The 57,671-nt window shown below is 45.7% G+C and carries 54 protein-coding genes (2 of these 54 running past the window's edge); 34 read left to right on the top strand and 20 right to left on the bottom strand.

The features are described from left to right. From ABQ275_RS10195 to ABQ275_RS10170, 6 genes are all read left to right on the top strand, one after another. Window positions 1–1,452, top strand: the 3' end of a protein-coding gene (locus tag ABQ275_RS10195; RefSeq protein WP_349318191.1) for a TonB-dependent receptor. 1,791 nt of this gene lie to the left of the window's left edge; only the last 1,452 of its 3,243 coding nucleotides appear in the window; the start codon falls outside the window, past its left edge; its stop codon occupies window positions 1,450–1,452. A gap of 8 nt (window positions 1,453–1,460) precedes the next feature. Continuing rightward, window positions 1,461–2,912, top strand: coding sequence for a RagB/SusD family nutrient uptake outer membrane protein (locus ABQ275_RS10190; protein ID WP_349318190.1), 1,452 nt, complete (start codon window positions 1,461–1,463; stop codon window positions 2,910–2,912). 292 nt (window positions 2,913–3,204) lie between these two features. Next, window positions 3,205–5,688, top strand: coding sequence for a PIG-L family deacetylase (locus ABQ275_RS10185; protein WP_349318189.1), 2,484 nt, complete (start codon window positions 3,205–3,207; stop codon window positions 5,686–5,688). 12 nt (window positions 5,689–5,700) lie between these two features. Further along, complete coding sequence (locus ABQ275_RS10180; protein ID WP_349318188.1) at window positions 5,701–5,871, top strand: hypothetical protein; 171 nt, start codon at window positions 5,701–5,703, stop codon at window positions 5,869–5,871. 121 nt (window positions 5,872–5,992) lie between these two features. Continuing rightward, complete coding sequence (locus ABQ275_RS10175) at window positions 5,993–6,124, top strand: hypothetical protein (protein ID WP_349318187.1); 132 nt, start codon at window positions 5,993–5,995, stop codon at window positions 6,122–6,124. Further along, a complete protein-coding gene (locus ABQ275_RS10170) occupies window positions 6,121–7,830 on the top strand; it encodes a sodium:solute symporter (protein WP_349318186.1) in 1,710 nt (569 codons plus the stop codon). Before ABQ275_RS10175 ends, ABQ275_RS10170 begins: the two co-directional genes overlap by 4 nt. Here the strand turns inward: ABQ275_RS10170 and ABQ275_RS10165 are convergent. From ABQ275_RS10165 to ABQ275_RS10130, 8 genes are all read right to left on the bottom strand, one after another. Next, window positions 7,808–8,071, bottom strand: coding sequence for a hypothetical protein (locus tag ABQ275_RS10165; protein ID WP_349318185.1), 264 nt, complete (start codon window positions 8,069–8,071; stop codon window positions 7,808–7,810). The two genes, ABQ275_RS10170 and ABQ275_RS10165, sit on opposite strands and share 23 nt — an antisense overlap. A gap of 57 nt (window positions 8,072–8,128) precedes the next feature. Continuing rightward, window positions 8,129–10,255 carry a hypothetical protein gene (locus tag ABQ275_RS10160; protein ID WP_349318184.1) on the bottom strand — a complete coding sequence of 709 codons (2,127 nt, stop codon included), beginning with the start codon at window positions 10,253–10,255 and terminating at the stop codon, window positions 8,129–8,131. Between the two features lie 106 nt (window positions 10,256–10,361). Beyond that, window positions 10,362–10,649: a DUF1360 domain-containing protein gene (locus tag ABQ275_RS10155; protein ID WP_349318183.1), complete on the bottom strand. Its 288-nt coding sequence runs from the start codon at window positions 10,647–10,649 to the stop codon at window positions 10,362–10,364. Window positions 10,650–10,844: 195 nt separating this feature from the next. After that, on the bottom strand, window positions 10,845–11,693 hold the full coding sequence (locus ABQ275_RS10150) for a DUF2911 domain-containing protein (protein ID WP_349318182.1): 849 nt from the start codon (window positions 11,691–11,693) through the stop codon (window positions 10,845–10,847). 53 nt (window positions 11,694–11,746) lie between these two features. Next, window positions 11,747–12,406 (bottom strand): response regulator transcription factor, encoded by a 660-nt coding sequence (locus tag ABQ275_RS10145; protein ID WP_349318181.1) that lies wholly within the window; start codon window positions 12,404–12,406, stop codon window positions 11,747–11,749. 120 nt (window positions 12,407–12,526) lie between these two features. Continuing rightward, the gene (locus ABQ275_RS10140) at window positions 12,527–13,336 is read right to left on the bottom strand and encodes a histidine kinase (protein ID WP_349318180.1); all 810 of its coding nucleotides are present in this window, start codon (window positions 13,334–13,336) and stop codon (window positions 12,527–12,529) included. Further along, window positions 13,323–13,931: a hypothetical protein gene (locus ABQ275_RS10135; RefSeq protein ID WP_349318179.1), complete on the bottom strand. Its 609-nt coding sequence runs from the start codon at window positions 13,929–13,931 to the stop codon at window positions 13,323–13,325. The genes ABQ275_RS10140 and ABQ275_RS10135 overlap by 14 nt, the downstream gene beginning before the upstream one ends. A gap of 84 nt (window positions 13,932–14,015) precedes the next feature. Further along, window positions 14,016–14,447, bottom strand: a complete 432-nt coding sequence (locus ABQ275_RS10130; protein ID WP_349318178.1) for a hypothetical protein — start codon at window positions 14,445–14,447, stop codon at window positions 14,016–14,018. A 426-nt stretch (window positions 14,448–14,873) separates the two neighbouring features. Between ABQ275_RS10130 and ABQ275_RS10125 the strand changes: the two genes are divergently transcribed. Beyond that, complete coding sequence (locus ABQ275_RS10125) at window positions 14,874–15,797, top strand: hypothetical protein (RefSeq protein WP_349318177.1); 924 nt, start codon at window positions 14,874–14,876, stop codon at window positions 15,795–15,797. 139 nt (window positions 15,798–15,936) lie between these two features. On the opposite strand, the gene xerD is transcribed toward ABQ275_RS10125, so the two are convergent. Further along, on the bottom strand, window positions 15,937–16,794 hold the full coding sequence (gene xerD, locus ABQ275_RS10120) for a site-specific tyrosine recombinase XerD (protein ID WP_349318176.1): 858 nt from the start codon (window positions 16,792–16,794) through the stop codon (window positions 15,937–15,939). Window positions 16,795–16,888: 94 nt separating this feature from the next. Between xerD and ABQ275_RS10115 the strand changes: the two genes are divergently transcribed. Beyond that, window positions 16,889–20,344 carry a pyruvate carboxylase gene (locus ABQ275_RS10115; protein ID WP_349318175.1) on the top strand — a complete coding sequence of 1,152 codons (3,456 nt, stop codon included), beginning with the start codon at window positions 16,889–16,891 and terminating at the stop codon, window positions 20,342–20,344. Window positions 20,345–20,648: 304 nt separating this feature from the next. Here ABQ275_RS10115 and ABQ275_RS10110 read toward each other — a convergent pair whose 3' ends face one another. Further along, on the bottom strand, window positions 20,649–21,065 hold the full coding sequence (locus ABQ275_RS10110) for a nucleoside-diphosphate kinase (protein WP_349318174.1): 417 nt from the start codon (window positions 21,063–21,065) through the stop codon (window positions 20,649–20,651). A gap of 165 nt (window positions 21,066–21,230) precedes the next feature. Here ABQ275_RS10110 and ABQ275_RS10105 point away from each other — a divergent pair, with 165 nt between their 5' ends. Together ABQ275_RS10105 and ABQ275_RS10100 are read left to right on the top strand one after the other, a co-directional pair. Then, on the top strand, window positions 21,231–22,235 hold the full coding sequence (locus tag ABQ275_RS10105) for a DHH family phosphoesterase (protein ID WP_349318173.1): 1,005 nt from the start codon (window positions 21,231–21,233) through the stop codon (window positions 22,233–22,235). Between the two features lie 30 nt (window positions 22,236–22,265). Next, window positions 22,266–23,135: an FKBP-type peptidyl-prolyl cis-trans isomerase gene (locus ABQ275_RS10100; protein WP_349318172.1), complete on the top strand. Its 870-nt coding sequence runs from the start codon at window positions 22,266–22,268 to the stop codon at window positions 23,133–23,135. A 270-nt stretch (window positions 23,136–23,405) separates the two neighbouring features. On the opposite strand, the gene ABQ275_RS10095 is transcribed toward ABQ275_RS10100, so the two are convergent. Together ABQ275_RS10095 and folP are read right to left on the bottom strand one after the other, a co-directional pair. Further along, window positions 23,406–24,215, bottom strand: a complete 810-nt coding sequence (locus tag ABQ275_RS10095) for a diadenylate cyclase (protein ID WP_349318171.1) — start codon at window positions 24,213–24,215, stop codon at window positions 23,406–23,408. A gap of 17 nt (window positions 24,216–24,232) precedes the next feature. After that, entirely contained in the window at window positions 24,233–25,096 is an 864-nt protein-coding gene (gene folP / locus ABQ275_RS10090; protein WP_349318170.1) for a dihydropteroate synthase, read from the bottom strand. 68 nt (window positions 25,097–25,164) lie between these two features. Between folP and ABQ275_RS10085 the strand changes: the two genes are divergently transcribed. The 7 genes from ABQ275_RS10085 (at window position 25,165) to ABQ275_RS10055 (ending at window position 30,193) form a co-directional block, all read left to right on the top strand. Further along, window positions 25,165–25,701 carry a DUF1599 domain-containing protein gene (locus tag ABQ275_RS10085; RefSeq protein WP_349318169.1) on the top strand — a complete coding sequence of 179 codons (537 nt, stop codon included), beginning with the start codon at window positions 25,165–25,167 and terminating at the stop codon, window positions 25,699–25,701. A gap of 49 nt (window positions 25,702–25,750) precedes the next feature. Further along, window positions 25,751–26,833, top strand: a complete 1,083-nt coding sequence (locus ABQ275_RS10080) for a BT_3928 family protein (RefSeq protein WP_349318168.1) — start codon at window positions 25,751–25,753, stop codon at window positions 26,831–26,833. Between the two features lie 6 nt (window positions 26,834–26,839). After that, complete coding sequence (locus tag ABQ275_RS10075; RefSeq protein ID WP_349318167.1) at window positions 26,840–27,901, top strand: ABC transporter permease; 1,062 nt, start codon at window positions 26,840–26,842, stop codon at window positions 27,899–27,901. A gap of 199 nt (window positions 27,902–28,100) precedes the next feature. Further along, window positions 28,101–28,616: an RNA polymerase sigma factor gene (locus tag ABQ275_RS10070; protein WP_349318166.1), complete on the top strand. Its 516-nt coding sequence runs from the start codon at window positions 28,101–28,103 to the stop codon at window positions 28,614–28,616. Then, entirely contained in the window at window positions 28,606–29,100 is a 495-nt protein-coding gene (locus ABQ275_RS10065) for a hypothetical protein (protein WP_349318165.1), read from the top strand. The genes ABQ275_RS10070 and ABQ275_RS10065 overlap by 11 nt, the downstream gene beginning before the upstream one ends. A 37-nt stretch (window positions 29,101–29,137) precedes the next feature. Then, complete coding sequence (locus ABQ275_RS10060) at window positions 29,138–29,659, top strand: DUF4252 domain-containing protein (protein ID WP_349318164.1); 522 nt, start codon at window positions 29,138–29,140, stop codon at window positions 29,657–29,659. Between the two features lie 21 nt (window positions 29,660–29,680). Beyond that, window positions 29,681–30,193, top strand: a complete 513-nt coding sequence (locus ABQ275_RS10055; RefSeq protein WP_349318163.1) for a DUF4252 domain-containing protein — start codon at window positions 29,681–29,683, stop codon at window positions 30,191–30,193. 4 nt (window positions 30,194–30,197) lie between these two features. Here the strand turns inward: ABQ275_RS10055 and ABQ275_RS10050 are convergent, their stop codons facing one another. Together ABQ275_RS10050 and recF are read right to left on the bottom strand one after the other, a co-directional pair. Next, window positions 30,198–30,485, bottom strand: coding sequence for a DUF721 domain-containing protein (locus ABQ275_RS10050; protein ID WP_349318162.1), 288 nt, complete (start codon window positions 30,483–30,485; stop codon window positions 30,198–30,200). A 138-nt stretch (window positions 30,486–30,623) separates the two neighbouring features. Continuing rightward, window positions 30,624–31,703 carry a DNA replication/repair protein RecF gene (gene recF, locus ABQ275_RS10045; RefSeq protein ID WP_349318161.1) on the bottom strand — a complete coding sequence of 360 codons (1,080 nt, stop codon included), beginning with the start codon at window positions 31,701–31,703 and terminating at the stop codon, window positions 30,624–30,626. Window positions 31,704–31,930: 227 nt separating this feature from the next. Between recF and pdhA the strand changes: the two genes are divergently transcribed. The 7 genes from pdhA (at window position 31,931) to ABQ275_RS10010 (ending at window position 37,204) form a co-directional block, all read left to right on the top strand. After that, window positions 31,931–32,923, top strand: a complete 993-nt coding sequence (gene pdhA / locus ABQ275_RS10040; RefSeq protein WP_349318160.1) for a pyruvate dehydrogenase (acetyl-transferring) E1 component subunit alpha — start codon at window positions 31,931–31,933, stop codon at window positions 32,921–32,923. Between the two features lie 137 nt (window positions 32,924–33,060). Continuing rightward, a complete protein-coding gene (locus ABQ275_RS10035) occupies window positions 33,061–33,762 on the top strand; it encodes a tetratricopeptide repeat protein (RefSeq protein WP_349318159.1) in 702 nt (233 codons plus the stop codon). Between the two features lie 139 nt (window positions 33,763–33,901). Next, window positions 33,902–34,402, top strand: coding sequence for a 6,7-dimethyl-8-ribityllumazine synthase (gene ribH, locus ABQ275_RS10030; RefSeq protein WP_349318158.1), 501 nt, complete (start codon window positions 33,902–33,904; stop codon window positions 34,400–34,402). Between the two features lie 26 nt (window positions 34,403–34,428). Then, window positions 34,429–35,148 carry a (Fe-S)-binding protein gene (locus ABQ275_RS10025; protein ID WP_349318157.1) on the top strand — a complete coding sequence of 240 codons (720 nt, stop codon included), beginning with the start codon at window positions 34,429–34,431 and terminating at the stop codon, window positions 35,146–35,148. Between the two features lie 24 nt (window positions 35,149–35,172). Continuing rightward, window positions 35,173–35,586: an EVE domain-containing protein gene (locus ABQ275_RS10020; protein ID WP_349318156.1), complete on the top strand. Its 414-nt coding sequence runs from the start codon at window positions 35,173–35,175 to the stop codon at window positions 35,584–35,586. 4 nt (window positions 35,587–35,590) lie between these two features. Continuing rightward, window positions 35,591–36,514 (top strand): DUF4349 domain-containing protein, encoded by a 924-nt coding sequence (locus tag ABQ275_RS10015; protein WP_349318155.1) that lies wholly within the window; start codon window positions 35,591–35,593, stop codon window positions 36,512–36,514. 12 nt (window positions 36,515–36,526) lie between these two features. After that, window positions 36,527–37,204, top strand: coding sequence for a Sir2 family NAD-dependent protein deacetylase (locus ABQ275_RS10010; RefSeq protein WP_349318154.1), 678 nt, complete (start codon window positions 36,527–36,529; stop codon window positions 37,202–37,204). Between the two features lie 80 nt (window positions 37,205–37,284). On the opposite strand, the gene ABQ275_RS10005 is transcribed toward ABQ275_RS10010, so the two are convergent. Next, window positions 37,285–38,610, bottom strand: a complete 1,326-nt coding sequence (locus ABQ275_RS10005; RefSeq protein ID WP_349318153.1) for a saccharopine dehydrogenase C-terminal domain-containing protein — start codon at window positions 38,608–38,610, stop codon at window positions 37,285–37,287. Between the two features lie 422 nt (window positions 38,611–39,032). On the opposite strand from ABQ275_RS10005, the gene gyrA reads away from it, so the two are divergent. After that, window positions 39,033–41,630 (top strand): DNA gyrase subunit A, encoded by a 2,598-nt coding sequence (gene gyrA / locus ABQ275_RS10000; protein ID WP_349318152.1) that lies wholly within the window; start codon window positions 39,033–39,035, stop codon window positions 41,628–41,630. A gap of 177 nt (window positions 41,631–41,807) precedes the next feature. After that, complete coding sequence (locus ABQ275_RS09995) at window positions 41,808–43,061, top strand: hypothetical protein (RefSeq protein ID WP_349318151.1); 1,254 nt, start codon at window positions 41,808–41,810, stop codon at window positions 43,059–43,061. A gap of 149 nt (window positions 43,062–43,210) precedes the next feature. Here ABQ275_RS09995 and ABQ275_RS09990 read toward each other — a convergent pair whose 3' ends face one another. The 3 genes from ABQ275_RS09990 to ABQ275_RS09980 all read right to left on the bottom strand — a co-directional run bounded on the left by ABQ275_RS09990 (window position 43,211) and on the right by ABQ275_RS09980 (window position 46,583). Beyond that, window positions 43,211–43,411: a hypothetical protein gene (locus tag ABQ275_RS09990; protein ID WP_349318150.1), complete on the bottom strand. Its 201-nt coding sequence runs from the start codon at window positions 43,409–43,411 to the stop codon at window positions 43,211–43,213. Between the two features lie 145 nt (window positions 43,412–43,556). Continuing rightward, window positions 43,557–45,755, bottom strand: a complete 2,199-nt coding sequence (locus ABQ275_RS09985) for an ATP-binding protein (protein WP_349318149.1) — start codon at window positions 45,753–45,755, stop codon at window positions 43,557–43,559. A 132-nt stretch (window positions 45,756–45,887) separates the two neighbouring features. Continuing rightward, window positions 45,888–46,583: a LytTR family DNA-binding domain-containing protein gene (locus tag ABQ275_RS09980; RefSeq protein ID WP_349318148.1), complete on the bottom strand. Its 696-nt coding sequence runs from the start codon at window positions 46,581–46,583 to the stop codon at window positions 45,888–45,890. Window positions 46,584–46,687: 104 nt separating this feature from the next. Between ABQ275_RS09980 and ABQ275_RS09975 the strand changes: the two genes are divergently transcribed. The 5 genes from ABQ275_RS09975 to ABQ275_RS09955 all read left to right on the top strand — a co-directional run bounded on the left by ABQ275_RS09975 (window position 46,688) and on the right by ABQ275_RS09955 (window position 54,423). Further along, window positions 46,688–47,002 carry a DUF6660 family protein gene (locus tag ABQ275_RS09975; RefSeq protein ID WP_349318147.1) on the top strand — a complete coding sequence of 105 codons (315 nt, stop codon included), beginning with the start codon at window positions 46,688–46,690 and terminating at the stop codon, window positions 47,000–47,002. Between the two features lie 58 nt (window positions 47,003–47,060). Next, window positions 47,061–50,231 carry a CusA/CzcA family heavy metal efflux RND transporter gene (locus ABQ275_RS09970; RefSeq protein WP_349318146.1) on the top strand — a complete coding sequence of 1,057 codons (3,171 nt, stop codon included), beginning with the start codon at window positions 47,061–47,063 and terminating at the stop codon, window positions 50,229–50,231. After that, window positions 50,228–51,472, top strand: a complete 1,245-nt coding sequence (locus ABQ275_RS09965) for a TolC family protein (protein WP_349318145.1) — start codon at window positions 50,228–50,230, stop codon at window positions 51,470–51,472. Before ABQ275_RS09970 ends, ABQ275_RS09965 begins: the two co-directional genes overlap by 4 nt. Window positions 51,473–51,484: 12 nt before the next feature. Further along, window positions 51,485–52,663: an efflux RND transporter periplasmic adaptor subunit gene (locus tag ABQ275_RS09960; RefSeq protein ID WP_349318144.1), complete on the top strand. Its 1,179-nt coding sequence runs from the start codon at window positions 51,485–51,487 to the stop codon at window positions 52,661–52,663. 125 nt (window positions 52,664–52,788) lie between these two features. Continuing rightward, window positions 52,789–54,423 carry a hypothetical protein gene (locus tag ABQ275_RS09955; RefSeq protein WP_349318143.1) on the top strand — a complete coding sequence of 545 codons (1,635 nt, stop codon included), beginning with the start codon at window positions 52,789–52,791 and terminating at the stop codon, window positions 54,421–54,423. Here the strand turns inward: ABQ275_RS09955 and nfi are convergent. Next, the gene (gene nfi / locus ABQ275_RS09950; RefSeq protein WP_349318142.1) at window positions 54,420–55,112 is read right to left on the bottom strand and encodes a deoxyribonuclease V; all 693 of its coding nucleotides are present in this window, start codon (window positions 55,110–55,112) and stop codon (window positions 54,420–54,422) included. The genes ABQ275_RS09955 and nfi overlap by 4 nt on opposite strands. 15 nt (window positions 55,113–55,127) lie before the next feature. Further along, entirely contained in the window at window positions 55,128–56,327 is a 1,200-nt protein-coding gene (locus ABQ275_RS09945; RefSeq protein ID WP_349318141.1) for a DUF763 domain-containing protein, read from the bottom strand. A 252-nt stretch (window positions 56,328–56,579) separates the two neighbouring features. On the opposite strand from ABQ275_RS09945, the gene ABQ275_RS09940 reads away from it, so the two are divergent. The 3 genes from ABQ275_RS09940 to ABQ275_RS09930 form a co-directional block, all read left to right on the top strand. Beyond that, on the top strand, window positions 56,580–56,777 hold the full coding sequence (locus ABQ275_RS09940; RefSeq protein ID WP_349318140.1) for a hypothetical protein: 198 nt from the start codon (window positions 56,580–56,582) through the stop codon (window positions 56,775–56,777). A 67-nt stretch (window positions 56,778–56,844) separates the two neighbouring features. Further along, complete coding sequence (locus ABQ275_RS09935; RefSeq protein ID WP_349318139.1) at window positions 56,845–57,102, top strand: hypothetical protein; 258 nt, start codon at window positions 56,845–56,847, stop codon at window positions 57,100–57,102. Window positions 57,103–57,246: 144 nt separating this feature from the next. After that, window positions 57,247–57,671, top strand: the beginning of a protein-coding gene (locus ABQ275_RS09930) for an ABC transporter transmembrane domain-containing protein (protein WP_349318138.1). 1,351 nt of this gene lie beyond the right edge of the window; 425 of the gene's 1,776 nt are visible here — the first part of the coding sequence; its start codon is at window positions 57,247–57,249; the stop codon falls past the right edge of the window.

Below are 57,671 nucleotides of genomic sequence, written 5' to 3'. Positions count from 1 at the left end.
GCCTTCGCAGGTTATGAAGCGCAAAAGACAACAAATACGGGCAATTCCTCTGCAGCTACTAATTTCCTGCCAGGCATGCAGCAGCTCGCAGATGCATCAACCCCCGAATTTGTTTCTTCTGTGAATGCCGTAAATGCTTTAACAGGCGTATTACTAAATACAAGTTACAACTACAAACAAAAATATTATCTCTCCGGCTCTATCCGCCGTGATGCGTCATCACGCTTCGGAAGAGACAAGAGGAGTGCTTTTTTCTGGTCATTGGGCGCTGCATGGAATATTTATAAAGCATCTTTTTTGCAGGACATCCCAGGAATAAACGAATTAAAGATACGTGCTAGCTATGGCAGCAACGGAAACCAGGCTATTGATAATTATGCTTCTTTGTCGTTATACAATCCGGCAAACGATTATGATGGGAAACCGGGGTATGTGCTAAGTCAATACCCCAATTCCTATCTTACATGGGAACAGAATAAACCATTCAATGCAGGACTTGATTTTGCACTGCTTAAAAATCGTATATCCGGTACCGTAGAATACTACAACAGGATCACTTCCCGCCTGTTACTCAATGTACCGGTATCGTCCACAAACGGTATCACCACTGTGTTCCGTAATAACGGAGAAATGCGGAACAGCGGTCTGGAGATTTCACTTTCCTCCCGTAACATCATTGAAAAAGAAGAGAAAGGGTTCTCCTGGAGAACAGATCTTAACTTCTCTACTTTAAATAACAGGATTACGAAGTTGGATAACCCGATCACCAGTACTTATACTTATAAGCGGGAAGTAGGGGTAGATTTTTACCAGTTCTTCCTCGTTGGATATGCCGGCGCAGATCCGCAAACAGGAGAGGCGCTATGGTATAAGGATGCTACAAAAACCACCACCACCAACGTTTATGGCGAAGCACAACGTTTCAATCAGGGTAGTGCGCTACCAAAGTTTTATGGGGGTGTCACCAACTACCTGAGTTACAAAGGATTCGACCTGAGCTTCCAGTTCTTTTATAACTGGGGTAATAAAGTATATGATAACTGGGGCGCTTTCACGGAATCTGACGGCAGCGGCGGATTTGGAGGAACCTCCAAAATGTCGCGCCTGATCTATGAAAACCGCTGGCGTCAACCCGGCGACCATACCAACATTCCGAAAGTAGTGTATGGTGGTACGCAAACAGGATTGAGCAATCAGACATCATCCCGGTTTTTATATGATGGCAGTTTTATACGGCTGAGAGATTTGTTGCTGGCTTATAATCTGCCCAAAGGATACCTGGCAAGGACGGGTATCAACGATGTACGGGTGTATGCAAGAGCCAATAATCTATGGACTTTTGTAAAAGATAAACAGCTGACAATGGACCCGGAAGTACCGGTAACAGGGGATTATGATCAACGTCCACCGGTATTTAAAACGTTGCTGGTAGGTGTGGATATAAATTTTTAATGTAGACAATGTTGAAACGTTATACATATTGCGTATTGGTATTGGTATTGCTAACCGGCATGGTGGCCGGTTGTAATAAGGATTTCCTGGAACTGAAACCGGAACAAGCGACAGAAACGAAGAATGCTATTAAAGATTTACCGGGACTGCGTGCAGCTATCAGCGGCGTGTATTCCCTGATGCAGAATGAAAATTATTATGGCCGCACCGTACCGTTATTACCGGATCTGCGCGCCGATAATGGATTTATCAGTGTAATCAACAATAATCGCTACCGCAACCAGGACCAGTATATTGTTACCGCTAATGACGTGTACACAACGGATACCTGGAACCTGTTATACAGTGTGGTAGCCAACGCCAATATGGTGATTCAGTATGGCCCGCATATCTTCCTGCTGCCCGCAGCAACAGATAGTGTGGAAGCGAAACAGATCGTTGCAGAGGCTTATGCCATCAGGGCGCTGGTGTTTTTTGATCTGTCCAGGTTGTATGCACAGCCTTACAACCGTACTGCGGATGCATCGCACATGGGCATACCACTGGTGACCACAACGAACATCGATTCTGTTCAATCACCATCACGCAGCACCGCTAAACAAACCTATGATCAGATCATCAGTGATCTGAGAACAGCCATCAGCAGGTTTGAAGAAAGTAAAAGCACTGCTTTTTCTTCCGGTCGCATAAATATTTATTCGGCTGCAGCGTTGCTGTCGAGGGTGTTATTATATAAAGAAGACTGGGCAGGCGCCGAAAAGTATGCGGATACCGTGATAAATGAAAATAAATATAAGCTGCTGGAGAGCGAGGCGCTGACAGCTGATTTTAGCAAAACAGGCAACAGCGAAACGATCTTTGAAGTCATCAATACACCGGTAGATAACCGCGGTGCAGATGCACTCAGTTATATGTTCAGCCAGGATGGTTACGGCGATGTACTGGCAACAGATGACCTATTTAATATTTATGCAGCGAAAGATGTGCGGCTGGGCTTTCTGAAGCGTGATAAAAGAGCGGGTAACGGCGGTGAGAATCCGGCGAACATCATTACTAAATATAAAGATGTGACCATGTTCAGTGAAGGTATCAAGGTAATACGACTGGCGGAACTTTACCTGATCCGTGCGGAAGCACGGGCTCACCTGGAAAAAGATCCCCAGGCACAGGCAGATCTGAACCGTATTGTAAGCAGGGCCGATCCTGGTGCAATACCTGTTGTGGCTACCGGTCCTGCGCTGCTGCGTGCCATTGCCATGGAAAGGCGCAAGGAGCTTGCTTTTGAAGGGCACCGGCTTTTTGACCTGGTACGTACCACTGCATCTTTTACGAAGTACCTGGCAAGTAATAAAACAATTGCCGTGGCATTGCCCGGTACAAAGATAATCTTACCCATCCCGCAAAGGGAGCTGGATGCCAATCCAAATATACGCCACCAGCAGAACGAAGGTTACAATTAATCTAAACCTCACCTTTGTTAATAATTGGTTTTTGCAAACTGGTTGGTTTTTGCTTATGTATTATGTGTAGGTCCCGGTGAATCACCGGGACCTTTTTTTACCAAGATTATAAAGATTATGAAGATTTACAGGATTGGTATAGTAGAATGACCTGGATTATCGGAAAAACTATATAGGTACCTTCGCTTAAATCTATCTTATCAATCCTGTAAATCCTCATAATCTTTATAATCTTGGTAAATCTTGGGCAATAAATTACTATTTTGCCTACTTGTAAATTATTCAATAGCACATGTTTTTAAGAATCTATACCGTATTGGCTTTATTTCTACTGGTGGTAGCGGGCTTGCCTGCTATGGCACAGCCTTCACCCGTATGGAATGCAGCCGACATAAAACTACAGCTCAACAAGCTGGACACTTTAGGTAGCGTGCTATACCTGGCCGCTCATCCTGATGACGAAAACACCCGCTTACTGGCTTATCTGGCCAAAGAAAAATTATACAGGACGGGATATTTGTCGCTCACCCGTGGTGATGGCGGACAAAACCTGGTAGGCAATGAGCAATCTGAGTTGCTGGGGCTGGTCCGTACACAGGAGTTGCTGGCTGCACGTCGTATCGATGGGGCGGAACAGTTTTTTACCCGTGCACAGGATTTTGGCTTCTCCAAAAATCCAACAGAAACTTTTACTATCTGGGATAAAGAAAAGATCCTGGGAGATGTAGTATGGATGATCCGCAAATTTCAACCGGATGTTATCATCTGTCGTTTCCCTGCGGATAGCCGTGCAGGTCATGGGCATCATACTGCCTCTGCGATGCTTGCTGCGGAAGCCTATACCGCCGCCGCTGATCCCAAACGTTACCCGGAACAATTGAAATATGTAAAGGCCTGGCAGGCCAAACGCCTGTTATGGAATACCTTTAATTTTGGCAGTACCAACACGATATCAAACGATCAGTTTAAGTTAGATGTAGGCGCCTTCAATTACCTGCTTGGCAGGGGTTATGGAGAGATAGCCGCTGAAAGTCGCTCCCAGCATAAGAGCCAGGGGTTTGGCGTTTCCGCTGGCCGTGGAAGTTCTTATGAATATTTTGCAACCATCAAAGGCGATACCCCCGAAGAAGGATTGCTGGATGGCGTAAATACCGGCTGGTCACGCATTCCCGGTGGTAATGCGGTAGAAACACTGGTAAATAAAGTGATACAGTCCTATAAGATGGAAGACCCCGCCGCTTCCGTACCTACGCTGCTGGAGATCCGTAAAACCATCCAGGCATTGCCGGAAGGTTACTGGCGTAATCTCAAACTCAAAGAAACGGAGCAGCTCATTTATGCCTGCGCAGGCTTGTGGGTAGAAGCTTACAGTGCTTCGCCAACGGTAGTGCCGGGGTATAATATGGAAGCAACCGTGCAGCTGATCAACAGGGGACGGTTAAAAGTAACCCTGCAACAAATCGATCTTCCAGGAAAAAATAATATTGTTCCCTCACAGGAATTATCTTTTAATAAGTTTACCAGCATTTCCAATACACTCCAGGTGCCGGCTAATACACCGGAATCACAGCCCTATTGGTTATCTGAATCACATCCTTTAGGTACTTATATCATCAAAGATCCTTTGCTGGTGGGCAACCCGGAAAATATTCCGGCGTTGCAGGCACAGATCAGGCTGAAGATCGAAGGACAGGATTTTGTATTGAACCGCCCGCTGCAATATAAATACACGGATCCTGTAAAAGGAGAGCTGTATGAACCACTGGCCATTGCACCGCCGGTAACAGGCGACTTAAATAACCAGGTATACATTTTTACTGATAATAAACCACAGGCCATTCCTGTAAAACTCCAGGCCATGGCTGATGGCGTGCATGGCACGGTAAGACTGCAATTGCCCACCGGCTTCCGTGTGGAGGAAACAAGCCTGCCATATCAACTGGCGAAGAAAGGGGATGAGGTAGAACTCCGGTTCAATATCAGTCCGGTGAAAGCGGCCACTGCCAACTACGTAGATACGTTTACGGTAGTAATGAATTGTAACGGCAAAGACTACACGCAAGGAATACAGCAGATCCGCTATGATCATATTCCGGTTATCACCTTGTTTCCACCGGCAGCAGCACGGCTTGTTACGGTAGACCTGAAACACAACGGCAACAAACTGGGATATATTCCGGGTGCCGGTGATATGGTCGCCGCTTCCCTGCGACAGGTAGGTTATGATGTAACTGAGCTGGGAGAGAAGGATATTATGGGCGGACACCTGGAACAGTATGATGCGATCATCACAGGGGTGCGTGCTTACAATATCAATCCCCGCATGAAATACTGGCAGCCTCACCTGATGCAATATGTGAGTAACGGCGGAACACTGCTCATACAATACAATGTCAGCAGCCCATTGGTCACAAGCGACCTGGGGCCGTTCCCGTTCAGTCTTTCCCGTGACAGGGTCACAGATGAAAATGCGGCCGTCACCTTCATTGATCCGAAAGATCCGGTGCTGCATTATCCCAATAATATTACCGCCGGTGATTTTAATGGCTGGGTGCAGGAACGTGGGTTATATTACCCGGTGAACGTCGATAAGTCTTACAATAAACTATTCAGCATGCATGATAAAGGAGAATCCCCACTGGATAACTCTACGATCATTGCAACATATGGCAAAGGCAGATACGTATACACCGGCTTGTCATTTTTCCGGCAGCTGCCTGCAGGGGTGCCTGGCGCGTATCGTTTATTTGTAAACCTGATTTCTGAAAAAAAATAGTGTCTAAGGAAGATGAGTAGTAAACATGTAGAAAACCGTCCCAGGATGCGAATAGCTGCCGTACTGTGCATTGTCCTCGGACTGCTGATCGGATTTGGTATCAAAAGAGTGCATATCGGTTTGCTGATAGGGGTGGGACTGGGCTTTCTTACCGGTAGCCTCTGGGGCAAAAGCAATAATTAAAATTTTGAGATTTTTTATTTACCTATTTAGAAATTTAAACAACATAACGTGATTTAAATCTCTAAATAAGTAAATAAAAAAATCCTCAAATAAATATATAACCTGTAATTCCTGTTCTACCATGACAGATAAAGACCTGCATGACGAGAAACCACCGTTGTTTCCATCGTGGGGCTACTGGTACGTAGTCGTAGTAGCGTGGCTACTGATATTAATCATTGTATTCTACTTATTCACCAAAACGTATTCATGAGTCTATTAGATTGGATCGTGCTCATTTCCACGCTCACGATTATAATATTATATGGTATCTGGAAAAGCCGTGGAAAGCAGAATATGGATAGCTATTTCCTGGGCAACCAGTCTATGCCCTGGTACATCATATTGTTGTCTATCATCGGTACACAGGCCAGCGCCATCACATTTATTTCCGCACCCGGTCAGGCTTATACGGACGGGATGCGTTTTGTGCAGTATTATTTTGGTCTGCCACTGGCTATGGTGGTGCTTTGTATCACCTTCGTTCCGATCTTTCATAAGCTGAAAGTTTTTACGGCTTATGAATTTCTGGAGCAACGCTTTGACCTGAAAACACGCACACTTGCATCCGCATTGTTCCTTATTCAACGCGGACTGTCCACCGGGATCAGTATCTGCGCGCCTTCCATTATCCTGTCTTCCCTGCTTGGCTGGAACCTTTACTGGACCAATATGGTCATGGGTGGATTGCTGATCATCTACACGGTTGCAGGAGGCACCCGTGCGGTAGCCTATACACAAACATTGCAGCTGTTCATCATCTTCGGGGGCATGTTCCTCGCGGGTTGGATGGTGGTGCATTTATTACCGCCTGATATCGGACTGAAAGAAGCCCTGCACGTATCCGGCAAAATGGATAAACTGAATGTGATTGTAACGAAGTTCGACTGGAAGGATAAATATAATATCTGGAGTGGATTGATAGGGGGCTTTTTCCTGGCACTATCTTATTTTGGTACTGATCAGTCGCAGGTGGGGCGCTATCTCACGGCCCGCTCTGTGAGAGAAAGCCGGATGGGTTTATTAATGAACGGACTGGTAAAAGTACCCATGCAATTTGTGATCCTGCTGATTGGTGCGATGGTATTTGTATTTTATCTCTACTTCCGGGCGCCTATCTTCTTTAATGAAGGTCAACTGGCGAAGGTGCATAACACCGAGCAAGGGCCTGCACTTACACAGCTGGAAGGAGAATATAATGCGTTGGGGACTATCAAACAACAACAGGTAAAAACGCTGGCGGCGGCACTGGAATCGGAAGATGCCGCACAGGTGGCGATAGCTAAAGAAGCCCTGCTGCAAACAGACGACAAGGCACTAGCAGTAAGACAGGAAGCCCTGACACTAATCAAAAAAGCAGATCCTACCGCTGATACGAATGATACTAACTATATCTTTTTACATTTTGTTGTAAACAGTCTGCCAAAAGGATTAGTAGGCTTGCTGATCGCCATCATTTTCCTGGCATCGTGGGGCAGTATTGCCGCAGCCCTCAATTCACTGGCATCTACCACGGTGATTGATGTATACAAGCGTTTGTACAATGAAGAAGCTACGCCGGAGCATTATCTCAAAATATCCAGGTTCTCCACACTGATATGGGGGGTGTTCTGTATCGTGGTAGCACAGTTTGCCAGCGGCCTGGGCAGCCTGATAGAAGCCGTGAATATATTGGGGTCCTGGTTTTACGGTGTTACGCTCGGTATTTTTATGGTGGCTTTTTATGTGAAAAAAGTAGGGGGCACTGCCACTTTCTGGGGTGCAATAGCTGCAGAAGCGGTGGTGTTGATCATGTACTGGCTGGAGCAGGTATCTTTCCTGTGGCTCAATGCTATCGGGTGTATCATGGCTGTATTGTTTGCACTATTGATCCAGGCATTCCTGCCACCGAAACGGCCTAGTCCAGTTTCAGCAGGTTAGGCACCTCTTCCAGGAAATGCGCGTCTCTTTTGTCTACCCACAACACAGCGCCTTTTCCTGTAAAGCGGTATTCTTTGCCGGTAATCTGTCCGGTAGTAGAAAGCATACTATTGCCCATGTATTGGAAGGTAAAAACGTCTTCCTCGTTAAATGGCTCCTGTGGCCAGGTTTCAGGTGCAGGGAAAGGCGTAATTGCTTTCTGACGGATCAGGCCAGCCCTTTTATTGCCGCAACAACCCATAAAAAAAGATTTTAAGGCTCCGGATTTACACCCGGAGCCTTGTAATGAATGAATGTTTTATTTTTTATCCAGTACACAGAAACCTTGCAGACCATAACTGTAATGTCCCAGCTGGGAACTGCCTACAATACTTCTGTCATTACCCTGGATCCAGATATTATAACCACAGGAAACAGTGGTAGCTGGCATATGCAGCTTCCAGGTTCCTGACTGACCACTGCTCGGCAATGTGCCGCCAGTATAAGAAAGTGCAGACACACCCGGAACACCGTCGATGTCAAATACAGCACCTGGTATACCCGGTGTTACATAAATGGTCATACCGCCGCAATCGGAATCGGTGATGGAATAAGTACCTTCCATAACATCTCCCGGCAGGAATTTACCACAATTACCGGCGCCGCTGGTAATGGCAATAGCCACTACAGGACCAGCTACATTGGCATTGAAGTCCACCGCATTGCTATAGTAAATAATGCCTGTATTCAGATCCCATACTTCCAGTCTTACACTATGAACGCCGTCAACAGCAGGGGTGTAGGCGCCAAAGTAATTATCTACAATCACCGTATTGGTAGCAGGATTGGCGAGATAGTTAATCCATCCGGCTGCATCTGGTATCAGCGTAATCAGGGGAGAGATGATACCAAAAGTATCCGTGTGCAAGTTAACTTTATCCATTACCGGATGTTCTGATCCGCCCGGAGCTGTGATCAGGATCTTGTATTTGTAACTGTGGGTACTCTGGTTAAAGAACAATCCTCTGAAAGTGGTGTTGCCCGCAAACGGACTGTTATTGGCAACGAATCCCAGCGTATGCAAACCGTAAGCATTTTTATTAATAGGATTAATATCACTTACCGGCATACCGCCCACCAGTTCAATAAATGGTTTGAAGTTTCCAGGGTCTACACCGGAAGGCAGTGGTTTAATTTCTACATTGCATTCTTCCCAGTCGCCCCATGGTGCCACCCAGTTTGGATCTACCGGGGGAACGAGGTTCCAGGAAAGTACTACACGCAGTTTGGCTTTACCGGTAATGCACCAGGCCTTCTGGTATTTGTCGAGCGAGATGTGCAGCGGTGCATTGTACCATAGGCCGCCTTGCGGAATGGGGATGTCATGAACGGTAACGTAAGTGGTACCCATAAACACCCATCCTGCGCCGAAATCCATATAATACGCCAGGTATTCCCTCGAACCTTTTGAACATAAGTTGCCGGAGTAACCCACGTTCTTTTTTACTTCGATGGCTGCATTCAGGGTATCAAAATTCCGGTTCAGACCTACACAGTGTACTTCTTCATAGGTAGTATTAAATTTTTTTAGTTTGATGAAATCCAGGATGGACTTCAGATCGAGGTTGTATTTTTTAAATACTTCGTATTGGTCGGCAGACAGGAGCTCCTGGTTTTTCAGGGTATCATTGGCGAATGAATACCCGATACGGGCATCCTCTACTTCTTTACCATATTGCCGTTTGATGTCAATCAAAGTCGGGTTGTTGCTGATGACCGGTGTATATTCATGGGTGATCAGTGCCTGGTCCAGCAGCTCGTATTGTTTTTCGTTGAGCTTCACATCTATCTGGCCGAATACGCCGGTAAGATAACAGATGAACCCAGTTCTGGATGGTGCCTGCACCCTGGCTTCCAGCACATTGCCCCAGTTGGGCAGCCAGTTGGGTACACCCGCAGGAGGTATCTTATTCCAGGACAGGATGGCCCTGATGAGGGGCAGCACGGGTGTTCTGTCGCAACAGCTTTTCCTTTTGGAAACAAAGGGGATGGCCAGCTCATAACAGAAGTCATCGGTATAACCCAGGTCGTGTGCATCAAAATCGGTGATGCCTTCGTCTTCCCAGGAAGCGCCATTGTCGTAACTGGCGTAGAAACGCACATACTCTTTGCTACCTTTTGTACAGGGGCCGCCACTGTATCCGGAGGCTTGTTTTATTTTTACGATGGCACTCAGCCTTTGTATGTCCGGCTTGTAGCTGACACAGGTGAGTTGTTCAAAAAAAGTGTCGCTGAGGATACTTAGAACGGGTTTAAATTTTTCATTGAAAATACTGTTACTGTCCTGGATGCCAAAGTAGTTGGGGTTTTCCAGTAGTAACAGGTGAAGGTTTTGCCGTAGACCGATGGCCTTGGTGGCGTCGGTTTTTCTTTCATTTGCGCTCATAAAGAATCGATTTTTGGGGTTAATGAAATCTTTTTACGCAGGAAAATCTAAGGACTCTTCCTTCCGGAAGTATACGGAGGAAGGAAGGCTGTTTTTCAATCTCAGACTATTGATTTTTGTGCCCGGATACCAGTTGTTCGATGATAATAGCTGCACCGGATAATGCCAGCCAGTATACAATGCGTACAGGCCAGGTGTCGCCGAGGAGAAGAGCGGAAGGTATGGCTGTCCAGATACTCAGACAGTAGAAACAATCCATCATCTTACCGACCTGACTGTTGCCCATCATTTTGCGTAGTTTGAAAATCATGTCAAACGGTCCATCTTCCGCTTGCACCAGGTGCGTGATCCGCCAGGTAGCCAATATACAAACGAAGAATAAAAGCCAGTCCATTTGGGGTGTATTGGTTTGCTGGATTTCGATTTATTGATTCAGGGGTCGCCGGGGGTTGCAGCTTATAGTTATGTCATTCTCTTTTTCAGAAAACAAAGGTACATTAATTTAATATACGCAACCGTTATCTGTTTGTTAGCAACAAAAAAGCAGGCGTAAGCATATTGCTCACGCCTGCCAATGGTAACTTTTTTATTATTTTATTGTTGCGAGCAGCTTGTTGTTCAGCTCTACGTAATCATCATTCTTTGCTGCCTTAGCCAGCTCAATAGACTTCAAAGCCGCTTCCTTGGCGCCTTTCGTGTCTTTTGCTTTAGCATGGATCCGGGCTTTCTGGTACCATACCCAAAATGCATCCGGGGTTTGATCTGCTGCCAGGTCAATCCATTCTACCGCTTTTTTAATATCGCGGTTGTTTTCATAATAGTATACAGCCGCCTGGAAATAAGGCTTCTTGTCAGACTGCATGGCTTCGTCGATCTGCGACATGATCTTGCTGTCAATGTCAGCAGTGATCACCACCGGAACTTTGGTCTTGTCCCAGTTGATAGAGAGGACCATGGAGGAAGACAATACCTTTTCAAATTCAATGCTGAAGCTTTCCTGGGAGACAGGCACGGTTACCGGCGTAACTTTTACGCGGGCCACATCATTCTCTGGTTTGTAGGCAGCGGGGCTGGTTACATCAAGGCTGCTGGTGAGGATCACGGTCCATTGTTTGGCACCGGGGATGGTGAGCAAACCGTATTTACCGGCTTTCACATCAACGCCACCGAATTTTACATCCTCACCGAAAGTAAGGGTAGTAGCGGAGTTGGCGCCGGTTCTCCAAACTTTATTGTAAGGTACCAGGTCGCCCATTACCACCCTGCCTTTTTTAACCGGGCGGGAGTAGTTCAGTTCTACACTGGATAAAGCAAAATCCTGTTTTACAGATTGTGAAGGACTGGGAGCTGGCATTTTAATTCCCTGTGCTAAAGTTGTGCCGGCGTACATCAGCAGCATTGCGCCTGCTGTTGCCGCAAAGGTTCGTAAAGTTCTCATATTAAGTGATTTTAATTGGTGGCAAAATCAAATCCGGATGTGCAATCCGGTGGTTATTCAATCAGCCCGTTTCTAAATGCATACAGTACAAGGCCTACGCTGTTTTTTACGCTGAGTTTTTCCAGCAGTTTTTGCCGGATACCCTCCACGGTACGGGGGCTCAGGAAGATCTGTTCTGAAATTTCCTGGGTGGTGTATTCACCGCAGATGAGTTTTAATACTTCTTCTTCGCGCTCGTTTAGGTGGATTTCGTTTTTGAGTGTAGGTTTAAATTGTTGTTTGTTTTTATGCAACACCTTTTTCAGGAGTGCCAGGTTTACATTTTCATTAAAGTAAAAACCCTTATCATGGGTAGTACAGATGGCTTCATAAATTTCTTCGGGTTCGGCATTTTTTAACAGATAGGCATTTGCACCGTTTTCCATGAGATGTATAATAAAGTTATCATCTTCATACATGGTCAGGATGATAATTTTCACATCCGGGTATTTCTCTCTTACCTTAATAGTGGCTTCAATGCCATCCATGTTGGGCATTTTAAGATCCATGAGAATAACGTCCGGCTGTTGTTGTTGCTCCATGATCTGTAATAGATGCACCCCATCATCTGCTTCAAAAATGAAGCTGATATTTTCGTACGGAATCAATGTGTTGATCACTCCACTGCGGAAAATTTTATGATCATCCGCAATTGCCACTTTAATGTGCGCCATAGGTGGACGGTTTATAGAGAAATTCTATTATTTTATTGTTAATAAATTACTGCAAGTCATGCTGTTACAAGTGGGTACATCACAACCGGATGGCAATTTAGTAATAAAACAACATAAGTATCAACTATTATGTGTTGGCGACTGGTAATTTTCTACACTGATAGTAGCGGTGGTACCTTGTGGTGTTCTTGCAGTGAAGTTAATATTTCCACCGATAATATTCAGGCGGCTGCCAATATTTTTAAGGCCAAGGCTCCCGGTCTTTTTCCTGGATGCTTCCAGGGAGGGGAGTAGCTGGCCGTTGCCATCATCTTCTACGGTAATGGTCAGCAGGGAAGGACTGGTCTGGTAAGTGATAGTTACTTCCTGTGCTTCGGCATGTTTCAGGATGTTATTGAGCAGTTCCTGTACCACGCGGTATACGTTGAGTGCTTTTTCCCTGTCAACCGTTTGCCCGTTAGTGGTTTTATGGAAAGACACTTTCACCTGTTTGTTTTTATTCATCAGGTTGCAGAAAGAGTCCAGCGCATGTGCCAGGCCCAGGTTGTCCAGTGCCTGCGGGTGCAGACTTTGGGAGATAAACCGTAATTGCTGGATAATAGTGTCGGTGAAATCTTTGGTTTCTTTGAGCCTTTCGGTTTCACCGTTACCGGTTTTGAGAAGGGGCTGCAGGCCACCCAGGTTGAGTTTCAGTACAGAAAGCTGTGCACCTACTTCATCGTGCAGGTCTTCCGCTATTCTTTTTCTTTCCTGTTCCTGACCTTGTAAAACTGCGATGAGGCGTTCACGTTGGAGCTGTAAGTCTTTATCTCTGATAGCAAGTTTATATTGGATAACCTGCTTTTGTTGCAGCATTACCAGTAATATCACAATGACCCCCAGGATTAACATTACTGTAGTACCAATTACAATAATATCAATTATCTGCATACCCGAATCTTTTAATTTTTGAAAGACCAATATACAGCAGAATCATTGATATTATCCCAACTATATAATTAATTGATATTAAGGTTAGTGTCATTTCCAGGTTCCCTATTCCGCTGCCTTGGATAAGATTGTAACTCAGAGAGAATAGAAAGGTACTGCAAAAATACAGAAAGAGGCCTGCATTATACCAGAAAACCGGTAAGCTGTTGATGTAGATAGCACGTTCAATCAGGGCTTTGTCTGCCAGCAACTGAAGGAAAAATATTGCGCCATAGGCAAGGATGATAATAGATTTTATACCGGCGGAAATAGAGTTGTAAGACCGGATACCTTCAATTTTGAAGAAATCAAGTGCAAATACGATTAAAATGATGGCGGGCATTATTTTAATCACTGTTTTAATCTTCGGGTTGTTAATACATAGATAATAGAATACGGATAGGATTACAAATTGTACGAAATGCATCACACTGAAAAACCACATATTATTTCTGAAAATTTCAGCCAGAATAGCTGATCCTGCTGCAAATATCACACTGCTCAATATGTAGTAGAAGACCCATTTCGTAGGGGTGTCGAATTGCTGGTACTTCATTATGAAGGGGATCAAAATCAATGTTTCGACCCCCAGCATAATATAAAATATGGTAATAAATATTGTGTGACTCACTTGGAAGCTTTATGGTTTATTAGGTTTGGGAGGAGGAGGAGGAGGATTTCCACCGCAATAATCAGGACATGGTAAACCCTGGTCCAGAATGAGTGCGGATGACATGCTTTTTGCTACTGACCCTGTGGCGGCATCACCGGAGGGAGGTAGAATATCGTTACCATTTGCATCTACGGCAACCAGGATCATTTTCTTTTCTTTTATACCATCACCATCGGTATCAATCTTTACACCGTAATAGATACGCAATGCTGTACAATCAGGATGATTCAGCAGTTCCACCACTTTATCCTTACCAAAGCACATGGCTTTAATATGTCCGTTAAGAGATTTTTGGTTAGCATGCTCGTCATCGTGATTTTTTGTGAGTACATCCATTTCTTCACGGGAAATGAACCCGCCCGCATCCGAAGGGATCGGCCTTTTTGTAAATTCGCTCATAGTGGGTAGTTTTAGTTTGGAGGTAAAATTATTATAAAATTTCACCTTTCCAATAGGGTCATATATACTGCCAGTCCGTGTAAATCATCCCAAAAAACAGCTGTAACATGCAGTAGTATTGCGTTTTATGCCAAATAACCCCCGTCTGATCCAGGCATATTTACGTAGCGGCCACCCAAAATTGCGTAGAAATACGCATTCCATTTTTTCAGTTGTATAACGCTTGACTCCTTACTTTTTCTGACTAATCTTTGTGTCATCAATCGGTAGGTACTTAACTGTACTCATCGCATCAATCGGAATTTTCAATTTGGCCTTTCTACCTTGTTTGTTTATTGTAAGTAGTATGCAGAGGGTCTGGCTGTTACCTTAAACAGCTCATTAGGTTAAGCTCGTTAACCCCCTTTTTTTTAAAAAAATAAAATTATGAGTTACCTGTTAATTGGAAACATCTCTGCACTTATTTGTGATGATTGTATAGAGCCCTTAGCTAATACACGCATCCGTGTCTATTTACCAGATACCCGGTATCCGGCAGATAGACAGGCAGTGGCAACTGGCATGTTCAATGATCTCCGGCCCTTGTCTGCCAAAGAAGTGCTGATGAAAGCGGACCGCCTGCTGGCGGAAGCAACCCTCGACAGCCACGGGAATTTTACCCTTGCCTGGGAAGAGGTACATCTCTTTACGGAACCACTGGACCTGGATCTTTGCCTGGACAGAATGCCCGGTGATAATGCCAGCCACCAGCCACGCAACTATCACCTGAGTAAAGTAGTGCCCCACTGGAAACGTAACAACAAAGGCTATGTGGGTGCCTACGCCTATGTTATTCCATCTGCTTCCTGGAATACCATCTGCGGCAACGCCGGTGCCTGGGTCATTACCGGTATGGTGAAGCACCAATATGCTTCTTCCGGGCAGCCTCGCCTGAAAGTTGAAGCCTATAATGCTTTATCCGGACAAATGATCGGACACGCATTTACCAATGAATCCGGCAGATACACTATGCACTTTTCCCGGAAGAACCTGTACAACGGTGGGTTGCAACTTCTAAAAACCAGCCGCCGCAATATGGGCCCGGACATATATTTTAAGATCTACCACAATGATCAGCTGATATGGGAAGAAGATGAACAGGATGCAACAGCCAGGGAGCGACGCGATATTGCCCCATGCAGTTGCCTGGATATCGATTACAAACCTTCCGTGGTAAAAAAAGCCTCCGGCCAGTTGAATGAGTGGCTGAATGAAATGATATCCTTCAGAGGTAACCGCAGGAAAAAACAGGATCATTTACGGATGATCAACCCCGCAAAGCTGATGATAAAAGAATTCCCCTGCGTTTGAACGCCCCGTATACACTTGTTGTAAAAGAGCATTGGATGTTTGTGACCCAACGAAGTTAGTTGATTGTAAAGCCTTCCCCTACGTTTGAGCACCCCGCTTTCGAGTAGTAACAGCTGCCTTCCCCGGCAGCTGTTCTTTTTTAAAACCTCGGGTGGAAGCGCATCAACGTATCCCGGAGGTATTCCCGGTCAAGATGTGTATAGATTTCTGTGGTAGTAATACTTTCATGTCCCAGCATCTCCTGCACGGCCCGGAGATCGGCGCCGCCTTCTATCAGGTGGGTGGCAAATGAATGCCGGAAGGTGTGGGGTGATACATTTTTAACGATACCCGCTTTCTTTGCCAGCTCCTTGATCACCAGGAAAATCATCACCCTGCTTAGTACACTGCCCCGGCGGTTGAGGAATAAAGTATCTTCTTCTCCATGTTTAACGGGCATGTGTATACGAACATTGCGCCGGTAAATATCTATTTGTCGCATGGCATCTTTGCCTATTGGTACCAGCCGCTCTTTATCTCCCTTACCGATCACCTGGATAAAACCAACATCCATGTGCAGCTGCGTGATCTGCAGGTTAATCACTTCACTCACCCGGAGTCCGCAACTGTACATCGTTTCCAGGATCGCTTTGTTGCGGTGGCCTTCAGCAGTGTCCAGCGAAATCTGCGCAATCATCTTTTCAATTTCTTCAAATGTCAGCACATCCGGTAGCTTCCGCTGGATCTTGGGAGCTTCGAGCAACTGGGTTGGATCTTCTTTTGCCATATCTTCCAACAAGAGAAATTTATAAAATGCCTTGATCCCCGAAATAGTTCTCGCTTGTGAGGTAGCAGTCATACCAAGTTTCGCAATCCATTGCACACACGCCTTCAATTCTGCCAGCGTTACATCCTGTGGTCGCAAATTGCCTTTACCATGGCCGGTTAGATACTGTTCCAGTTTTTCTACATCACGCAAATATGCTTCAATGGAATGATCCGACATTGATCGCTCCAACTTCAAATATCCTTTAAATAGTTTCCGGAATGATGCCCACATAATAGTAGCAAGTTAAAAGTTTTACCCTATTTTTAGTGCAAGAACCTCTATCATGTCAGATCAATCGATTAAAAAGATAACGAAGCTATTAGTTGCCAACCGTGGTGAAATAGCGGTGCGTGTATTAAGAGCAGCCGCTGAATTACGGATCCGGACCATCGCCGTATTTACATACGAAGACCGCTATTCGCTGCACCGGTATAAAGCAGATGAAGCCTATCAGATTGGGAAAGATGACGATCCGCTGAAGCCTTATCTCGATATAGAAGGGCTCATCAACCTGGCGAAATCACAGGAAGTAGACGCCATCCATCCGGGGTACGGATTTCTGAGCGAGAATGTGCAGTTTGCACGCCGCTGCCGGGAAGAAGGAATTATTTTCGTAGGCCCGTCACCCGAAATTATGGCACAACTGGGTGATAAAGTGGCGGCCAAAGTCATTGCCCGCGAAGCAGAAGTACCACTGATTGAAGACAGCCGCGTACCGCTCACAGATGTGGCTACCGTTATCAGTGAAGCAAATCGTATAGGTTTTCCCGTTATGCTCAAAGCTGCTTCCGGCGGTGGTGGCAGAGGGATGCGCATGGTAAGTAAGGAAGCCGACCTGGCAAGATCTTTCCTCGAAGCCCGCAGCGAGGCCTCCAAAGCTTTCGGAGATGATACCATCTTCATAGAAAAATTTATAGAAGAACCCAAACATATAGAAGTACAGATCATGGGAGATCACCATGGTAATATTGTACACCTCTATGAACGCGATTGCTCCGTACAGCGCCGCTTTCAGAAAGTGGTGGAAATAGCGCCATCCCCCAATCTGCCGCAACATACCCGCGAGAAGCTGTATGAGTACGCATTACGACTGGCCCGCAAAGTTGGCTTCAACAACGTGGGCACTGTAGAATTCCTGGTGGACAAAACACATCGTATCTATTTTATAGAAGTGAATCCGCGGATCCAGGTAGAGCATACGGTAACAGAGGAAGTGACAGGAATTGATATTGTACGCTCACAAATCCTCATCGCACAGGGACATCACCTGTCTGATCCCGAAATATTTTTAAAAGATCAGGATGATGTACGCCTGAATGGCTTTGCTATTCAGTGTCGTATTACTACTGAAGATCCTGAAAATAATTTCACCCCTGACTATGGTACCGTGATTGCCTATCGCAATGCCGGTGGCTTCGGTATCCGGCTGGATGAAGGCAGTACTTACTCCGGTGTGAAGATCTCACCCTTCTTCGATTCCATGCTGGTAAAGGTTACCGCATGGGGCCGCACGCTGTCAGGCGCTTCCGGGCGTATGCACCGGACCTTGCGGGAGTTCCGTATCCGTGGTGTGAAAACAAATATCCGCTTCCTCGAAAATGTTATCACCAACGATACTTTCCGTAAAGGCAATTGTACCGTAGCATTTATAGACCAGCATCCGGAGCTGTTTAAACTATCCCAGATCCGCGACCGTGGCACCAAAACGCTGCTATACCTGGCGGATGTAACGGTAAACGGTCATCCCGATGTGAAGGAAAAAGATCCTGGTCACCGTTTCAGAATACCCATGATCCCGGCATTCGATTCCCTGCAACCTTATCCAAAAGGTACCAAAGACCTGTTGGAAGAAATGGGGCGGGATAAGTTTGCACAATGGCTGCGGCAGGAAAAACCGGTGTACTTTACCGATACCACTTTCCGGGATGCACACCAAAGCCTGCTGGCTACCCGCGTACGTACCAAAGACCTGTTGTCGGTAGCCGAAGGGTATGCCCGCAATAATCCGCAGGTATTTTCTATGGAAGTATGGGGTGGCGCTACCTTTGATGTGGCCATGCGCTTTTTGCATGAATGCCCCTGGAAGCGCCTGCAACAGTTGCGCAAGGCGATGCCCAATGTGTTGCTGCAGATGCTTTTCCGCGGTTCTAACGGCGTCGGCTACTCGGCATATCCCGAAAACCTGATCGCAGAGTTCATCGAAAAATCCTGGGAGAACGGGATCGATGTGTTCCGCATTTTTGACTCGCTCAACTGGGTGGATGCTATGGAACCCAGCATCCGTTTTGTACGGGAACGTACCAACGCTTTGGCACAGGCAGCCATCAGCTACACCGGTGATGTGTTGCAGCCAACCGGCAAAAAATATACACTTCAATATTATGTAGACCTGGCTAAACGCCTGGAAGATGCCGGCGCACATATGCTGGCCGTAAAAGATATGGCCGGCTTGCTGAAACCACAGGCAGCCACCGTACTGATCCCCGCACTGATGGATGCCGTGAAGCTACCCATCGTACTGCATACCCACGATACTGCCGGGGTACAGGCAGCCACCTACCTCAAAGCAATTGAATCCGGTATAAACGTAGTAGACTGCGCAGTGGCTTCCCTCAGCGGTCTTACTTCCCAGCCCAACCTTAATTCTATGGTGGCTATACTTGATAACCATGAGCGCCGCAGTAATATGAATTTGCATTCATTAAACGAGTATAGTAATTACTGGGAAGATGTACGCGGTTACTATTATCCGTTTGAATCCGATATGAAGGCGGGGACCGCACAGATCTACGAAAACGAAATTCCGGGCGGACAATATTCCAACCTGCGGCAACAGGCCGAATCATTGGGACTGGGCGACAAACTGGAACAGATCAAAAAGAATTATACCGCCGTGAACCGGTTGTTTGGCGACCTGATAAAAGTGACCCCCAGCTCAAAAGTGGTGGGTGATATGGCGCTTTTCATGACCAGCAACCAACTTACGGAAGCAGATGTGATGGACGAAAGCCGCAACCTGGCATTTCCGGCCTCTGTGAAGGGGTTCTTCCGGGGCGACCTGGGCGTGCCTTATGGTGGCTTCCCCGCTGAACTGCAACGGATTGTGCTGAAAGGCGAAGCGCCTTTGCAGGGAAAGCCCAATGCACACCTGCCACCGGTTGACTTTGATGCCGACTTCGCCGTTTTCCTGCAGCAGTATCCGCATGCGGAGTATCTCGACTATCTCAGCTATCATATGTTCCCTAAAGTATTTGATGCATATTACCACCATGCAATGATATATGGTAATGTGGAGGCGATTCCTACGCCGGCCTTTTTTTATGGGCTGAAGATGGGCGAAGAGATCCTCATCACTTTAGGCAAGGGTAAAACCATCATTGTTAAGCTGCTCTATATTTTACCTCCGGATGATAGCGGTATGCGAACAGTGGTTTTTGAGCTGAATGGATATGCCCGCCGGGTACAGGTAAGGGACCATTCGGTAAAGAGTGTGCTGCCAATAAACAGGAAGGTCATGAACCAGTTACTCGAAATCGGCGCACCACTTCAGGGTAAATTATCCCGCTTGCTGGTGAGTGCCGGTACCCCCGTTTTGGCAAACACACCGTTGTTTATTATTGAGGCCATGAAGATGGAAACAACGGTAACAGCTACCCGTGATGGGAAAGTGAAAGCGGTGCTGTTGGCAGAGGGAATGATGGTACAACAGGACGATTTAGTAGTAGAATTTGAAAATTAAGCTTTTGTTGAAAGTAACACATGAGCTCTATCTATCTAATTATATAATAATGAGATGATTATGATTCACTATTTTACAGTCAACTTTGTAGATAAATGCCCGGTTTTTATACTTTTATGAAGATAAAAAGAGGGCAGGATCAGTCATTTGGCGCATTAATACTACCAAATGTCCGTTTATATACGGGTTTACTTCAAATAAACATTACTGATCATTAATAATCAACTAATTGTATGCATAAAAAAACGGCCGGCTTTCTAAAAAGAAGCCGGCCGTTAAATTTTGTAAAACTGCTGCAGTATGACTAGAATTTTTCCAGACCACTGAAGAAGAAGTCACCTTCTATCGCAGCATTCTCATCGGAATCAGAACCGTGAACGGCGTTACGACCGATAGACTCAGCGTATTTTTTACGGATAGTACCTTCTTCTGCGTTAGCAGGGTTAGTAGCACCGATCAGTTTACGAAAATCTTCTACAGCATTGTCTTTTTCCAGGATAGCTGCTACAATATGACCGCTGCTCATAAATTCAACCAGTTCACCATAAAAAGGTCTTTCTTTATGCACTGCATAAAATTCGCCCGCTTTACCGGATGATAACTGGGTCATTTTCATGGCTACGATACGGAAGCCGGCAGCATTGATCATGTCAAGAATGCCACCAATATGCCCGTTTGCTACCGCATCAGGCTTGATCATTGTAAATGTTCTGTTGCTCATATTTTGTGTTATTCCGAATTACAGATTAGGCCGCAAAAGTAATTACATTTTCTTTAGTGGTAAAAAATTTTGAAATTCTGCGTCAAATAAAGATCTTCGCACTTCGTTTTGTGTCACAAACACTTGGTTGTGACAAGATATTACTCTTAACATTACAGTTTTTGAATGAAGTCGATAGAGGAAATTAAGCCTTTGCTGGAGAGTCCGAAGAAAGTGGTTATCACAATGCATCAGAAGCCGGATGCGGATGCGATGGGATCTTCGTTAGCATTGTACCACTACTTAATACAGAAGGGGCATGATGTAACTGTAATATCTCCTACCAATTTCCCGGATTTTTTAAAATGGATGCCCGGTGCAGACGGGGTGATCGATTATGAATCGTCTACAGACAGGGCCATAGAAGCATTGAAAGGGATAGAACTCTTGTTCTGCCTGGACTTCAACGCTTTATACCGTACCCGGAACCTGGCGCCGCATCTGGAAAAGCTGGATTGCATCAAAATACTGATTGATCACCACCTGGAGCCTAGTCCGAGCTTCGATTATGGTGTGAGTGATACCGCAGCGAGTTCAACTGCCCAACTTGTTTATGAAACTATTTATAAATTGGGAGATGAGCAGTATATTAACCTTGATATTGCGCAATGTATCTACGCCGGTACAGTAACCGACACCGGTTCGTTCCGTTTTGCATCTACCACCGCCCGCGTACACCGCATGGTGGCGGATCTGATGGATAGGGGCCTGCGTCATGAGGTGATTCATCAGCAGATCTATGACAATTTCCTGGAAAACCGCCTGCGGTTCCTGGGACACAGCCTGCTAAACCGCATGGAAGTATTCTATGAATACAATACCGCCATGCTCGCCATTCCTTATTCCGATCTCAAAAGGTTTGATCTTCAAACCGGCGATACGGAAGGACTGGTAAATTTCCTGTTATCCATTCAGGGCATAAAAATGGCTGCATTGATCATTGACCGGAATTCAGAGGTGAAACTCTCTTTCCGCTCAAAAGGTGATTTTGATGTAAACACTTTTGCCCGCAAATATTTTGAAGGAGGGGGGCATTTCAACGCTTCCGGTGGCAGAAGCGCCGATTCACTGGAGAAAACCGTGAACAGGTTTATTCAGGCAGTAGAAGCAAACGAGGATCTGTTACAATAAAGAGAGTATATCAACTACTAATACAATCAAATGAAAAGAAACAATCAGTTATTAGTTGCAGCGTTAGGCTTACTGATAGCCAGCTGCGGAACAGGTGTTAAAAAAACACCAGGCGGTATTGAATATATCGTTCACAAATCCGGCAGCGGTGCACAACTGAAGCTGGGAGATACTGCCCTTATGAATGTGACCCAGAAGATCAATGATTCGCTGCTGGGCGCATCCCGTACAATCGTTGGCGCTCCTATTCCCGTTTTGGTGTCTAAACCACAAAACAAATATGATCTGATGGAAGGTATTGCCCTGCTGCACGAAGGTGACAGTGCTACTTTCTTTATTCCATGGGATTCCTTACCTGCACAGGAACGTCCTCCCTTCGGTAAAAAAGGTGATAAACTGAAAATCACTTTCGCGGTAGAAAGTAAATTCTCTGCCAGCAGCCAAAAGGAAAAAGACGAGAAACTGATCAAGGAATACCTGGAAAAAAATAAGATCAACGCTACCAAAAATGCAGAAGGTGTATACGTAGCCGTTACCCAGGAAGGTACCGGTAATACCCCGAATGCAGGTGATACCGTTTATGTTCACTACACTGGTAAACTGACTTCCGGTAAAGTATTTGATTCCAGCCAGGACTCAACACTGCGCCCAGGTATGCCTTTAGAACCAATTAAATTCCCTATCGGTCGCGGTTTCGTTATCAAAGGTTGGGATGCTGGTTTGAGTGGCCTGAAGAAAGGCTCCAAAGCAACACTGGTTGTTCCTTCCACACTTGCTTACGGTTTACAAGGTAGCCCTCCAACAATTCCAGGTAACTCTATCCTCGTATTTGATGTACAACTGGTAGATATTAAAGCTGGTGCTCCGGAAGCAGCTCCTGCACTGCCTACACACAAATGACCAGGATTAAAGGATTGATTAACTGGATTTATAGGATGGATCGGGGAGATATAAGCGAAGGCTGTGAATGATTTTGTGATTTCCCTGATATAAAAGATAAAAGCGAAAACCCCGTTTGGTAAATTACCAAACGGGGTTTTCGCTTTTATCTTTTATATTTTATCTCTCTATATTTTGTCTTCCAATATATAACCTGATCAGTGTTTAAATCTTATCCAAACTATCTCCGCTTATATCTCCCCGATCCATCCTATAAATCCAGTTAATCCTTTAATCCTGGTCTATGATTACTTCGTAGAGCTTCACCTTCAAATCTTCCAGCGACACATCCTGTACAAGTTTTCCATCCCGTGCATAGGAAATAGACCCTCTCTCTTCTGAAACGATAATGGCCAGGTTATCACTGTGTTCTGTAATCCCTACTGCGGAACGATGACGTAAACCTATACGCGTAGGGAGGTTCGGGTTTTCTGAAACCGGCAGGATCACTTTAGCGGCCAGGATCTTGTTGCCTACAATGATCAGGGCGCCATCGTGCAGCGGACTATGCTTTTCAAAAATACTCTCTATCAGTTTGCTGCTCACATTACCATCGATAGGAATACTGGAGGCCGTATCAAATTTCAAGCGGTAGGTAGTGGCTATTACAATCAATGCACCGGTATAGGTGGCCTGCATACGGCTAACAGCGATAATAACTTCGTTGATAATGTTTTCTTCTTCTTTATAACTCTTAAACTTATCAGGTAAAAACAGTTTGGTTAAGAAGCTGTCTTTACTCAAGGGCGTTTTCTTGCCCAGTACCAGCAGAAACTTCCGGATCTCCGGCTGAAAAATAATAATGATGGCAATGATCCCCACATTAATAAAGTTCTGCAGGATAGTGGTGAGTATCATCATTTTCAGGGCTCTCACAAGAAAATAGATAGCATACACCATCAATAGCCCCACGAAAATATTAAAAGCAAGACTTCCCTTTAATAAACGATATAGTTGAATGATTAAAAAAATTACGATCAGCAGGTCCAAAATATTCAGCCAGCGAAACTCATATCCATAAAACGCTATTACTTCCTTCATAGTTGTAAAAATACTAATTAGTTACCTTTTATTTTCTCTATTATCCTCACCGCTTCCATAGCAGCTTTTACGTCGTGTACCCTTAAAATATGTGTGCCCTGCTGCAATGCAATGGTATTTAGCACTGTAGTACCATTCAAGGCTTCGTCAGGGGTAATGTTCAATAGTTTATAGATCATGGACTTCCGGGAGATACCCGTCAATACCGGTGCGCCAAGAATTTCATGAAAGAGGCGCAGGTCTTTCAGCAATGCATAATTATGATCCAGTGTTTTACCAAAGCCAAAACCGGGATCAGCAATAAAATCTTTGATGCCTGCCGCACGGCACTGTGCCATTTTCGCAATCAGGTAGTCCAGCACTTCCCGTACTACATTTTCATAGTGCGGCTTTTCCTGCATGGTAGCAGGTTTGCCTTGCATATGCATCGCAATATACGGTACCTGTAATTTACCTGCCAGCGGTATCATACCCGCATCCAGGTCGCCCGCACTGATATCATTGATGATAGAAGCCCCAGCCATCACGGTTTTTTCTGCTACTGCGGCATACCAGGTATCTACAGAAATAATAGCCTGCGGGTAATGATTGATGATAGCATGAATGGCCGGCAATAACCGGTTGATCTCTTCTTCTGCACCGACCATTGCTGCGCCGGGCCGGGTGCTTTGTGCGCCCAGATCCAGGATGGTAGCGCCTTCCCCCAGGTGTTGCCCCGCTTTCTCCACTACCTGGTGTAAACCATGCATCCGGCTGCCTTCATAAAAAGAATCATCCGTCACATTGATAATTCCCATCACTACCGGGCTGGCAAGTGACAACAACCGCCCCTTGCAGTTAATAGCAGGTTCCTGTAAAATGTTGATATGGTGTGGTGTCATCGAAATTCTTTATTTTGCCCTGCAAATCTAAGCAGGAAAAAATTACAGAGATTACAAATTACGAATTCATGGATACATTAGCACAGTATGAAGCTGCAATAGTGGCTTGCAGGGACATTTTTATCAAGAAAGCAAAAGATTACGGCACCTCATGGCGCGTATTGCGTCCCATTTCTGTTGTAGACCAGATTTTTATCAAAGCCCAACGCATTCGTAATATACAGGAAATCGGCACACAAAAAGTAGATGATAATATAGAAGGGGAATTTAAAGGCATCGTAAACTATGGTATCATAGGTCTTATCCAGATGGAGCAACACGGTAACCCCTATACGGACTTACCGGTAGCAGAAGTGGAGCGCCTGTATACAAAGTATATTAACATGGTGAAGGAGGTGATGGAAGCTAAAAACCACGACTATGGCGAAGCCTGGCGCGATATGAGCCAGGAATCCTTTGTAGATCTCATCCTCACAAAATTGCTGCGTGTAAAACAGATCCTACGCAATCAGGGCAAAACACTGATCTCTGAAGGGATAGATGCCAATTATGTTGACATCATCAACTATGCCCTGTTTGCGCTCATCAAGATCAGTGAGGAGTAACACCGGATTGTCATTATCTTCGTCTATCGCTAAACCATTAAACTATTTTATGAAGATTATCCTGAACCTGTTGCGGATTATTGTAGGCGTATTATTCATCTTTTCAGGTCTTATTAAAGCTAATGACCCGTTAGGACTGAGTTACAAGATGGAAGAATTTTTTGAGGTATTGCACCTGACCTTCCTCTCTCCATATTCCCTGGCATTTTCGGTGATCATGAATGCATTTGAAATTATTGCAGGCGTAGCAGTATTAATAGGATACCGTATGCGTATCTTTTCTGTATTGCTGTTATTACTGATCACCTTCTTTACCTTTCTCACCGGCTACGCCTTATTCAGCGGTACTATCCGCGAGTGTGGCTGTTTTGGAGACTGCATCAAACTAACTGCCATACAAACATTCTGGAAAGATGTGATCCTGCTGCTGATGATCCTCGTGATCTTCTTCCGCCGCGATCAGATACAACCGCTCTTCAAAGGCACGGGCATCGTTATGCTGGTGGCTGCGGTCTTTTCATTCGGCATCCAGTGGTATACGCTGAAACACCTGCCTTTTATTGATTGTCTGCCTTATAAAGTAGGTAATAATATTCCGGACAAGATGAAGCTACCGCCAGGCGCTACACCGGATGTTTATGAAATGATGTTTATTTATGAGAAGAATGGAGAGAAGAAAGAATTTACGGTAGATAATTACCCGTGGTCAGACAGCACCTGGAAATTTGTTGACCGTAAAGATAAGTTGATAAAGAAAGGGAATGCAGAACCGGCCATCAAGGATTTCATCCTGACAGACCTCGACGGGGTGAATCAAACCGAGGCTATCCTGTCTGAAACAAAACCGGTGTACCTGTTTCTTGTGCAAAACGTGGACAAGGCCGGCAGTGGCTGGGATGAGAAAATGAAAGCCCTCCAGCAAAAATGGAAAAACCAGGAGATCCTTATATATGGTGTAACAGCCTCCACAAAAGATCAGCTGGCGGCATTCGAATCAAAGCACGGACTGGAATTTCCTTTTGTGCAGATGGATGGTGTAGCCATTAAAACGGCTGGCAGAAGTAATCCCTGCCTGTTGCTGCTGGACAAAGGCACCATTAAGGCGAAATGGCATTATAACGATATACCATAAAATAAGATGTTCCGCTATCTTCTTCGCAAAACGGGTTATGGATTACTGGTATTACTCGGTGTAGTGGTGCTGGTCTTCTTCCTGTTTAATGTATTACCGGGTGATCCAGCCAGGCTTACCCTGGGACAGCGGGCGGATGTATCATCACTGGAAAATGTACGTAAGGAACTGCATCTCGACCAACCGGTAGGGATGCAGTTCCTGCTTTACCTCAATGACCTGTCACCCGTGGGCGTGCATACGGAGGCCGCTGCCAGGGAAAACTTAAGCTATGTAACGCTCCTGCATATTTCAAAAGAGAAGATGCTGGTACTGAAAACGCCCTACCTGCGCCGCTCTTACCAGGGCAAAAAACAGGTGTGGGAAATATTGACAGAAGCACTGCCGGGCACCTTGCTACTGGCGGTGGCAGCCATCCTCTTTGCCACGGTGGTGGGCATTTCCCTGGGAATTTTATCTGCCGTAAAACAAAATACCTGGATGGATACTACCGCTGTCTTTGCCAGCGTAGCCGGTATTTCGGCGCCATCGTTCTTTACCGGTATTGTGCTGGCATACCTGTTTGGCTTCGTGCTGAGTGATTATACCGGCCTGCATATGTCAGGCAGTCTCTTTGATGTGGACCCTTTCAAGGGAAGGGTGCTGAACCTGCGCAACCTTGTGCTGCCGGCCATAACATTGGGTATCCGCCCGTTAGCTATTATCGTGCAGCTCACGCGCAGCGCCATGTTGGACGTACTGCACCAGGATTATATCCGTACCGCCTACGCCAAAGGGTTGTCAAAGTCCCGCGTTATCTGGCACCATGCCCTGCGGAATGCACTAAACCCTGTGATCACCGCCATCACCGGCTGGTTTGCAGAATTGCTCGCAGGCGCTTTCTTTGTTGAATATATCTTTGGCTGGAAAGGCATTGGCAAAGTCACCGTTGATGCCCTCGATAAATTTGACTTCCCCGTCGTAATGGGCGCTATCTTGTTTACAGCCGGTATCTTTGTGCTGGTAAATCTGCTCTCTGATCTTTTATATACACTGGTAGATCCGAGAATCAAACTAGACCAGGATTAAAGGAGAAAAAAGATTTACAAGATGGGTGTTCTGTTATTTAAATAACAGTAAATACCACCAGTAAAAACAGTTATATAGTAGTTATTTGAAAATATAAACAACCAAACACCCATCTTGTAAATCTTTTTTTTCCTTTAATCCTGGTCTTTTGTAACATCCTCTTTCCCCGGTCGTCTTCTTATAAAATGTGATATTCCGCATGTCTCTAGAATTGTTTCTTTCTCAGGTAGTTCCCGTCAGGCAAAAGCTGTATCGCTTTGCATTCCGCCTGTTGGGGAATGAGGAAGATGCGCAGGATATTACCCAGGATGTGTTGATGAAAGTGTGGGGCATGCAGGAAAAGATGAGGGAGTTACAGAATATGGAGGCCTGGTGTATGCGTATTACCCGCAACATGGCCCTGGATAAGATCAAATCAAAAAAGTACCGTACGGCTGATGAGCTGGACCGCGCAGGAGAGATGCCGGCATTGCAGCAGAAAAGTCCGCATATGGTGACAGAACAAAACGATGTGATGCACAAGGTACGCGGTGCTATCAGTGACCTGCCGGAGAAATACCGCACCATTATTCAATTGCGTGATATGGACGGGTTTTCTTACCAGGAAATTGCGGATATACTGGATATAGATATGAATGAGGTTAAAGTGAACCTGCACCGGGCACGCAAAACGGTACGGGAAAAATTACAAAATCTGCATGTATATGGATTATAACAGGATCAGCGCATTGCTGGAAAAGTATTGGGAGGGTGAAACATCCCTCGAGGAGGAGGCCCTGCTACGCGGATTTTATAGCGTACATCATCCTGATCTGCCGGATGAGCTGAAAGAAGCAGCGCCTTTATTCCAATATTTTCATGAGGAGGCAGAAAGAGTATTTGAAGAGCCGTCCGGGAAAGTGGTGGAAGCAGTACCCGCGAAAATAATGCAGCTGTCACCATTCCGCCATTGGATGAAATATGCAGCGGTATTGCTGGTTGCCATCGGCATCGGCTACGCCATGAAGCAGCACCAGCAACAGGAACGCGCTGCTGTAGTGGCGCTACAGGAAGGAGATATGAATGATCCGCAGAAGGCATATGCGGAAACGAAAAAAGCATTGCAACTGCTGGCAAAGAACCTGAACAAGGGTACCGACAAAATGCAGAAGCTTGCCTATTTCAATGAGGCAACAGACCGGATTGAAGGGAAAGATTAATGAAGGCCATTATAAAACCTGATATAAATTTAGAAAGATGAAACGTTCACTTTTATTACTGATAGCGGTCTTCGCCAGTATGCACCTGTTTGCCCAGCAAACGAGTGTGATCGATCGCTTCTTTCAGAAGTACGAAAACGACCGGAACTTCACGCTGGTAAGTATTACGCCCAAAATGTTCAGCATGTTTGCCAAAATAGATCCCGGCGATCCGGATGCAAGGAACCTGATGAAAGTAGTACAGAAGCTGAAAGGGTTGAGGATCCTGGCAAAGGAAGAAACAAAAGACGGCCCCCGTTTATACAAGGAAGCCGCTGCTTTTCTCACACCTGAATTTGAAGAGCTGATGACAGTCAGGGATAAAGAAAGCGATCTTAAATTCCTCGTCAAAGAAAACAGCAGGGGTAACATCAGCGAGTTGATTATGCTGGTGGGAAGTGCGGATCAGTTCCTGGCTATGAGCCTGGTAGGTGATATTGATCTCAATGAAATTTCACAGATTGCCAATTCCGTCAACATCCAGGGAATGGATAAACTGAAGAACCTGAAAAAGAAGTAAATCAATTTAAAATCAACTCCCATGAAATCGTTTCTTATTGCAGGCTTTTGTATCGTATGTTTCGCCACTACCGCAATGGCACAGGATAAGTGTTTGCGTGAATTCCGCAACAGCTACCGTGGAAAGGCGGAAACACACAGCATCGGAGTGGGATCTTCAGCGATGAAGCTGGCCAGCTTCTGCATGTCGTTTGATGACAGTAACGATCCGGAAACTGTTGCTACCAGGCATTTACTGAAGAAGGTACGCCACGTGAAAGTGTATACCATTTCTAACGCCAACGGCAATACGGTATCTGACGAATCTATTGCAAAATTAAAAAGAGACCTGGAACATAAGGAGCATTTTGAACTGCTCATGGAAGTAAGGGACAAGGGTAGCCTCGTACACGTGATGAATAAAGGGAAAGATGATGAATTAGGAAACGTGGTGATGTTGGTACAGGATGCCAGTGATTTTGTGATCGTAAATTTACAGACCGACCTTAAAATAGCAGATATCAATAGCCTGATCCGTCAGTTTGCTGCTAACTAAAAACTCAGCAGATCATCACTTCTTTTACAATATTTTCTCCCAGCAGTTCATTCACGAGCTTGATGATCTTGTCTTTAGAATAAGTCAATTCCTGTTTTAATGGTGCTACCGTTGTTGTAATGATGAGCTTATGCTCTATCAGCTTGACACTCTGTGTGTAACGGGCAATGGTTTTACCCATAATTTTCTCCCAGTTTTCCTGGATGCGCACTTCTGTAAAACGCGGTTTCATCCGGCTTTTGTTCATATATTCCCGAAGGGCATCTCCTATACTGGTCGTTCCATGGCGCATGCAGCGAAACTATGAAATATTTAGGGATTTTTTGATTTACGAATTTAGGAATTTAAAATACAGCGGAGATCCAAGCCGAGATCTATACGGTAATCTCCGCTGCATTTTAAATTCCTAAATTCGTAAATCAAAAAATCCCTAAATATTAATGAGTTGTATTTCCTCCCCGGTTCCTGCGAAAGCCTGCAATAGCCTCTCTGCGTGGGTGTCTGTAATAAATACCTGGCCATAAGTATTGCCGGCTACCAGGGAAATTAAGCGCATCACTCTTTCCTGGTCCAGTTTTTCAAAAATATCATCGAGCAACAGGAGGGGGGCGAACTTTTTACTTTGTTTGATGACTTCAAACTGTGCGAGTTTGAGTGCAAATAAAAAGCTTTTGCGTTGCCCCTGGGAGGCGCTGGTTTTCATGAGATGTTCATCCAGGAGGAATAGCAGGTCATCACGATGGATGCCGGCTGTAGTGCGCTGTAATTGAAGATCCTTATACCGGGATGCAGTCAGCTGGGTGGCATAATCTTCTTCCTGCAGGGTGCACTGGTAGCGGATGCTCACCACTTCATGCCTGCCGGCAATGAAATCGTAGCGTTGCTGTACCTGCGGGATAAATGATTGCAGGAACTGACGCCTTGCTTCAAATACGGGAACACCATGGAGTACCAGCTGTAAGTCAAAGATATCGAGCAAACTGTCTTGGTGCTGTCCGGTGGCAGCAATATTTTTTAGCAGGCTATTCCGCTGTAATAATATTTTTTGATAGATGATCAGGTGATCGAGGTAGTCGGGGTGGAGTTGCGACAGGAGGGTATCCAGCCATTTGCGGCGTTCTTCGCTGCCGCCGAGGATGATCTCTGCGTCATCGGGGGCAATCATAACGGCAGGGAACTGGCCGATATGACGGGAGAAGCGGTCGTATTTTTCTTCGTTGAGAGATACTTCCTTTTTACCATCTTTTACGGTACAAACGATTTTTTCGGGCTGCCCGTTCTTTTCCAGGAGACCTTCAAGCCGGAAACCGTTGGTTTGGTACTGCGTATTCTGACTTTCACTGCTCGTAAAATAGCTACGGGTAAAACAGAGGTAATAGATCGCATCGAGGAGGTTGGTTTTTCCGGAGCCATTTCTGCCGGTAATACCTATTACCCTTTTATCGAATACGAAATGTTGCTGGGCGTAGTTTTTAAATTGAACGAGCGATATTTTGTTTAAATGCAGCAAAGAAATTGTTTATGCGTTATTAATGATATACAAAAATTAACAGATTTATAAAAGATAAAGAACCGTATCAATCGGCGCTTAGCCGGTAATATCTGCAATTAAATGCAAAACTGTTTGAAATTGATGAAATTGCATAATTTAATAGGAATTGGAATTGATATTTATATTTTACGATTTTCCTGTTATATTTGCGAACAAATTTAGAAAGAGTGCAAACTAAAACAGACGTGAAGACGAAATTCACCAAAGAGACATATCTGTACTGGTATGAATTGATGCTTTTGCTGCGCCGCTTTGAAGAAAAGACAGGCCAATTGTACGGAATGCAAAAAATCCGTGGGTTTTGTCACCTGTACATTGGTCAGGAAGCAATTGCTGCAGGTGCGATGACAGCGACGAAGCCGGAAGATAAATTCATCACTGCGTACCGTGACCATGCTTTGGCTATTGCTAAGGGGATTTCTGCTAAGGCTTGTATGGCTGAATTGTTTGGTAAAGCTACCGGATGTTCCAAAGGTAAAGGAGGCAGTATGCACTTCTTCTCCAAAGAGCATGGTTTTTTTGGAGGGCATGGTATCGTTGGTGCACAGATAGGCACTGGTGCCGGTCTGGCATTGGCAGAACAATATAAAGGAACAGACAACGTAGTACTGTGTTTCTTCGGAGATGGTGCTGCCCGTCAGGGTATCCTGCATGAAACTTTCAATATGGCGATGACCTGGAAACTCCCGGTGATCTTCATCTGCGAAAATAACATGTACGCCATGGGTACTTCTGTAGAACGTACTTCCAACGTCATGGATATCTATAAACTGGCTGATGCATACGAAATGCCAGCCGATTCTATCGACGGTATGAGCTGCGAAGCTGTACATGATGGTGTGGAAAGAGCGGTAAAACGTGCGCGTGAAAACGGTGGACCAACCCTGTTGGAAATCAAAACGTACCGTTATCGTGGCCACTCTATGAGTGATCCTGCGAAATACCGTACCAAGGAAGAACTGGAAGAGTATAAAGAGAAAGATCCGATCACTGAAGTATTGAAAGTGATCCAGAAAAATAAATGGGCTACCGAAGCAGAGATTGAAGCGATCAACGAACGCGTTAAAATCGAAGTAGAAGAGTGTGTTCAGTTTGCTGAAGAATCACCCTGGCCAAATGATGATGAACTGCTGAAAGATGTTTACATTCAGGAAGATTATCCGTTCATCGTTGACTAATAAATCATTGAAGAGGTTAGCAATTGTTCCTGTGAAGGCGTTGCTGGCCTCTTGATTTTTTTAGAAAAGCACTTGTCCCGGGGGAATAAATTCCCTATTCATATTAAATAACCAAGCAATTACAATTACACATTAAAATGGCAGAAACTAAAGATAGAGCCACTAAGTCGCACCCTACAACAAAGAATTTCGACCTGGAAGCATCCATGCATAGAGCGGAAGATTTTTTCCTGCAAAATAAGAATGTTATCATTATTGCAGTGGTAGCAGTAGTTTTAGTCGTAGGTGGTTTTTTCGGCTATAACCATTTCGTTAAACAGCCCAAAGAAAATAAAGCACAGGAAATGATCTTCCATGCGCAAAATTATTTCGCAGTAGATTCATTTAAACTGGCACTCAATGGTGATGGTAATAACTACGGTTTTTTACAGGTAGTGGACAAATACGGCAGCACACAAGCTGGTAACCTGGCTAAATACAGTGCAGGCGTATGTTATATCCGCCTGGGCGAATTCCAGAAAGGTATTGATATGTTGAAATCCTTCAGCTCTGCTGATCTGCTGTTACAGCCTACAGCTTTTGGCCTGATCGGTGACGCTTACATGGAACTGAACAAAACCACCGAAGGAATTGAATCCTACAAAAAAGCCGGTCACTATAACGATAACGAACTGACTGCTCCCGTTTACCTTTTCCGCGCTGGCATGGCCCTGGAAAAAGCAGGTAAAGCAGCCGAAGCTGTCACTATCTATAAAGAAATTAAAGCGAAATTCCCCCTCACCAACGAAGGCCGTGAAATGGACAAATACCTGGCGAGGTTGGGTGACGTTAAAAACTAAATAAATATTTTCGAATTTTTTGATTTTCGAATTTAAGAATTTAGAAATGCAGTGAAGATCTTAGCGAAAGGTAAAATTCGCTGCATTTCTAAATTCTTAAATTCGAAAATCAAAAAATTCGAAAATTCAAATCGATTTTATGTCCGAGCATAATAAAAGCTTATTAAATGACGCTGGCATTCTCAACCTGGAGGATGCCAGTGTTGTTATGGTATATACCGAATGGAATGATACCATCGTGAATGAACTCGTAGCGGGCTGTGATAAAGCACTTTCACAATATAAAGTATCCAGAACAAACAAGATCCTGGTACCTGGTGCTTTTGAATTACCTTATGCGTGCAAACAATATTGGGAGGCTACCAGGGGCACCGGCAACCAGCCTGGCGCTATTATTGCTTTTGGTTGCGTGATCCGCGGTGAAACCCCTCATTTTGATTATGTGTGCAAAGCCGTAACAGAAGGTATCTTACAGCTGAATCTTCAGTTACCCGTTCCCGTTATATTCGGGATCTTAACTGTAGATAATGAACAACAGGCACTGGACAGGCTGGGTGGCGCACATGGGCATAAAGGAGAAGAAGCAGCTATCACCGCATTAAAGATGATTTCATTACAAAGGAATTTAGCCAGAAGCTAGCCTGCGCTTTCAGCAAATTATAAAAGATGAATGTACAGTTATTTATACCGTGTTTTGTAGACCAGCTGTTTCCTGAAACCGCATTCAATATGGTCAAAGTATTGGAGAAGCTGGGGTGTAACGTGATGTATAATACAGAACAGACCTGTTGCGGTCAGCCTGCTTACAACGCAGGCTACCAGGATGAATGCCGGTCGGTAGCTACCAAGTTTGTGAAAGACTTCAAGACTTTCGATTATATTGTTGCGCCAAGCGGCTCCTGTACAGGCTTTGTACGCAACTACTATACAAAATTGTTCGATAATTCCGCTGCACATAACGACGTGAAATTGCTCCGGAAAAATCTGTATGAGTTTACGGAATTCCTCACAGATGTATTGCATGTCACTGATCTGGGCGCTACCCTGAATGGTGTGGGCACTTATCACGATGCCTGTGGTGCTTTGCGGGAATGCGGCATTAAAGAAGGACCCAGAAAACTGCTGGAGAAAGTGAAGGGACTGGAACTGAAAGAAATGAATGACTGTGAAGTATGCTGCGGCTTTGGCGGTACTTTCGCCGTCAAGTTCGAGCCTATCTCTATGGGTATGGGCGAACAGAAAGTGAATAATGCGGTCAACAGTGGCGCTGATTACCTCATCTCCACAGATCTTTCCTGCCTGATGCATCTTGATGGTTATATCCGCAAGCATGGCACCAATATCAAAGTGATGCACATCGCTGATGTACTTGCCAGCGGCTGGTAAATCTTAACACAAAAAATTAAGCAAATGAATTATTGGCTGGTCAAATCCGAACCCTTTAAATATTCCTGGGATCAGTTTGTAAAAGATAAAGTTACTTTCTGGGACGGTGTACGCAACTACCAGGCGCGTAATAACCTCAGAGATATGAAGAAAGGCGATCCGGTGCTCTTTTACCACAGTAATGAAGGACTGGAAGTAGTAGGATTGGCTACCGTTGCCAAAGAACATTACCAGGACCCTACTACGCCGGACCCAAACTGGGTAGTAGTGGATCTCAAGCCATTAAAGCCATTCAAAAAACCGGTTACGCTGGCGCAGATGAAAGTAGAAAAAAAACTGGCTGACCTGTCATTGATCCGGCAGGGCCGCTTGTCCGTTTGCAACCTCACCAAAGATGAATATGAGGTGATTATGGGCATGGGCGGCATGAAAATATGATTTTATGGAATTTCCCGTATGGCTACATCATACAGGAAATTCCAACTACATGAACTACGCGCGCTTCCTTTCCCTTTGTACTTCAGCACTCCTGTTATCCGCCTGCGGATCCAGAAATCATCTTGAAAAACAAGCAACTCTGGCAATGGAAATGACCGCGCTGGATACAGCAGGCGGTTTGGTTGCCTTTGCAGGCCAGGGAAACGCAACGCTTGCAGCACCTGCGCCGGTGATCCCACAAAAAATTATCAGGAATGCATCTATACGTTTTGTGGTGAGTGACTTCGCACCTGTCAGAAGTCGTATAGCCCAAACCGTTAGCAAGGCAGGCGGTTATATAGCCAACGAAACAGAAAACCGTACCAGCCTCGAATTGCGCAATCAGCTGGAAATAAAAATCCCGCTGGCTCAATTTGATAGTTGCGTGGAAGCCCTGACCAGTGGTGTCTTCCGGCTGGACGAGAAAAGTATTACCTCCCAGGATGTGACCGAAGAATATATAGACCTGGACGCCCGGATGAAAGCGAGGATGGAAACCGAAAAACGTTATCTGCAGTTTCTGCAACAGGCAAAAAATGTGAAGGAGGTACTGGAAGTAGAAGATAAGTTGAAAGACATCCGGGAAGAAGTGGAAGCAGCCAAAGGCCGGCTTCAGTACCTGGATCATCATGCGGCTTTAAGTACAATCCATCTTACCTATTACCAGACATTTGCCAATACAGATCCTCAGTCGCCCGGATTTTTTCAGCGCGCCTTGCTGGCACTGAAAGACGGCTGGAATAACCTGCTGGGGCTGTCTGTATCGCTGCTCAGTATGTGGCCCCTGATGACCGGTATCATTTTTCTTGTTATTTTTATACGGGCAAGGATAAAGAGATGGAAACGCAGGATAGCAACCACCCCGGTCCCCGCTAACGTAAACCAATAAACGTACATAATAATGAAACCAAAACTGGTGGTGTTGACCGGAGCCGGAATCAGCGCGGAAAGCGGGCTCCGGACCTTTCGTGACAGCGATGGATTGTGGGAAGGTCACGATGTATATGAAGTAGCCTCCCCCGAAGGATGGTTAAAGAACCCGGAGCTGGTACTTGATTTTTATAATGACCGGCGCCAGGATGTGAAAGCGGCCATGCCCAATGCAGCACACACGGGGCTGGCAACGCTGGAAGATAAATACGATGTATGTATCATTACACAAAATGTTGATGACCTTCATGAGCGCGGTGGATCAACGCGGGTACTGCACCTGCATGGTGAAATATTCAAGATGCGCAGTGTGAAGAATGACAGACTTGTTTTTGATATCCGGCAGGATATTAAAATGGGCGATCTGGCTGCTGATGGCGGACAACTAAGACCGCACATCGTATGGTTCGGAGAGGCTGTGCCCATGATTGAAGCGGCATTGCAGGAAGTGCGGAAAGCCGATATTTTTGTGGTCATCGGTACCTCTTTGCAGGTGTATCCCGCTGCCGGACTGCTTCATTATGCAAAACCGGATGTCCCTAAATATATCATTGACAGGAATGTGCCGCTGGTAGATGGTTTCGGGTCACTTATCCGTATCGAAAAACCGGCAACGGCAGGGGTCATGGAGCTGTTAGCTATCTTATAAAAAAAACTCCCCGGTGTACGGGGAGCTCTCACAAATCCTTCTGCTCAGGTGGAGTTCATCATAGGAAACAAATGACCTGCTTATTCAAAACTCTCTTCAAACCTGATATCAAATTCTTCCAGTTCTTTCAATACCGGGTTATATATTTCAGGCATAACGGGTATTTGCAGGCCGGTCAATGTTACTTTGTCCTGTAGTATCAGTTTGGCCATGATCCCCAGGGGCAGCCCTACTGCTTTTGCCATGGCTGTCCGCACGTTATCTTCTCCCTGTGTAATCATGTAACTGTGTATCCGGGTAGCCATGTTGCGGCGTTCGAATTCAATTTCGTGCATCATCACGATCATGTCTTTGTCGGCAGGCTCCATTTTCAGCTTATCTTCCACGAGATGTTGCAGGATGCCGGCATTGGTTTGTTCTCCCAGGTTGATGTTATCGGTATTCAGTAAGCCGAGGTATTTCAGTTGCCTGATCACCTTTGATTTACTGCTTATGCCCAGGTGCTGTGCAATGTTTTCTTCATTACCCAGCTGTGGGTCGGTCTGAAACAGGTGGGTAGCCCACTGAAAGTAGGAGAGATCATCTGTTTTTATTTTATCGGTATCATTGGTAAGACCCAGTTTCACGAGTGCATTCCAGCCTTCACAGAAGTCGGGGAACCGCAGGGTGGCCCGCATAAACGTGGCGATATCTTCCAGTTTGTAAGACGCCATGTAAGCCAGGGAATCGCGGTTAGGATAGTAGGCCAGTTTGCCGAGATGAGGCACCTGTATGGTTTTGGAGTGATCAAATAGTTGTTCGTAGCTAAGTTCTTTTACCTTGCCTTTTTCCCGGTAAGTAGCGCCTGAGCTGCCGGCCATCACGATATTGCGGGCATTCCAGGATATTTTATACTGCCAGGGATTATCAATACTGTCTGGTGAAACGAGTCCACCGCAATAAGATTTAAAGGAGAAGATCTGCCCGCCTTTTTTCTCAATAGAGTGAATGAGTTTCATGGCCGACATATGGTCTATACCGGGGTCCAGGCCCATTTCATACATAAAAAGCAGACCGGCTTTTTCTATTTCTTTCTCCAGTTTGCGTACTTCGGGATCTATGTAGGAAGCGGTCAGCAGGTTTTTATGGAATTGCAGGCAATCCCGGGCAACGATAATATGCAAAGGAGGGGGAAGCAGGGAGATAACGAGATCAGTATCCCGGATCAGTTGCTGTCTGGCAGCCTGGTCGTTGATGTCGATCGTTGCTGGTGAAGCATAATACGACTTTCCGATTTTTGATTTTATCAGTATGAGGTCATTATCTGCTACTGTTACGTGCCATTTTTGCCGGGGAGCATTGGCCAGCAGATAGTCGATCAGACTCGTTGCCGATTTACCGGCACCGAACAACAATATGTTCTTCATGGTCTCTTTAGAAAAGTGGTTAAGAATCAGGGGAATAACAGCTTTTTAAATGCTTATGTTCGAATTTCATTAAAATTCGGATCTTATATCGCCAGATAAATTATTTTTATCGCTTCGATGTGTTGATATTCAGTTCTTTAAAAACAAATACTTTGCCAATATTTAAAATATTACATATTTTGTTTATAACACATATTCCAGATAAAGTGAAAATGATCTGCCCAACATACTAACGTAAAAAAGGGATAAATGGTTGTCATTCATACCCGGAATTAATCATATATCGATCTTGCTATATAATCGATTATCCCTATGACCTTTTTTATTCACATTTCTGCATTTTTAGGCCGGAATAAGGGCTGAAATGGCTATATTTGCCCTTATCTGTTTTCAGCAGAAAAAACTGTAAATCAACACACAAAATGACAGAGCATACGGAAAATCAGCAGGATGGTAGAATTGTCCAGATAAATATCGAGGAACAAATGAAAACGGCGTACATAGATTACTCTATGTCCGTGATCGTAGGCCGCGCCTTGCCCGATGTGAGAGATGGGTTGAAGCCTGTGCACCGCCGCGTTTTATTCGGTATGAATGAACTGGGGAACCACAGTAATAAAGCCTACAAGAAATCAGCGCGTATTGTGGGTGAGGTAATGGGTAAGTATCACCCCCATGGTGATGCCTCTATCTATGATACCATTGTGCGGCTGGCCCAGCCATGGAGCATGCGTTATCCCATGGTAGACGGTCAGGGTAACTTCGGTTCCGTTGACGGTGACATGCCGGCAGCGATGCGTTATACCGAAATCCGGCTGCAAAAGGTAGCGGAAGCTATGCTGGAAGATATTGAAAAAGATACAGTAGACTTCACCACCAACTTCGATGATACCCTCGAAGAGCCTACAGTACTGCCTACCCGTATTCCAAACCTGCTCGTAAACGGTGCTTCCGGGATCGCAGTAGGTATGGCCACCAACATTATGCCGCATAACCTCAGCGAAGTGGTGGACGGCGCTATTGCATTTATTGATAACAGGGACATCACCATTGAAGAACTGATCAAACATATTAAAGCACCCGATTTCCCAACCGGAGGCGTTATTTATGGGTTTGAAGGCGTGAAGCAGGGCTTCGAAACCGGCAGAGGCAGGGTAGTGGTAAGAGGTAAGGTCAACGCAGAAACGGCTAAGAATGGCCGCGAAAAACTGGTGATCTACGAATTACCTTACCAGATCAACAAAGCCGTTCTCCACCAGAAAATTGCACAACTGGTAAATGATAAAATAATTGAAGGCATCACCGATGTACGGGACGAAAGTGACCGCGAAGGTATGCGCCTGGTAATTGATCTGAAACGCGAGGCTATCTCCAACGTTATCATTAATCAGTTATTTAAATATTCCGAATTACAGACATCTTATGGGATCAACAACGTGGCGCTGGTAAAAGGCCGTCCGCGTATCCTGAACCTGAAAGATATGTTATCGGAGTTCATCGATTTCCGTCATGAAGTAGTCGTGAGAAGAACCCGTTTCGACCTGCGTAAAGCAGAAGAAAAGGCGCATATCCTCTCTGGTTACCTCATCGCACTGGATCACCTGGACGAAGTAATTGCACTGATCCGTGCATCCAACACACCGGATGTTGCAAGAGAAGGATTAATGTCTCAGTTCGGACTATCGGAAATTCAGTCAAAAGCCATCCTGGAACTGCGTTTACAGCGCCTTACCGGTATGGAGCGCGATAAGATCCGTGCTGAATACGACGACGTAATGAAACTGATCGCTTACCTGCAAAGTGTACTGAATGATGAGTCTTTACGTATGACCATCATCAAGGATGAACTGGAAGAAGTGAAAAAGAAATTCGGTGACGAACGTAAAACTGAAATTCAGTATCTCGCCAGCGAAATGAGGATTGAAGATATCATTGCAGAAGAAGATGTGGTGATCACCATTTCTCATTTTGGTTATATCAAACGTACCTCTGCTTACGATTACCGTCAGCAGAAACGTGGTGGCCGTGGTGCTATCGGCGGCAAAACCCGCGACGAAGATTATATAGAACACCTGTTTGTGGCCTCTACACACCATACCATGCTGTTCTTCACAGAGAAAGGCCGTTGCTACTGGTTAAAGGTCTACGAAATCCCTGATGGAGAAAAGAATGGTAAAGGCCGTGCCATCCAGAATATGATCCAGCTGCCCGGAGATGATAAGATCCGCGCTATTATCGACCTCAAAGACCTGAATGATAAGGATTTCATCAACAACAACTATATTGTTCTCTGTACCAAAAAAGGTATCATCAAGAAAACAATGGTAGAGGAATTCTCCCGCCCACGTCAAAATGGTGTAAATGCTATTACTATCAATGACGGCGATCAACTGCTGGAAGCCAAACTGACCAACGGCGATAGTCAGATTATGATGGCGATTCAGAGTGGACGCGCTATCAGGTTCCCTGAAGCAACTGTTCGTGATACCGGCCGTGGTGCGATCGGTGTGAGAGGAATTGAAGTAAATAGTGAGACAGATGAAGTGGTTGGTATGATTTGTGTTAACAAGGAAGACGAATCAAGAACAATTCTTGTAGTATCTGAGAAAGGTTTTGGTAAACGGACTAATATTGAAGAATACCGTATCACCAACAGAGGTGGTAAAGGAGTGAAAACGATCAATATTACAGAGAAAACCGGTAACCTGATCGCTATCCTGGATGTAACAGAGAAACACGATCTGATGATCACCTGCAAATCCGGCATCACAATCCGTATGGCAGTAGCAGATATCAGAGAAGCAGGACGTGCTACACAAGGTGTACGCCTGATCCGCCTGGACGACACGGATGAAATAGCAGCAGTAGCCCGCCTGGATGAACAGGAAGAACTGGCAGCAGACATTGTGGAAGGAGAAGAAGGTGCAGAAGGAACAGTTGCCGGAGAAGAAGATACCGCAGCGGAAGGCACACCGGACCAGGAAGCAGCAGCAGCTGACCCTGAAGAACCGGCAGAATAAATAAAACTGGTAATTAAAGCATTAAATAATTGTGCATAAGGGATCCGGAAAGTGATCCCTTATGCATAACTAATAAAATAAATACTGCCGGCTATTAGTGGTAACAACATAGCTGGTTGTATAATCTTTATTAGAGCACCATACTCTTATTGTACAGCAACTAAAAAAACTCGAGACATGAAAAAACTATTGGTATCTCTTCTCTTTTGCACGGCCGGCGTATCGGTTATGGCTCAGCGGGCAAAAGTTAGTAGTGCGGATGAGAACCTGAAAAAGCAAGATCTGGAAAAAGCCAAAGCAGATATTGACGCAGCGTTACAGAATGATAAAACTAAGAATGACGCGAAAACGTGGCTCGTAAACGGTAAGATACTCGAAGCAATGGGTACCAAGCAGAAAAGTGCCCCCCTGGCTCTCGAAGCTTTTTCTTCCTTCAAGAAAGCCCTGGAGATCGATCCTAAAATGAAAGAAGCAGTGCTGGAAATGAATCAGCCTTTGTTTAACGTATACGCTACGGTAGCAAATGCAGGTTACGGTTTCCTGAACGAACAGAAATGGGATTCTTCTCTGGTAAATTTCAAAGATGCTTTTGAAATAGCCGAATTCTATAACAGCAAAAATCTTGGTGGTTCAATCCCTACAGATACAGCCCTGACTTTTTATGTTGGTTATGCAGCTAACCAGGCCGGTAAAAAAGATGATGCTTTCACCTATCTGAAAAAAGCAGCAGATCTGCAATTCAAAGGTGAACCCGCTCTCTACGTAGTACTGGGTCAACTGTATGAAGAAAAAGGCGACCAGGAAAACTGGCTCAAAACTATCGAACAAGCAAAAGCCTTATTCCCTAAGGATAAACGCTTCAACGATATGGAAATGGCCTTTTACAGCAAAACTGGTAAAACCAACGAGTTAATCAGCATGCTGGAAAAGAAAATGCAGGACAACCCTACCGACGAAGCGGCTGTACTGGATTACGCGATCCGTGTTGATAACATGGCTAATCCCCGCGATGAAAAAGGCAACGACGCTCCCAAACCAGCTAACTACGAAGAGCTGATGGGTAAAGCGGAAACAGCTTACAAGAAAGCAATCGAAATGAATGCTGAAGATGCTACTGCCAATTTCCAACTGGGTGCCCTGTACTTCAACCGCGCAGTTGTTTTCAACAAACAACTGAACGAACTGGATAGCAAACAACAAACCTCTTCTAAAGCGAAAGAATTACAAGGTAAAGTGGAAGGACTGATGAATCAGGCTTTGCCTTTCTTTGAAAAAGCTGACGCCGGCTTCACCGCCAAAGGAAGCAGCATCGAAGCATCCGATAAACAGACTTACGAAAGCTGTCTGTATGCATTACAGAAAATATATGCTATCAAAAACCAGACTGCTAAAGTAGACGAAGTGAAGAAGAAACTGGATGGTCTGAAATAAGTAAATAGCTAAAAGATAATAAAATTGAAGCGTGTCAGCCGTAAAGGTAGACACGCTTTTCTATTTGGATCAAAATCCCCCTGGCACACAAAAAAGTCCCGTCTGCCTGAGGCAGACGGGACTTCATCTCATACGCTGTATCGTTGCGATTATGCTTTCTTGGCAACCGGAGCTGCGTGATCAGCTTTTGCTTTATGGCTATGTGTAGCAGCTTTCTTAGTTGAGTCTGCAGTAGCTTTAACTTCTGTTTTAGCTTTTTCTTTCTTTACATGTTTAGCAGCAGGAGCTTGTGCAAAAGAAGCAACAGAAATGCTCATTACTACTACAGCGGCGATCAGGCTTTTTTTCATGATAATGTCTTTTTAAATGATTAAATGAAGTTTTTGTTTTTGAATTTCTACTGTAAAAGTAATGCGAAGAAGAAGTGGTTTGGGGAAGTTTCGGTGAACAGGTAATTACTGTCGTTGAACAAGGAAAAATGAACGGTCGCAGGGACTATAATATAATGTCTATAGCTTCCTGAATAGCCTGTAAACACAGCTGTTTCAGCGTGTTAAACAATTCTGTAACTGCTGCTGCATTGTAATTGTTTTCATCTATGTGTTCCAGTTGTTCCAGGATGGGATAGAGGTGTATTTCCAGTCCTGTAAAAGACACGGTAGTTTTAAGGTTATGCGCTGTTGCACGGATGGCTGCAACATCATTGGAGGTAATAGCATTTTTCAACAGGGAAAGATCTTCCGGCAGCTGGGAAATAAATTGCTCCAGCATGTTTTTTTCAAAGGCTTTATTGCCTTTGGAAAGGTCCTGGAGGTATTGCATGCGGATGAGATGCGGTGTTCCGTTTTCGCTCGTATAGTGCTGGTAAGCCGGGAGTGTTTGGGTGGCAGACTTACCTGTATATAGTTGTATCAAGCGATAAAGGTCATCTTCCTGTATAGGTTTGGAGATGTATTCACTCATCCCCATCTGGAGGCATTTATCCCGCTCGCCCGCCATTGCATGTGCCGTCATGGCTATTACGGGAATATTTGAATGCAGTTCATGCCGGATCTTCTGTACGGCTGTATAGCCGTCCATTTCAGGCATTTGTATATCCATCAGCACCAGGTCGAAATGTTGTTTTTCAATGGCTTGCAGGGCTTCCTTTCCATTGTTCACCACTTTATATTGCAGTTGCCAGCTGGTCAATAAATGCCGGAGGAGGTTTTGATTCATCCTGTTATCTTCTGCTACCAACAGCCATACGTCCGGATGAAGCGGCAAGGGGTCATGCTCGGCATAGCTGCCTTCGCCGTTTTCCGGCAGGAACTCTCCGGGTGTATAAGGTAGTTCTACCTTGAAAGTACTGCCAGCGCCTGGTTTGCTCTCAACAGTAATGGTACCGTCCTGTAATTCTATTAGTTGTTTTACGATGGTGAGTCCAAGCCCGGTGCCGCCGTATTTGCGTGTGGTAGAGGCTTCCGCCTGATTAAACCGGTCGAAGATACTATCCAGTTTGGCGGGTTCGATGCCAATACCGGTATCTCTAACGGTGAATACTATACGAACTATGTTGCCTGCTGCTTTAATGCAGGCTACGTGAATATCAACAGCGCCTTCTGAGGTGAATTTAATGGCGTTACTGGTAAGGTTAACCAGCACCTGTGTAAGCCGCATCCCGTCTCCATACAGGAGATCAGGCACCTGGTCATCGATTGTTACGGTCAGTTGCAGGTGTTTTTCTTCTGCCTTGGGTCTGAACATGGTGTATAGTGCATGCAGTATTCCATGCAAACTAAATGACGTTGCTTCTATGCGCATCATACCGGATTCTATCTTCGAAATATCCAGGATGTCGTTGATAATTTCCAGCAGGTTCCTGCCCGCACCTGCGATGGCGCTTACATATTCCTGTGATCTTTCATTCAGGGGCTGGGCCTGTAACAGGTGAGTAAAACCCATCACCGCATTCATCGGTGTACGGATCTCATGGCTCATATTCGCCAGGAACTGATCTTTTACCGCAGCGAGCTTTTTTTCCTGCTGTCGGGACTCATCGAGTGCTTCAATGAGTTGTTCCTGCTTATGTATCCGGCTGGTAATATAAAGAAAGGCCAGCAGGCTGGTGAGACAGGCGAAAAGAACGAGTACCGATCCCCAGCTTTGTGCTTTTTGTCCGCTGGTATCAATCAGGTTTGCAGTACGGTTTACTTCCGTTTGCCGCGTAGTGTCCAGTTGATGCAGAATACCCGTGATAGCCTCGCCCAGCCGTTTACCCCGCTGGTTGTTGATCATCTTCTCCGCAGCCATTTTCCCGGTGCTGTAGAAGGTATCCAGCACGAGCATATTGAAATTGTTCTTCTCATCCACGAGGTAGTTGAGTTGCGTCAGCAGCTTGTCTGTACTGTCGTTCTTCACCATCTTGTTGATTTCCTTCAGGTCTGCCCTGATCACGGCAATATCTGCTTCAATACCGGTAATATGCAGTGTATCTCTTGAAATAACGGCGCCACGTACTTTGCTGTCCGTTTTAGCCATATTCGTTTGCAGCTTCTGCATCTCATTTTTTACATTGAGTTCCTGCAGCAGTTGTTCATTTCCTGAAATAAGTTTGCGGATGTTTTTAGCGGAATTAAATTGCAGCACTATGAATAAGATCATGCCGGTGATAAACAGGCCGAGGAGGTAATATTTTATTCTTTTAGGCTGCATGACAGTTTAATACATATAAACGCTGATATAGGAAAGCTGGTTCAAAGTACAATATTTAAGACGTTCTGAAGCAACTAATGGCCCAACAGGCAGTAGCTATCGGTCAAAATGGGCAATTTGTCGTCCGGGTGATTATAACAGGTTGAGTTTATTGTTCAGCGCCGCTTTATAGGTATCAGCCACCGGTATGGCATTTTTTTGTATGATGATATTACCGTCTTCTATTATTTCTATCTTGTCCAATGCCACAATATAAGAGCGGTGTACGCGCATGAACCGGGAGGGCGACAGCTTTTCTTCCAATGCTTTCAATGTTGTATGAATGGCATGGAACTTCTGTGCAGTATAGAGTTTTACATAATCGCCCATGGCTTCCATGAAGAGAATTTCTTCCGTACGTATTCTTTTTAAAACACCGTTGTCGCGGATAAATACAAATTCAGTTTCGGATACCTGTAGCTCTCCGCTGTTGCTGTCAAGGATTTCCCTGGCTTTTTCAATGGCCTGGATAAACCGGGCAGGGCTAACGGGCTTGATCAGGTAGTCTGCCACATTCAATTCAAATGCTTCTACTGCATAATCTTTGTTAACTGTGGTAAAGATGATGACCGGACGCTTCTTTCCCAGGTTCCGGGTTAATTCCAGTCCGCTCATGCCGGGCATTTCAATATCCAGCAGCAGCAGATCGATCTTTTCCTCCTGCAGGAGGTTGTATGCTTCCATGGCGCTGCTGCACTCCCCTGCAATATGCAGGTGCGCTACGTGGCTGGCCAACTGGTTCATGGCGGTACGGGCCATCTTGTTATCGTCTACTATCAGACAGTTCATGCAGCTAATTTAACAACAAATCGTAATATACCGGCATCGTACACGCAACGGGGATGCAGTTTTTTATTGAAATGATGTTCTCATTAATTTTTACATTTGTACAAATGAAATGGTTGGTATACATATTAAGCGTCTACATCATCCTGTTGTCCTGCATTCCCTGCAACGACGCCAGTGCTGCCATGCTGCTTAAAAGTACCACTATTGAAAATACAGACACGCCGAGCGGACATGAAGCGCATGCTGACTATTGCTCACCTTTATGCATTTGCAGTTGCTGCAATACACAAATTACAACCGGAGCGGTTATCCTGCTTAATTATTCCGGCAGGCAAACCATGATCGGTTACCCACCATTACCTCTTGCCCCGCTTCCCGCTTTATCAGATAACATCTGGCAACCTCCACAGCTGGTTTAGTATTAATTAAATGATGTTTTTGCTATGAGCATATGGTGTGCCTTTATACGGTGCATCCATGGCTGTAGTACGTCTGTTTATTTCATATAAACCAATCATGCTGGATAAAATTATTCGTTTCTCCATCAGAAACAAACTTATTGTAGGGGTGTTCACACTTGCCCTGCTGGTGTGGGGCATCTTCTCACTCACACGGCTACCCGTAGATGCAGTACCCGATATCACCAACAACCAGGTACAGGTGATCACGCAATCCCCATCCCTGGCAGCCCAGGAGGTGGAAAGACTGATCACTTTTCCTATAGAACAAACCATGGCCGTGATTCCTGAGCTGAAAGAAGTCCGCTCTGTTTCCCGCTTTGGACTATCTGTGGTCACCATCGTATTTCATGATAACGTAGATATTTACTGGGCACGACAACAGGTAAACGAAAAGCTGGGAGAGGCTAAAGCAAACATTCCTCCCGGTATTGGTACGCCCGAAATGTCGCCGGTGTCCAGTGGACTGGGAGAGGTTTACCAATATGTGGTACATCCGAAAAAAGGTTATGAAGAAAAGATGAATACCAGGGAGCTGCGTACGATCCAGGACTGGTACGTGCGCCGGCAGTTGCTCGGAACGCCCGGTGTGGCGGAAGTCAATAGCTTCGGCGGTTTACTGAAGCAATATGAAGTATCCCTGAACCCCGATAAATTGCGGAGTTACAACCTAAGTATTGCGGAGGTATTTAGCGCGCTGGAAAGAAATAACCAGAATACCGGTGGTGCTTATATTGATAAGAAACCAAACGCTTATTTCATCCGTAGTGAAGGATTGATCAGCAGCCTGGCTGATATAGAAAGGATTGTGGTAAAAAATATTCCCAATGGATTGCCTGTGCTGATCAGGGATATCGCTACCGTGCAGATCGGCAATGCCAACCGTTATGGGGCACTTACCCGCAATGCGGATGGGGAGGCCGTAGGCGGTATTGTGATGATGCTGAAAGGGAAGAATTCGCAGGAGGTGGTGAAGGCGGTAAAAGCGCGCATGGAACAGATCCGTAAAACACTACCTGAAGGCGTAGTGATAGAACCTTTCCTGGACCGCAGCGAGTTTGTGGGGCGTGCTATGGGCACTGTACAGAAGAATCTCATTGAAGGCGCCCTGATCGTTATTTTCGTGTTGGTGCTCTTCCTGGGAAACATGCGGGCAGGGCTGATTGTAGCCTCTGTTATTCCGCTGGCGATGCTATTCGCCATTGCCATGATGAAGTTATTCGGTGTAACGGGCAACCTGATGAGCCTGGGTGCCATTGACTTCGGACTGATTGTAGATGGCGCCGTGATCATAGTGGAAGCTACTTTACATCATCTCTCCGGTAAAAATAAAGGTGCTGGTATCCTGCGTTTATCACAACAGGAAATGGATGAGGAAGTATATAGTGCTGCCAGCAAAATACGCAATACCGCAGCGTTTGGGGAAATCATCATCCTGATCGTTTATCTGCCTATCCTGGCATTGGTGGGCATTGAAGGGAAGATGTTCCGCCCTATGGCGCAAACGGTTTCTCTTGCGATCCTGGGAGCATTTATCCTGTCACTCACCTACGTACCCATGATGGCGGCTTTATTTCTTCATAAAGATCTACGGAATAAAGTCACTGTTTCTGATCGCATCATGCGTTTCTTTCATCGTATATACGATCCCGTTATAAAGGCAACCTTACGTGCAAAAGCCCTGGTAACAGGTATTTCAGTGGCTCTTTTTGTGTTGGCGCTGTTCCTGTTCAGCAGGATGGGCGGTGAATTTATTCCCACGCTGGAAGAAGGCGATTTTGCGGTGGAAACCCGCTTGCTTACAGGGAGTTCCTTATCTGAAACCATCGATAAGGTGAGCAAGGCTTCCGATATCCTGCTAAAACAATTCCCGGAAGTAAAAGAGGTGATAGGTAAAATTGGTGCGGCGGAAATCCCTACAGACCCCATGCCCATGGAAGCCTGCGACCTTACCATATTGCTGAAACCAAAGAAGGAGTGGACCAGCGCCCGCAGCAGGGAAGAACTGGCCAATAAAATGCAGGAAGCCCTGGAAGCCATACCAGGCGTGAGCTTTGGCTTTTCCCAACCTATCCAGCTGCGCTTTAATGAGCTGATATCCGGGGTACGGCAGGATGTCGGAATAAAGATTTTTGGAGAAGACCTGCCCACATTAGCTTCCCTGGCACAGAAGATAGGCGGTATCGTAAATCGTACAGATGGCGCCCGCGACTTATATGTAGAACAAACCGGCGGGTTGCAGCAGATCGTAGTATCGGCAGACCGGAATAAAGTAGCCCAGTACGGATTGGATATTGCTACCATCAACCAGGCTATCAATACGGCTTTCGCAGGGCAAAGTGCCGGCCTTGTATATGAAGGAGAGAAGCGTTTTGATCTCGTGGTAAGACTGGATCAGCAGAACCGCCGGGATATCACGGATGTACAAAACCTTTACATCACTACACCATCGGGAAACCAGGTACCATTACAACAACTGGCCAAAGTAGAAATGAGCACGGGACCAAACCAGGTGCAACGGGAAGACGCCAAACGCCGCATCATTGTGGGCTTCAACGTACGTGGGCGCGACATTGCCAGTGTGGTAAAAGACATTGAAGCGGCTATTGATAAAGAAGTAAAACTACCCACGGGTTATTTTATCCGTTACGGCGGGCAATTTGAAAACCTCCGTGAAGCAAATGCACGTTTAGCCATTGCCGTGCCTGTTGCGCTACTGCTCATTTTTGTATTGCTGTACTTCACTTTTCATTCCGTAAAGCAGTCGTTGCTCATCTTCACGGCTATTCCCATGGCCGCCATAGGCGGGGTGTTTGCGCTGCTGCTTCGTGGAATGCCTTTCAGTATCTCCGCAGGCGTAGGCTTCATTGCTTTGTTTGGCGTGGCCGTGTTGAATGGTATGGTGCTGATTGGAGAATTCAACCGCCTGAAGGCGGAAGGGGAAACAGACCTGAATAATATTGTACTAAAGGGAACGGCTATACGCTTACGCCCTGTGTTAATGACAGCCCTCGTGGCTTCATTGGGCTTTCTGCCGATGGCGCTTGCCTACAGCGCAGGTGCAGAGGTACAACGCCCGCTGGCTACCGTTGTGATAGGTGGATTAATAACATCCACTTTACTCACGCTGCTGGTGTTGCCCTGTTTATATATCTACTTTGAAAATGCTTTCAAAAAACGCAACGCATGAAATTACGTACCATCATAATATGGCTGTTATGTCCTTTCGCTGCTTTCGCGCAATCGCAATCGCAGCCACTGACAATGGAACAGGCAGTGCAATTGGCGCTGCAACAAAATAAAGGATTGAAATCGGCCGACGCTTCCGTGGCCTATTACCGTGATATTACCAAAACCAGCGCGGAGCTACCCAAAATGCAGCTGGGCCTGCAATATGGGCAGGTAAACAGCTACATAAAAAATGACAACAACTATAGCATCACGCAAACCATTCCTTTCCCTTCGGTATTTGGTGCAAAAAAAGCATTGAATGAAGCACAGGTGGAAAAAGCCGTGTGGGAAAAAGCAACCACACAGCAGGAACTGGTTTACCAGGTGAAGCAGGTGTATGTACAGCTACTATATCAACACGAGTTACACGGCCTGCTGATGCAGCAGGACAGCCTGTTTACCAGCTTTGCCCGTAGTGCGGACCTGCGGTACAAGACTGGTGAAAGCCGGTTGCTGGAGAAAACAGCTGCCGAAGGAAGATTACAGGACGTCCGGAACCAGTTGCGTCAGAACGATGCAGACCAGCAGATCTTTATGTCGCGCTTACAGGCATTGACGGGAAGTGATACGGCTATAACTATTGTAACCACAGAGATCCCGGTAGGTAACACCGTCCTGGCAAATGATTCGCTCGCGGTGGAAAACAATCCCCGGCTGCGTTATTTCAAGCAACAGGTAACCATTGCGGAAAAACAGAAAAAGGTATTCAGTGCTTCCATACTGCCAGACATTACCCTGGGGTATTTTAACCAGTCACTCATTGGCAGTGCGCTCAATGCTTCAGGAATGCCGTTGGCGACCAACAGTAACCGCTTCCAGGGATTTCATGTAGGACTGGCTATACCCGTATGGCTGGGCCCCATGAAAGCCAGGGTAAGAGCAGAAGAGCAGCAGCAGCTGGCAGCAGGATTATACTACGACAATAGTGTGATACAATTGCAAAGCCAATACCAGCAAGCAGTACAGCAGTATATCAAGCAACGCAACAGCCTGGATTATTACCATCAAACGGCGCTGCCAAATGCCGATCAGTTGCTGCAACAAACCGCTAAAGCCTTTACCACCGGTGATATCGGGTATGCGGAGTATTTTCTAAACCTGGAACACGTGATGACTACCCGTCAGGGATATCTGTCGGCACGTACCGATGCGAGACAGGCCGAGTTATATATCGCTTATCTCGCAGGTCATCAACTTTAAAAAATTATTATCATGCAATTCATCAATAAACATATATCCCTTTCCGTTATACTGCTCTGTTTTTCGGTGGCCTTTGTGTCCTGTGGCAGCCAATCAGTACCTGGTAAAGAGGAAGCCCATGACCATGGGGAAGAAGCGACGAATACCGTGGAGCTTACCCCTGCACAATTCAAAATGGCGGGAATCACTTATGGCGTACCGGAGCCACGGCAGATCAGTGGCGCCATAAAAGTGAATGGCTTCCTGGATGTACCACCACAACAGCTGGTGAGCGTATCTGTACCAATGGGCGGCTTCATCAAAAACACGACTTTGCTCCAGGGCATGGCTGTAAAACAGGGACAGGTAATTGCGGTTATGGAGAACCTCGACTATATCCAACTGCAACAGGATTATCTCGATATAAAAAGTCAGCTGGAATATGCCACCGTGGAGTATGAGCGGCAGCAGGAATTATCGCGTGAAAATGTAAATGCCTTAAAAACGGTGCAACTGGCTAAGGCTTCTTTTCAATCCTTACAAGCGAAAGAGAAAGGACTCCGCGAGAAATTGTCTTTACTGAATATCAATATCCCTTCCCTTGAAAAAGGTAACATGCAACGATCTGTCAATATCTATGCGCCTATCAGCGGATATGTGACACAGGTGAATGTCAACCTGGGACAGTTCGTCAATCCGGCAGACATCCTTTTCAGAATTGTAAATACGGAGCATTTACATGCGGAGCTGACCGTGTTTGAAAAGGATGTTCCAAAATTAAAAATAGGACAGCCCGTCAGGTTTACCCTGGCGAATGAATCTACAGAACGTACTGCCACCGTGCATCTTATAGGCCGTGAAATCAGCGCGGAGCGCACTGTCAGGGTGCATTGCCACCTGGATAAAGAGGATGCACAGTTACTCCCCGGCGCCTACCTGCAGGCGATGATTGAAACCGGCAAAGCGCAGGTAAAAGCCCTGCCGGAAACAGCTGTCATTAATTTTGAAAACAAATCCTATGTATTTGTAAAGGACGCCGGTACAGATAGCCTCCATCATTTTACCATGCGGGAAGTACAACTGGGAAATAACGAGCAAGGCTATACGGAAGTGATCTTCCGGGATGACATACCCGATAAAACAGTTGTGATAACAGGCGCTTATGACCTGTTGGCGAAGATGAAGAACAGCGGAGAACATGAAGGTCATTAGGAGCAGTATGCTGTTGATTTTCAGGATGGATAGGGAAGGAGGTCCGGGTCTGGAGCGGCTTCCCTAAAATCATCTCAATCATAGTTATTTTTTACATATATTTGAAATTATTAATTTATGTAAAAATGAACTACTTCAGACCAGCCTTTTTACTATTGCTGTTGTGCGCAGGGATCATAACGTTATCAGCACAGGTACCCATTGTTACATTGGGGCCGTCGTTTGAGGAACCTGGCGATGGATGGGATAAATTAATGCAACTGAAAAACGGTAATACCGTCTACCTGCATTTTTCAAAGAAGGAGGGCATCCGCATAAGCGTTTACAACCCGCAGCGGGAGCTGGTAGCAATGGATAGCATTGTAGGAGGAACACAGTGGAATGCGGCTGATCTGGAGTCTACAGAAATAGATGGTATCTATGAAATAAACGGGCAACCGGTTGTCTTTCTGCAACAGATTGTAAAATATACACCGGTATTCTTCCGGCTGGTACTGGACCCGCAAACAGGGAAATTATTACGGGAAGATAAACTGGGAGAACTGCCTACGATTCAACACCGGAGCGTGTATGTACAGGAGAACCTGGCATCGCACGATTGTTTTGTGGAGAAAGATCCACATAGTGATTATTATGCCGTGGCCTTTTTTTCGGGCGCCGAAATCCAGCGCAACGACAGCATCCGGGAACGCATACAGGTGTTGCATTTTTCACCGGAACATGAACTGATCAATAAGGGTTGGTACTATTTGCCCGACACTGCGTATAGCTATTTCAGTTATATCAATATGGCCGTACAGGGCCGGGAAAAGGTATACCTGGCCACGGTAGGTTTTAATGCAAAAAAGAAAGGAACAGCGCCCTTGTCAAAAGTGATCTTCTCTATGCTATCGCCGGACTCGGCTACCTTTGCCCACCAGGTGCTGGACTATACCGCTAACGCTGGTGATGTAAGCGGATATGTGCAGCCAGTCCCGGCTACACAGGAGGTGCGCATGCTCCTGTACATACCGGGCCGAAAGACGGATGGTAACAGCGGTATCTTTATGAACACCCTGCTTGCGGGCTCCGGCAAACTGCGGAAACAGGTACAGCTCTCGTTCCCCGAACTTTCCAAGAATGCGCAGGTGAACCTGGGCTATAAAGATGATTATAAAGGCGCTCCTCAACGGTTACTCCTAAACGAAGATGGCAACAGCACCCTGCTCATGGAAAACCTCACCCGCTTTAAACAGGGGAATACACAAATCAATAAACTGCACACCAACCTGGGCGACATCGGCATTGCACAATTGGATTCCTCCGGCCGGGAAAACACCACGCTGGCTGTTTCCAAGTACCAGGCCATCACCGGTATATGTGAACCTTTCTATCAGCAACGCCGCGAAAAAAGTGAATGGATTTTCCGGAATAAAATCGCCGCCATCAACACCAATACTTATTTATCTTACGATTATATCGCTTCTCCCAATGCTGCGTTTATAGTGTTCAATGACTATCTGCAATACCTGGAAACAGGCGGACAGGAGAAAGCGCGCAAGCCGCTGAAATACACGGCTGACGCGAATTTTGTTTGCTATCGTTTTTATAATGGTAAAATGGAAAGACTATTCCTGTTTGGCACACCCGAAGTAACAAAAGGATATTATTGTATGATGGGCGCCGCTGATTACCAGGCGCAAAATCGTGTATATGCCACCGTTATGATCAGCAGAAAGGGGACGGAAAGAAAAGCTTGCCTGGCCTGGGTGCAATTTTAACTGGCTTCCGAATAACCTTCCGGCAAAGTACCCAGCCGGAACTGGTTCACGGCATTATGCGCCAGGCGTGTAGGTTCCGGTAAACGATAGCGTTGCACACATTGCAGAATGAGCTGCAAACTGCCTGCAACATCCATCAGGTGGCCGGGCGATACAAAGATAGGTTTCACCTTTTGCTTGCTGCGCAGCACACTACCCATCACCATACCTTGCTTATCTGTCAGTGGCGTATAGTCGCCACGGTTAGGACCCGGTTCTTCATAAGCGCCAAAAAGTTTTTTCTTGGCACTGCCAATAGTAGGGTGGTTGGTCAGCACGCCAAAATGCGATGCAATACCCATGCGACGAGGATGCGCAATACCATGACCATCTACCACCAACACATCCGGTTTCTGCGGCAATTGCTCCCAGGCATCCAGCAGTGCGGGCACTTCCCGGAAAGCCAGGAAGCCGGGTACATAGGGAAAAGTCACCTCTTTCTTTACCAGGCTATAACCAACCGGTGTGAGTTCCGGAAAACGAAGCAGCACAATACCGGCGTATACCGTTGTACTGAATTTATTGAATGAAATATCAGCACCAGCTATATAATTAACAGGACCATTGTAGGGCTGGATGATCACTTTATCCCGCATTTCCTTTTGAAGGATGGTTGCTTCCGGTACGCTGAGTTCATTATAATTTATCATGGTCTCCGTAGTTTATCAGAATAATTCAAGCTGCTCACCGCCTTTTGGTTTAGTGGCTTTCCCGAAAACGGTTCTGCCCCCATATTGCCAGGAGTTGCGGCGTTCCTGTTCTATTACCTTGTCGAAATTGGCATTCGGTTCAAAATCTTTTTCTATTTGCATGGCGAGCCGGGAGAGCTTTTTTATAGCGTCCTGTTTGTCGGACTGTCCTATCCTAGCTTTGTCCAGTGCTTCCCTGAGTGTATGAATGGTTTCATCATACACCTTGATGGGAACCGGGAATGGATGCCCGTCCTTACCTCCATGGGCAAACGAAAAGCGGGCCGGGTCCTCAAAACGGGAGGGGGTGCCGTGAATCACTTCACTCACAAGTGTCAGTGACTGTAACGTTCTCGGGCCTACGCCTTCCAGCATGAGCAGGGCTTCAAAATTAGCGGGGTTGGTATCATGCGCCAGTGCGAGCACGCTCCCCAGTCGCTTCAGGTTCACATTTTCCGCGCGCACATCATGGTGCGATGGCATCAGGAGGTGGCGTATTTCTGGAAGCAGATGAGCCGGCTTTTCTTTCAGTACCTGCATTATACCGGCTTTGGTCTGGTCGGCATGCAGATCTGTGAGATTAAGAATAAGCCCTTGGTTGTGACCGTAAATAAAAGTATGTGGTGCTTCTGTAAAAGACTGAAAGGCTGAAGAATGCCAGTGGTACCGTCTTGCCATACTACTGGCGTCATTCATGCCCTGTTGCACCACGGCCCATTCTCCTTCATCTGACAGAATAAAAGAGTGCAGGTATAGTTGAAAGCCATCCTGGATGGCGGTATTATCTACTTTGGCTGTTAGCTTGCTGCTGCGCACGAGTTGCTCACCAGGCAGACCAGTTCTTTCAGCAATGGCCATCAGCTCCGCCGGGGTTTGACGACTGTGGCGACCTTTCCCTCCACAGATGTAAATACCCAGTTCCCCCGAACGAGGATTGAGGGCCTTTTTCAGCGCGCCCATCACGCTGGTGGTGATCCCTGATGAATGCCAGTCCATCCCCAATACACACCCCAGGGCCTGAAACCAGCAGGGATCACTGAGCCGTCTTACAACTTCACCTTTACCATAATCTGTCACTATCGCCTCTACAATAGCGCCGCCTAAAAGGCTCATCCGCTTTGCCAGCCATGGTGGAACATGACCGTAGTGTAAAGGCAGGTCTGCATAAGAAGGCATACTAAAATAATTTTGTACCTGAAATTGTGTAGCAAAAAGTCATCTAATTGTTCCCTTTTGCTACGATTTCCCCATATAGTTGTTCATCAAAACCTGTATCAATACCGGATCTTTCTATATGATCACTATAAGTGTTACCTCTTTTAAAATATCTCCTCACAAATGTAAGGGTTGGCACAATTCTTTCCTTCACCTAAAATAGCTGTCGTATGACGGAATCTATCTAACACTAACATTAAATTTTGTGGGCTTATGAAACCTTTATTATATAAATCCTGCATGGTTATCTGCATAACCGGTGTCCTCAGTATCTTTCTCCTGGCATGTAACAGTAGCAGGGAGAGCGCAAAGGAAGCCGATTCTGCCGCCGTAACAATGCCCAAAGTGGATAGCACCAGTGTTATCCCGGTGGATACAATGGTTACCAAACCTGATACTGCTCATTTATAGCAGCATTTTAAAGGGGAAGACTGTTAACCATATCTGACCTATTTACTTCACCTTTTAAATGTTCCGTATGAAAGTATCAAACATCCTTCTGGCAGCAGGGGTTTCAACGCTCATGCTCATGTCGTGTGGCAATGGAGCCAATCAGAATGCAGATTCGACCGGTATAAACTCCGAGTCAACAATGCCGGATACGGCTGCGCTAATGCCAGACACCGTTCCGGGAGCACAGGCTCCTCCGGGTGCCATTAATCCGGGCGAAGATTCTGCCCGCTTTGGTACCGGCGCCGGTGACTCTACAAAAGATGGAAACCGCAGGCCGCAGTAATACACTGTTACCCGATGGCCATCGGTGCAAACAAGCAGGATAACTGCCTTACTAAGGTTAGCAACAACTAATCCGTAGTAAGGCAGTTTTTTATACAATATCTTTGTTACTTCATCGTCTCCCTGTAACAAAGACTTTATCCTGATGCAAAGAGATACCGGTACAGATACGCCTAAGCAACGCCTAAAAATGGCGTCCCTCAAGAAAACATTCCGCCTGTTTCATTATGTGAAACCATACTGGCCACAGTTTGCACTGGGCCTGTTTTTCCTGCTTGTTTCCAGTCTGGCAGGTCTCGCATTCCCCAAGCTGTTAGGTCAGCTAGTAGACCCGAAAAGCAGCACCGACCTGCTTCATGGCATGAATAAAGCAGGACTCTTGTTACTGGCTGTACTGGTAGCACAATCCATCTTTTCTTTTTTCCGTATCATCCTGTTTGTAAATGTAACCGAGAAGACGCTGGCCATGCTGCGTCAGACGATTTACAGCCACCTGATCAAACTGCCCATGAAATTTTTCCTGGAAAGAAGGGTAGGAGAACTGAGTAGCCGTATCTCTTCCGATATCTC

Source organism: Chitinophaga sp. MM2321 (assembly GCF_964033635.1).
Classification (GTDB): domain Bacteria; phylum Bacteroidota; class Bacteroidia; order Chitinophagales; family Chitinophagaceae; genus Chitinophaga.
The sequence above is the reverse complement of the archived record's forward strand: the minus strand, read 5'-3'. Positions and strand labels throughout refer to the sequence as shown.

Coding starts and splice junctions, on each gene's coding strand:
- ABQ275_RS09985 (WP_349318149.1), bottom strand. CDS start 45,755: ATGCAGCCTAAAAGAATAAAATATTACCTCCTCGGCCTGTTTATCACC.
- ABQ275_RS10115 (WP_349318175.1), top strand. CDS start 16,889: ATGTCAGATCAATCGATTAAAAAGATAACGAAGCTATTAGTTGCCAAC.
- ABQ275_RS09990 (WP_349318150.1), bottom strand. CDS start 43,411: ATGAAAAAAAGCCTGATCGCCGCTGTAGTAGTAATGAGCATTTCTGTT.
- ABQ275_RS10010 (WP_349318154.1), top strand. CDS start 36,527: ATGAAACCAAAACTGGTGGTGTTGACCGGAGCCGGAATCAGCGCGGAA.
- ABQ275_RS09965 (WP_349318145.1), top strand. CDS start 50,228: ATGAAATTACGTACCATCATAATATGGCTGTTATGTCCTTTCGCTGCT.
- ABQ275_RS10075 (WP_349318167.1), top strand. CDS start 26,840: ATGTTCCGCTATCTTCTTCGCAAAACGGGTTATGGATTACTGGTATTA.
- ABQ275_RS10150 (WP_349318182.1), bottom strand. CDS start 11,693: ATGAGAACTTTACGAACCTTTGCGGCAACAGCAGGCGCAATGCTGCTG.
- ABQ275_RS10130 (WP_349318178.1), bottom strand. CDS start 14,447: ATGAGCGAATTTACAAAAAGGCCGATCCCTTCGGATGCGGGCGGGTTC.
- ABQ275_RS10125 (WP_349318177.1), top strand. CDS start 14,874: ATGAGTTACCTGTTAATTGGAAACATCTCTGCACTTATTTGTGATGAT.
- ABQ275_RS10025 (WP_349318157.1), top strand. CDS start 34,429: ATGAATGTACAGTTATTTATACCGTGTTTTGTAGACCAGCTGTTTCCT.
- ABQ275_RS10170 (WP_349318186.1), top strand. CDS start 6,121: ATGAGTCTATTAGATTGGATCGTGCTCATTTCCACGCTCACGATTATA.
- ABQ275_RS10140 (WP_349318180.1), bottom strand. CDS start 13,336: ATGCAGATAATTGATATTATTGTAATTGGTACTACAGTAATGTTAATC.
- ABQ275_RS10095 (WP_349318171.1), bottom strand. CDS start 24,215: ATGAAGGAAGTAATAGCGTTTTATGGATATGAGTTTCGCTGGCTGAAT.
- ABQ275_RS09955 (WP_349318143.1), top strand. CDS start 52,789: ATGAACTACTTCAGACCAGCCTTTTTACTATTGCTGTTGTGCGCAGGG.
- ABQ275_RS10180 (WP_349318188.1), top strand. CDS start 5,701: ATGAGTAGTAAACATGTAGAAAACCGTCCCAGGATGCGAATAGCTGCC.
- ABQ275_RS10055 (WP_349318163.1), top strand. CDS start 29,681: ATGAAATCGTTTCTTATTGCAGGCTTTTGTATCGTATGTTTCGCCACT.
- nfi (WP_349318142.1), bottom strand. CDS start 55,112: ATGATAAATTATAATGAACTCAGCGTACCGGAAGCAACCATCCTTCAA.
- ABQ275_RS10100 (WP_349318172.1), top strand. CDS start 22,266: ATGAAAAGAAACAATCAGTTATTAGTTGCAGCGTTAGGCTTACTGATA.
- ABQ275_RS09935 (WP_349318139.1), top strand. CDS start 56,845: ATGAAAGTATCAAACATCCTTCTGGCAGCAGGGGTTTCAACGCTCATG.
- ABQ275_RS09945 (WP_349318141.1), bottom strand. CDS start 56,327: ATGCCTTCTTATGCAGACCTGCCTTTACACTACGGTCATGTTCCACCA.
- ABQ275_RS09940 (WP_349318140.1), top strand. CDS start 56,580: ATGAAACCTTTATTATATAAATCCTGCATGGTTATCTGCATAACCGGT.
- ABQ275_RS10155 (WP_349318183.1), bottom strand. CDS start 10,649: ATGGACTGGCTTTTATTCTTCGTTTGTATATTGGCTACCTGGCGGATC.
- ABQ275_RS09980 (WP_349318148.1), bottom strand. CDS start 46,583: ATGAACTGTCTGATAGTAGACGATAACAAGATGGCCCGTACCGCCATG.
- ABQ275_RS10005 (WP_349318153.1), bottom strand. CDS start 38,610: ATGAAGAACATATTGTTGTTCGGTGCCGGTAAATCGGCAACGAGTCTG.
- ABQ275_RS10110 (WP_349318174.1), bottom strand. CDS start 21,065: ATGAGCAACAGAACATTTACAATGATCAAGCCTGATGCGGTAGCAAAC.
- ABQ275_RS09960 (WP_349318144.1), top strand. CDS start 51,485: ATGCAATTCATCAATAAACATATATCCCTTTCCGTTATACTGCTCTGT.
- ABQ275_RS10020 (WP_349318156.1), top strand. CDS start 35,173: ATGAATTATTGGCTGGTCAAATCCGAACCCTTTAAATATTCCTGGGAT.
- ABQ275_RS10015 (WP_349318155.1), top strand. CDS start 35,591: ATGGAATTTCCCGTATGGCTACATCATACAGGAAATTCCAACTACATG.
- ABQ275_RS10190 (WP_349318190.1), top strand. CDS start 1,461: ATGTTGAAACGTTATACATATTGCGTATTGGTATTGGTATTGCTAACC.
- ABQ275_RS10060 (WP_349318164.1), top strand. CDS start 29,138: ATGAAACGTTCACTTTTATTACTGATAGCGGTCTTCGCCAGTATGCAC.
- ABQ275_RS10165 (WP_349318185.1), bottom strand. CDS start 8,071: ATGGGTTGTTGCGGCAATAAAAGGGCTGGCCTGATCCGTCAGAAAGCA.
- ABQ275_RS09970 (WP_349318146.1), top strand. CDS start 47,061: ATGGCTGTAGTACGTCTGTTTATTTCATATAAACCAATCATGCTGGAT.
- ABQ275_RS10160 (WP_349318184.1), bottom strand. CDS start 10,255: ATGAGCGCAAATGAAAGAAAAACCGACGCCACCAAGGCCATCGGTCTA.
- ribH (WP_349318158.1), top strand. CDS start 33,902: ATGTCCGAGCATAATAAAAGCTTATTAAATGACGCTGGCATTCTCAAC.
- ABQ275_RS10085 (WP_349318169.1), top strand. CDS start 25,165: ATGGATACATTAGCACAGTATGAAGCTGCAATAGTGGCTTGCAGGGAC.
- ABQ275_RS09975 (WP_349318147.1), top strand. CDS start 46,688: ATGAAATGGTTGGTATACATATTAAGCGTCTACATCATCCTGTTGTCC.
- ABQ275_RS10135 (WP_349318179.1), bottom strand. CDS start 13,931: ATGAAGTACCAGCAATTCGACACCCCTACGAAATGGGTCTTCTACTAC.
- ABQ275_RS10185 (WP_349318189.1), top strand. CDS start 3,205: ATGTTTTTAAGAATCTATACCGTATTGGCTTTATTTCTACTGGTGGTA.
- folP (WP_349318170.1), bottom strand. CDS start 25,096: ATGACACCACACCATATCAACATTTTACAGGAACCTGCTATTAACTGC.
- ABQ275_RS10065 (WP_349318165.1), top strand. CDS start 28,606: ATGGATTATAACAGGATCAGCGCATTGCTGGAAAAGTATTGGGAGGGT.
- ABQ275_RS10050 (WP_349318162.1), bottom strand. CDS start 30,485: ATGCGCCATGGAACGACCAGTATAGGAGATGCCCTTCGGGAATATATG.
- ABQ275_RS10080 (WP_349318168.1), top strand. CDS start 25,751: ATGAAGATTATCCTGAACCTGTTGCGGATTATTGTAGGCGTATTATTC.
- ABQ275_RS10035 (WP_349318159.1), top strand. CDS start 33,061: ATGGCAGAAACTAAAGATAGAGCCACTAAGTCGCACCCTACAACAAAG.
- ABQ275_RS10105 (WP_349318173.1), top strand. CDS start 21,231: ATGAAGTCGATAGAGGAAATTAAGCCTTTGCTGGAGAGTCCGAAGAAA.
- ABQ275_RS09995 (WP_349318151.1), top strand. CDS start 41,808: ATGAAAAAACTATTGGTATCTCTTCTCTTTTGCACGGCCGGCGTATCG.
- ABQ275_RS10145 (WP_349318181.1), bottom strand. CDS start 12,406: ATGGCGCACATTAAAGTGGCAATTGCGGATGATCATAAAATTTTCCGC.
- gyrA (WP_349318152.1), top strand. CDS start 39,033: ATGACAGAGCATACGGAAAATCAGCAGGATGGTAGAATTGTCCAGATA.
- ABQ275_RS10175 (WP_349318187.1), top strand. CDS start 5,993: ATGACAGATAAAGACCTGCATGACGAGAAACCACCGTTGTTTCCATCG.
- ABQ275_RS10070 (WP_349318166.1), top strand. CDS start 28,101: ATGTCTCTAGAATTGTTTCTTTCTCAGGTAGTTCCCGTCAGGCAAAAG.